At 70.2% G+C, this 57,671-nt stretch carries 49 protein-coding genes and 1 pseudogene (2 of these 50 cut by a window edge); 26 read left to right on the top strand and 24 right to left on the bottom strand.

What is annotated here, in order from left to right; genetic code table 11:
- The 4 genes from araB to ND450_RS03555 all read right to left on the bottom strand — a co-directional run.
- Positions 1-428, bottom strand: partial view of a ribulokinase gene (araB, locus tag ND450_RS03570; protein WP_253327851.1) — the beginning only. It extends 1,246 nt beyond the left edge of the window; 428 of the gene's 1,674 nt are visible here — the first part of the coding sequence; its start codon is at positions 426-428; the stop codon falls past the left edge of the window.
- A 422-nt stretch (positions 429-850) separates the two neighbouring features.
- Positions 851-1,837: a LacI family DNA-binding transcriptional regulator gene (locus tag ND450_RS03565; RefSeq protein WP_371927750.1), complete on the bottom strand. Its 987-nt coding sequence runs from the start codon at positions 1,835-1,837 to the stop codon at positions 851-853.
- A gap of 108 nt (positions 1,838-1,945) precedes the next feature.
- Entirely contained in the window at positions 1,946-3,376 is a 1,431-nt protein-coding gene (locus ND450_RS03560) for a family 43 glycosylhydrolase (RefSeq protein ID WP_253324716.1), read from the bottom strand.
- Positions 3,373-5,841: an alpha-L-arabinofuranosidase C-terminal domain-containing protein gene (locus ND450_RS03555; protein WP_253324715.1), complete on the bottom strand. Its 2,469-nt coding sequence runs from the start codon at positions 5,839-5,841 to the stop codon at positions 3,373-3,375. Before ND450_RS03555 ends, ND450_RS03560 begins: the two co-directional genes overlap by 4 nt.
- Before the next feature lie 164 nt (positions 5,842-6,005).
- Between ND450_RS03555 and ND450_RS03550 the strand changes: the two genes are divergently transcribed.
- The 8 genes and pseudogenes from ND450_RS03550 to ND450_RS03515 all read left to right on the top strand — a co-directional run bounded on the left by ND450_RS03550 (position 6,006) and on the right by ND450_RS03515 (position 12,384).
- Positions 6,006-6,974, top strand: coding sequence for an ABC transporter substrate-binding protein (locus ND450_RS03550; protein WP_089920119.1), 969 nt, complete (start codon positions 6,006-6,008; stop codon positions 6,972-6,974).
- 142 nt (positions 6,975-7,116) lie between these two features.
- A complete protein-coding gene (locus ND450_RS03545) occupies positions 7,117-8,661 on the top strand; it encodes a sugar ABC transporter ATP-binding protein (RefSeq protein WP_253324714.1) in 1,545 nt (514 codons plus the stop codon).
- The gene (locus ND450_RS03540) at positions 8,658-9,641 is read left to right on the top strand and encodes an ABC transporter permease (protein ID WP_089920117.1); all 984 of its coding nucleotides are present in this window, start codon (positions 8,658-8,660) and stop codon (positions 9,639-9,641) included. Before ND450_RS03545 ends, ND450_RS03540 begins: the two co-directional genes overlap by 4 nt.
- Positions 9,638-10,600: a galactofuranose ABC transporter, permease protein YjfF gene (gene yjfF, locus ND450_RS03535; RefSeq protein WP_253324713.1), complete on the top strand. Its 963-nt coding sequence runs from the start codon at positions 9,638-9,640 to the stop codon at positions 10,598-10,600. The genes ND450_RS03540 and yjfF overlap by 4 nt, the downstream gene beginning before the upstream one ends.
- A gap of 90 nt (positions 10,601-10,690) precedes the next feature.
- Entirely contained in the window at positions 10,691-11,116 is a 426-nt protein-coding gene (locus tag ND450_RS03530; protein ID WP_253324712.1) for a nitroreductase family deazaflavin-dependent oxidoreductase, read from the top strand.
- 82 nt (positions 11,117-11,198) lie between these two features.
- Positions 11,199-11,328: pseudogene (locus ND450_RS03525) on the top strand (proline dehydrogenase); the annotation flags it as partial.
- Positions 11,329-11,530: 202 nt separating this feature from the next.
- Positions 11,531-11,902: a hypothetical protein gene (locus tag ND450_RS03520; RefSeq protein WP_089920111.1), complete on the top strand. Its 372-nt coding sequence runs from the start codon at positions 11,531-11,533 to the stop codon at positions 11,900-11,902.
- 5 nt (positions 11,903-11,907) lie between these two features.
- The gene (locus ND450_RS03515; protein ID WP_253324711.1) at positions 11,908-12,384 is read left to right on the top strand and encodes a roadblock/LC7 domain-containing protein; all 477 of its coding nucleotides are present in this window, start codon (positions 11,908-11,910) and stop codon (positions 12,382-12,384) included.
- On the opposite strand, the gene ND450_RS03510 is transcribed toward ND450_RS03515, so the two are convergent.
- From ND450_RS03510 to ND450_RS03490, 5 genes are all read right to left on the bottom strand, one after another.
- Entirely contained in the window at positions 12,350-13,924 is a 1,575-nt protein-coding gene (locus tag ND450_RS03510; protein ID WP_253324710.1) for a glycoside hydrolase family 43 protein, read from the bottom strand. The two genes, ND450_RS03515 and ND450_RS03510, sit on opposite strands and share 35 nt — an antisense overlap.
- 110 nt (positions 13,925-14,034) lie before the next feature.
- A complete protein-coding gene (locus ND450_RS03505; protein WP_253324709.1) occupies positions 14,035-15,048 on the bottom strand; it encodes an endo-1,4-beta-xylanase in 1,014 nt (337 codons plus the stop codon).
- Between the two features lie 2 nt (positions 15,049-15,050).
- Positions 15,051-15,869: a carbohydrate ABC transporter permease gene (locus ND450_RS03500; RefSeq protein ID WP_253324708.1), complete on the bottom strand. Its 819-nt coding sequence runs from the start codon at positions 15,867-15,869 to the stop codon at positions 15,051-15,053.
- Position 15,870: 1 nt separating this feature from the next.
- Positions 15,871-16,845, bottom strand: coding sequence for a carbohydrate ABC transporter permease (locus tag ND450_RS03495; protein WP_089920102.1), 975 nt, complete (start codon positions 16,843-16,845; stop codon positions 15,871-15,873).
- Entirely contained in the window at positions 16,845-18,122 is a 1,278-nt protein-coding gene (locus ND450_RS03490; protein WP_089920101.1) for an extracellular solute-binding protein, read from the bottom strand. Before ND450_RS03490 ends, ND450_RS03495 begins: the two co-directional genes overlap by 1 nt.
- A gap of 122 nt (positions 18,123-18,244) precedes the next feature.
- Here ND450_RS03490 and ND450_RS03485 point away from each other — a divergent pair, with 122 nt between their 5' ends.
- The 3 genes from ND450_RS03485 to ND450_RS03475 all read left to right on the top strand — a co-directional run bounded on the left by ND450_RS03485 (position 18,245) and on the right by ND450_RS03475 (position 22,633).
- Entirely contained in the window at positions 18,245-19,258 is a 1,014-nt protein-coding gene (locus tag ND450_RS03485; protein ID WP_089920099.1) for a LacI family DNA-binding transcriptional regulator, read from the top strand.
- Between the two features lie 10 nt (positions 19,259-19,268).
- On the top strand, positions 19,269-21,569 hold the full coding sequence (locus ND450_RS03480; RefSeq protein ID WP_253324707.1) for a glycoside hydrolase family 3 N-terminal domain-containing protein: 2,301 nt from the start codon (positions 19,269-19,271) through the stop codon (positions 21,567-21,569).
- A gap of 65 nt (positions 21,570-21,634) precedes the next feature.
- Positions 21,635-22,633 (top strand): TerC/Alx family metal homeostasis membrane protein, encoded by a 999-nt coding sequence (locus ND450_RS03475; protein ID WP_253324706.1) that lies wholly within the window; start codon positions 21,635-21,637, stop codon positions 22,631-22,633.
- Here ND450_RS03475 and ND450_RS03470 read toward each other — a convergent pair whose 3' ends face one another.
- Both ND450_RS03470 and ND450_RS03465 read right to left on the bottom strand, forming a co-directional pair.
- Complete coding sequence (locus ND450_RS03470) at positions 22,634-23,812, bottom strand: serine/threonine-protein kinase (protein WP_253324705.1); 1,179 nt, start codon at positions 23,810-23,812, stop codon at positions 22,634-22,636.
- 97 nt (positions 23,813-23,909) lie between these two features.
- On the bottom strand, positions 23,910-24,920 hold the full coding sequence (locus ND450_RS03465; protein WP_253324704.1) for a LacI family DNA-binding transcriptional regulator: 1,011 nt from the start codon (positions 24,918-24,920) through the stop codon (positions 23,910-23,912).
- A 125-nt stretch (positions 24,921-25,045) separates the two neighbouring features.
- Between ND450_RS03465 and ND450_RS03460 the strand changes: the two genes are divergently transcribed.
- The 9 genes from ND450_RS03460 to ND450_RS03420 are packed head-to-tail and all read left to right on the top strand — an operon-like array spanning position 25,046 to position 34,633.
- A complete protein-coding gene (locus tag ND450_RS03460; RefSeq protein ID WP_253324703.1) occupies positions 25,046-26,548 on the top strand; it encodes a sugar ABC transporter ATP-binding protein in 1,503 nt (500 codons plus the stop codon).
- Positions 26,545-26,769 (top strand): hypothetical protein, encoded by a 225-nt coding sequence (locus tag ND450_RS03455; RefSeq protein WP_253324702.1) that lies wholly within the window; start codon positions 26,545-26,547, stop codon positions 26,767-26,769. The genes ND450_RS03460 and ND450_RS03455 overlap by 4 nt, the downstream gene beginning before the upstream one ends.
- On the top strand, positions 26,766-27,809 hold the full coding sequence (locus ND450_RS03450; protein ID WP_253324701.1) for an ABC transporter permease: 1,044 nt from the start codon (positions 26,766-26,768) through the stop codon (positions 27,807-27,809). Before ND450_RS03455 ends, ND450_RS03450 begins: the two co-directional genes overlap by 4 nt.
- Positions 27,802-28,761, top strand: coding sequence for an ABC transporter permease (locus ND450_RS03445; protein ID WP_253324700.1), 960 nt, complete (start codon positions 27,802-27,804; stop codon positions 28,759-28,761). The genes ND450_RS03450 and ND450_RS03445 overlap by 8 nt, the downstream gene beginning before the upstream one ends.
- A complete protein-coding gene (gene rhaS, locus ND450_RS03440; RefSeq protein ID WP_253324699.1) occupies positions 28,758-29,822 on the top strand; it encodes a rhamnose ABC transporter substrate-binding protein in 1,065 nt (354 codons plus the stop codon). The genes ND450_RS03445 and rhaS overlap by 4 nt, the downstream gene beginning before the upstream one ends.
- A 1-nt stretch (position 29,823) precedes the next feature.
- A complete protein-coding gene (locus tag ND450_RS03435) occupies positions 29,824-30,135 on the top strand; it encodes an L-rhamnose mutarotase (RefSeq protein ID WP_089920082.1) in 312 nt (103 codons plus the stop codon).
- Between the two features lie 15 nt (positions 30,136-30,150).
- Entirely contained in the window at positions 30,151-31,305 is a 1,155-nt protein-coding gene (gene rhaI / locus ND450_RS03430) for an L-rhamnose isomerase (protein ID WP_253324698.1), read from the top strand.
- Positions 31,305-33,329 carry a bifunctional aldolase/short-chain dehydrogenase gene (locus ND450_RS03425; RefSeq protein ID WP_253324697.1) on the top strand — a complete coding sequence of 675 codons (2,025 nt, stop codon included), beginning with the start codon at positions 31,305-31,307 and terminating at the stop codon, positions 33,327-33,329. The genes rhaI and ND450_RS03425 overlap by 1 nt, the downstream gene beginning before the upstream one ends.
- A complete protein-coding gene (locus ND450_RS03420; RefSeq protein WP_253324696.1) occupies positions 33,326-34,633 on the top strand; it encodes a rhamnulokinase family protein in 1,308 nt (435 codons plus the stop codon). Before ND450_RS03425 ends, ND450_RS03420 begins: the two co-directional genes overlap by 4 nt.
- Here ND450_RS03420 and ND450_RS03415 read toward each other — a convergent pair.
- Both ND450_RS03415 and ND450_RS03410 read right to left on the bottom strand, forming a co-directional pair.
- On the bottom strand, positions 34,618-35,499 hold the full coding sequence (locus ND450_RS03415; RefSeq protein WP_253324695.1) for a CPBP family intramembrane glutamic endopeptidase: 882 nt from the start codon (positions 35,497-35,499) through the stop codon (positions 34,618-34,620). The two genes, ND450_RS03420 and ND450_RS03415, sit on opposite strands and share 16 nt — an antisense overlap.
- A gap of 111 nt (positions 35,500-35,610) precedes the next feature.
- Positions 35,611-36,138, bottom strand: coding sequence for a helix-turn-helix domain-containing protein (locus ND450_RS03410; RefSeq protein WP_253324694.1), 528 nt, complete (start codon positions 36,136-36,138; stop codon positions 35,611-35,613).
- 59 nt (positions 36,139-36,197) lie between these two features.
- Here ND450_RS03410 and ND450_RS03405 point away from each other — a divergent pair, with 59 nt between their 5' ends.
- Entirely contained in the window at positions 36,198-37,121 is a 924-nt protein-coding gene (locus ND450_RS03405; RefSeq protein WP_253324693.1) for a S9 family peptidase, read from the top strand.
- Here ND450_RS03405 and ND450_RS03400 read toward each other — a convergent pair.
- On the bottom strand, positions 37,075-40,074 hold the full coding sequence (locus ND450_RS03400) for a family 78 glycoside hydrolase catalytic domain (RefSeq protein WP_253324692.1): 3,000 nt from the start codon (positions 40,072-40,074) through the stop codon (positions 37,075-37,077). The two genes, ND450_RS03405 and ND450_RS03400, sit on opposite strands and share 47 nt — an antisense overlap.
- Positions 40,075-40,314: 240 nt before the next feature.
- Positions 40,315-42,570, bottom strand: a complete 2,256-nt coding sequence (locus tag ND450_RS03395) for a cellulase family glycosylhydrolase (protein ID WP_253324691.1) — start codon at positions 42,568-42,570, stop codon at positions 40,315-40,317.
- A 274-nt stretch (positions 42,571-42,844) separates the two neighbouring features.
- On the opposite strand from ND450_RS03395, the gene ND450_RS03390 reads away from it, so the two are divergent.
- Positions 42,845-43,225, top strand: coding sequence for a hypothetical protein (locus ND450_RS03390; protein WP_253324690.1), 381 nt, complete (start codon positions 42,845-42,847; stop codon positions 43,223-43,225).
- A 248-nt stretch (positions 43,226-43,473) separates the two neighbouring features.
- On the top strand, positions 43,474-44,439 hold the full coding sequence (locus tag ND450_RS03385; protein WP_253324689.1) for an acetylxylan esterase: 966 nt from the start codon (positions 43,474-43,476) through the stop codon (positions 44,437-44,439).
- Here ND450_RS03385 and ND450_RS03380 read toward each other — a convergent pair.
- From ND450_RS03380 to ND450_RS03340, 9 genes are all read right to left on the bottom strand, one after another.
- Positions 44,436-46,214 carry a rhamnogalacturonan lyase gene (locus ND450_RS03380; protein WP_253324688.1) on the bottom strand — a complete coding sequence of 593 codons (1,779 nt, stop codon included), beginning with the start codon at positions 46,212-46,214 and terminating at the stop codon, positions 44,436-44,438. The two genes, ND450_RS03385 and ND450_RS03380, sit on opposite strands and share 4 nt — an antisense overlap.
- A 65-nt stretch (positions 46,215-46,279) precedes the next feature.
- On the bottom strand, positions 46,280-46,945 hold the full coding sequence (locus tag ND450_RS03375) for a cupin domain-containing protein (RefSeq protein WP_371927637.1): 666 nt from the start codon (positions 46,943-46,945) through the stop codon (positions 46,280-46,282).
- Positions 46,939-47,814, bottom strand: coding sequence for a PmoA family protein (locus tag ND450_RS03370; protein WP_253324687.1), 876 nt, complete (start codon positions 47,812-47,814; stop codon positions 46,939-46,941). The genes ND450_RS03375 and ND450_RS03370 overlap by 7 nt, the downstream gene beginning before the upstream one ends.
- Positions 47,796-48,878, bottom strand: coding sequence for a Gfo/Idh/MocA family protein (locus ND450_RS03365; protein ID WP_253324686.1), 1,083 nt, complete (start codon positions 48,876-48,878; stop codon positions 47,796-47,798). Before ND450_RS03365 ends, ND450_RS03370 begins: the two co-directional genes overlap by 19 nt.
- Positions 48,875-50,182 carry an ABC transporter substrate-binding protein gene (locus tag ND450_RS03360; RefSeq protein ID WP_253324685.1) on the bottom strand — a complete coding sequence of 436 codons (1,308 nt, stop codon included), beginning with the start codon at positions 50,180-50,182 and terminating at the stop codon, positions 48,875-48,877. The genes ND450_RS03365 and ND450_RS03360 overlap by 4 nt, the downstream gene beginning before the upstream one ends.
- Positions 50,183-50,197: 15 nt before the next feature.
- Positions 50,198-51,031 (bottom strand): carbohydrate ABC transporter permease, encoded by an 834-nt coding sequence (locus tag ND450_RS03355; protein ID WP_253324684.1) that lies wholly within the window; start codon positions 51,029-51,031, stop codon positions 50,198-50,200.
- Positions 51,021-51,944, bottom strand: a complete 924-nt coding sequence (locus ND450_RS03350; protein WP_253324683.1) for a carbohydrate ABC transporter permease — start codon at positions 51,942-51,944, stop codon at positions 51,021-51,023. Before ND450_RS03350 ends, ND450_RS03355 begins: the two co-directional genes overlap by 11 nt.
- Before the next feature lie 411 nt (positions 51,945-52,355).
- Complete coding sequence (locus tag ND450_RS03345) at positions 52,356-52,805, bottom strand: hypothetical protein (protein ID WP_089920052.1); 450 nt, start codon at positions 52,803-52,805, stop codon at positions 52,356-52,358.
- Positions 52,806-52,865: 60 nt separating this feature from the next.
- Entirely contained in the window at positions 52,866-54,092 is a 1,227-nt protein-coding gene (locus ND450_RS03340; protein ID WP_253324682.1) for an ROK family protein, read from the bottom strand.
- A gap of 136 nt (positions 54,093-54,228) precedes the next feature.
- Between ND450_RS03340 and ND450_RS03335 the strand changes: the two genes are divergently transcribed.
- The 3 genes in view from ND450_RS03335 to ND450_RS03325 are tightly spaced (at most 2 nt apart) and all read left to right on the top strand, a layout consistent with a single transcriptional unit that may run on beyond the window.
- Complete coding sequence (locus tag ND450_RS03335; RefSeq protein WP_253324681.1) at positions 54,229-55,893, top strand: ABC transporter substrate-binding protein; 1,665 nt, start codon at positions 54,229-54,231, stop codon at positions 55,891-55,893.
- A 2-nt stretch (positions 55,894-55,895) separates the two neighbouring features.
- A complete protein-coding gene (locus tag ND450_RS03330; protein ID WP_089920045.1) occupies positions 55,896-56,894 on the top strand; it encodes an ABC transporter permease in 999 nt (332 codons plus the stop codon).
- Positions 56,891-57,671 carry the 5' portion of a dipeptide/oligopeptide/nickel ABC transporter permease/ATP-binding protein gene (locus ND450_RS03325; RefSeq protein WP_253324680.1) on the top strand. The gene runs 890 nt beyond the window's last position, so 781 of the gene's 1,671 nt are visible here — the first part of the coding sequence; it begins with the start codon at positions 56,891-56,893; its stop codon lies beyond the right edge, outside the window. The genes ND450_RS03330 and ND450_RS03325 overlap by 4 nt, the downstream gene beginning before the upstream one ends.

The raw sequence follows: 57,671 nt of genomic DNA, 5'->3' as shown, positions 1-57,671 counted from the left end.
AGCTCGTTGATGCGATCGGCCTGCGGCTGCGCGGCGTGGTGGCGCCAGAGCTTCACGTACGCGTGCGGATCACCCACGAACTCCTCGAGTTCGCACAACGGCGTGCCGTCCGCGGTCGTCGGCACCATCGTGCAGGCCGTGAAGTCCGTCCCGATGCCGACGACCTGCTCCGCGGAGATCCCGGCCGCCTCGACGGCCTGCGGGACGGCGGTGCGCAGGACGTCGACGTAGTCGGAAGGGACCTGCAACGCCCACTCCGGCGGCAACGGCCGGCCGGTCGAGGGCAGCACCTGGTCCACCACACCGTGGCGGTAGTCGTGCACGGCGGTGCCCAGCTCCGCGCCGTCGCGGACCCGCACGACCACGGCGCGGCCCGACAACGTGCCGAAGTCGACACCCACCACGCACGCGTCGCGGTCGATCGTCATGTCAGTCACGACCTGAGTGTTATCGCTAACAATCGACGAGTCAAGACGTGCCGGGGACATCGTGATTTCCCTGGAGGGGAAAGGATTGTGGCGGGAGGTGAGCGCTCGACAACCGAGGCCGCGCGTGGCGGGGCGCGGGTGGGCGCGGGGAGGACCTGGCGCGACCGCGGGCGGAAGCCGGACGCGGGCCGTGGGCGAGGTGGCAGCCCGGGAAGGCGATGGACGCGGTGCAGCAGCGCGAGGCGAGGCGCGCCCAGGGAGGCAGCGGGTCCGGAGCACCGGACGTCGAGGCGCGGGCGGGGCACCGGCCGGGCAGGCCGTGGAGGCACGCGGGCAGGCCTGGTTCCCACAGGCCAGACCGGACTCCCGCGAACCTGCCTACCAGCGCTGCCCGCCCCACCGCCTCGCCCCACCTGCACCCGCTAGCGAGGCGGCGGGCCCACGCTCTCCCGCTTGACCAGCGACGGCGCCACCGTCCGGCGCGGACGGGTGGTCTCGCCGTCGCTGATCTGCTCCAGCAGCAACCCCAGCGTCTCGTGAGCCACCGCGGCGAAGTCGGGCCGCACGGTGGTGAGCGGCGGGATGAAGTACGCGGCCTCGGAGACGTCGTCGAAGCCCACCACGCTCACGTCGTGCGGGACCCGCTTGCCCCGCTCGCTCATGGCCCGCAGCACGCCGAGGGCGAGGTGGTCGTTCGAGCAGAAGACGGCGGTGACCTCGGGCATCCGCGCGAGCATCTGGCCCGCCCGGTAGCCGGAGGCGGCGCTCCAGTCCGCCGCCATCACCGGCGGGACCTCGGCACCGGCCGCTTCGAGGGCCGAGCGCCAGCCCTCGACCCGGCCCGCCGCGTCGAACCAGTCCGCGGGCCCGGAGACGTGCCAGACCGTGTCGTGGCCCGCGTCGAGCAGGTGCTTCGTCGCGTCGAACGCGCCCACCGCCTGGTCCACCGTGACCAGCGGGGTCGGGCGGTCGGGGTCGCCGTCCACCGTGACCAGGGGGACGCCCGCCGGGACGTCGGCCAGGGCGTCCGCCGCCGAGGAGGTCGGGGCGATCACCACGATGCCGGCGACCCGCTGGTCGCGGTGGCGTTCCACGGCGGCGGCGATCGAGTCGCGGTCGAGGACCTTGACCCTGCCCACGCTGACGGCGAAGCCGGCCCCTCCTGCCGCCTCCTCGAAGGCGGACAGGAGTGAAGCCGGGCCGTAGAGCGTCGAGTTCTGCGCCACCACGCCGATGAGCTGGGTCTTTCCCGTGACGAGGGCTCGGGCCGCGCGGTTGGGGCGGTAGTCGAGTTCCTTGATGGCCGCCTGCACGCGCAGCCTCGTCTGCTCGCGGACGTTCGGGTGGTTGTTGAGCACGCGCGAGACCGTCTGGTGCGACACCCCGGCGAGTCGTGCGACATCGGTCATCGCGGGTTCACGCGAGGTCTTCTCCACTAGCGGTCTCCGATCCTTGATCTGCGCCGACGATGTTAGCGATAACACCTGGTCGGCTTCGATGCAGTGCTCATTGTCCACTCATTCCAGGCGGAACGTGGCACGTCGGCGCGCGTCGCGGTCGCCGCCTGGTCTGGACAACACGATCCGCCCGTTGTCGTGAGCGAGATACGTGTCCGCGCCCATCCGCAGGGAGACCGCGCTCGAGTCCGCGAGTCCCGGTACGCGGACGAAGCTCGCGGCCCGGCCGTAGGCGTCGGTGTCCTCGAACGGGTCGATGCGGAGCACATCTCCCCGCACGTACCGGTCCGGGAAGTTCACCGACTGCACCGCGACCGTGCCGGCGCCCAGGAATCCCGGTACGAACCGGAACTGGGTGTCGCCGAGCTCGCGCACGTTGCCGTCGGCCCGCAGCGCGTACTCGTAGTGCCGCACCACCAGCGACGGCGCGTCCAGGGGCGACAGCCGCACGATCGGGCCGCCCCGTCCCACCGGCACCCCGAAGGACGGCGTGCCGTCCGCGTTCCAGTGCACCTTCTGCACGCGGGTGTGCCGGTTCGGGTCGAACAGCGGATCACCGGTGATGTCCCGGTAGTCGCGGGCGTGGTAGACGAGCACGTCCGTGGAACCCACCGCGGTGAACGAGTTGTGCCCCGGCCCGTACTGCGAGGTCGCCACGTTCGTCGTGAACACCGGGTTGGGCGACTTCGTCCACGACCGCGCGTCGAGCAGGTTCGCGTTCTCGTCGGCGGTCAGCATGCCCATGCAGTACCGGGCGTCGGTCGCGCTCGCCGAGTACGTCACGAACACCCGGCCGTTGCGGATCAGCACCGCCGGCCCCTCGTTCACCTTGAAGCCCTGCACCTCCCACGACAGCGTGGGCGTCGCGATGCGCACCGGGGTGGTCTTCAACGCCAGCGGTGAAGCCATTTCCGCGATGTAGAGGTTCGAGTTCGTGGCGATGCCGGGTTCGCTCTGCGCCCACAGGAAGTAGCGCTTGCCGCGGTGCGCGAACGTGGTCGCGTCGAGCGTGAAGGTGTCCCACGCCGTGACCATCTGCCCGCGCAGCACCCACCCGCTCTCGCGCGGGTCGGCGTTCGAGGACTCCAGCACGTAGGTGCGGATGCGAAACGGTTCGTCCTTGTCCCCCGCGGCGAAGTACACGTACCACTTGCCGTCGATGCGGTGCAGTTCCGGCGCCCAGATGTAGCCGCCCATCACGCCCGACGACGGCCGCCGCCAGATGGTGCGCTCACGAGCGGAGGACAGACCGTCCAACGTGGACGCACCGCGGATGACGACGCGGTCGTACTCCGGCACCGACCCGGTCAGGTAGTACATGCCGTCCACCGGCGGCGTGACGAACGGGTCGGCGCGTTGTTCGACGAGCGGGTTGCGCGTGGGCAGGTCCGAGGCCGGTTCCGCGGCGAGGGCGGCGGGCGCGGCGGACGTGAGCGCACCGGTCGCGGCCAGGAGGCCGCCGGTGGCCAGCAGGGATCGTCGGTTGATCACGAGCGGCTCCTGATCCGGAAGAACGTGACGGAGTTCGGCGGGAACGTGTGCGTGAAGCTGCTCGCCACCCGCGCCTGGTCGAGGCGGGGGCGGATCGGCTGGGTGAACTCGGTGTTGACGTCGTCGGGACGGCCCTGCAGCACGGTCACGCGTGCCGTCGGGGCGACCGGGACGCCGAGGTCGATGCGCGTGCGGGCGGCGTTGTCCTGGGCGTTGACCACCTTGACGATCAGCTCGCCGGTGGCGACGTCGCGGGTGACGACCTGCCGGAACGGCTCGGCGAGCTCGTCGTCGGTGAACTCGCCCCACTTCTGGCCGTCGAGGAACAGCGCGACGTGCCGCCCTCGCACCTCGACGCGCACGTCGTACTCGCGTCCCGTCTCGATGCGGGTGCCGTTGGAGATCAGCGTGCTCTTGCCGCCGCCGACGGCCTTCTCCACGGCGGACTGGGTGTTGTTCCAGCCGCCGAGGTTCCACCAGTAGTAGTTGCCGGTGTCCTGCACGCCGAACGCGACGAGGAAGCCTTCCCGCCCGGCCTGCTTCACCGCCTTGACGTTCAGCGTGTAGTCGCGCCAGGACTTGTCGCCCGCCGTGACGAGCGCGTCCTCCGCCGCCGCGTCGGACTGCACGTAGGCGCCGTTCACGACGTTCCACGCGCCGCGGCCGGACTTCGTCCACTTCGCGTCACCGCCGGAGAAGTCGTCGCTGAACAACGCCTGCCCGGAAGCACTGGTGACGCTCACGTCGTCGTAGGTCGCGGCCGTGGCCCACGTCGACAACCCGATCGCGCCGGTGATCGGCGCCTGCGTCGAGGGCGTGGCGGACGCGGTGCTCGGCACCACGTGGTCGCCCACGTTGGTCATGAAGAGCTTCTGGACCTCGTAGCTGGCCGAACCCCACGACGCGTGGTTGTTGAACCAGATCATGTCCGGACGCCACTGGACGTAGTCCTCGTTGGCCAGCAACGGCGCGTAGGAGGCGAGCTTCACGACGTCGGCGTTGCGCTCGAGCCCCGTCATGAACGCCGCTTCGCTCAGCGCGTTGTGGAACTTGTTGTCCTGCGAGGCGTATTCGCCGAGGAACACCTTGGGACCGTTGCGGTCGTAGGAGTCGTAGCGGTTGTTGTTCTCCAGGAACCAGCTCGGGCTGTTGTAGTAGTGCTCGTCGATCATCTTCACGCCGGCCTGCCTGTTCAGCTGCCACAGGCGGTCGAACGTGCCGCCGGTGTCGTCGGGGCCGGAGTTGCTGACGACGGTGATGTCCGGGTACTTGGCGTTGATGGCGTCGCGGAACCGCACGAAGCGCGCCATGAACTCGTCCGGCAGGTTCTCCTCGTTGCCGACGGCCAGGTGCGTGAGCCCGAACGGCTGGGGGTGCCCCATCTCGGCGCGCTTGCGGCCCCACACCGAGTCGGCCGGGCCGTTCGCGTACTCGATCAGGTCGAGCGTGTCCTGGACGTGCCGCGCCAGCAACGCGGGGTCGTCGGTCGCGCGGTTCTGGCCGCAGCCGGTGACCAGCGCGGGCACGACGGGCAGCGGCATGGCGCCGATGTCCTCGGAGAACTGGAAGTACTCGTGGTAGCCGAGTCCGTAGGACTGGTTGTAGCCCCAGAAGTTCCAGTTGGTGGCGCGCTGCTCGACCGGGCCGATGGTGTCCTTCCACTGGTACGACCGGCGCCGCTCGAAGTTCGGCGCGTCGTAGCCGTAGTGGCTGCCGGTGTTGACCAGGCAGCCGCCCGGGAACCGGACGAAGCCGGGCTTCAGCGCGGCGATCTTCTCGGCGAGGTCGCGCCGCAGGCCGTGGCCCTTGAAGGTGTCCTGCGGCATCAGCGAGACCATGTCGAGCCGCAGGGTCCCGGTGCCGGTGCCGGTCACGAGGAGCCTGCCCGTGGTGGAGGTCTTCCTCGCCCGGACCGTTCCGCTGTACCGGGTCCAGCCGTCGCCGCGGACCTGCACGTTCACCGGGTCGCCCAGGGCGTTCCCGGCGGGGTCGGTGATCGCGGCGGTCAGCTGTGCCTGCTGGTCGGCGCGGGCCCAGACGGAGAAGTCGTAGCGCTGACCCTCCCGCACGGCGATCCCGCTGTTGTAGCCGGAGTTGATCACGCCGGCGGGCAGGCCGAGCTTCAGGTAACGCCGGTTGCGCTCGTTCAGGCGTCCGGCGTCGTCGGCGACGTCCACGGTGCCGCTGTGCGGCGCCCAGGACGTCAGGCCGTGGTAGCCCGCGTTGTCCGCGGGGTCGTACTCGAACGACCGGTTCTGCACGAGCTCCGCGTACAGACCGCCGTCGGCGGCGCGGTTGATGTCCTCGAAGAAGACGCCGTACATCGAGTCGTCGATCGACGCGCCCTTCTTCGTGGCGTCGATCTTGATCGTGTAGTCGGTTTCGGCGGCCGCCCCGAACCCGGGGACGGCGACCAGCAGGGATGCCGCGAGTGCGGCGCTCAACAGGACGTGCTTGCGGGACACGAAGTTCCCTCCCAAGCTCGGAAGTGAGCGTTAACATAGGGCTGCGTGCTTGTTACAAGCAAGGTCTTGACGCGGCAGTTGTGAGCGTTCACTCTTGTGCACCTGACAGCTGGAGGACAGGCGGTCAGGCTCCGCGACACCGTCGTCACCCCGGAGGAATCCCAGTGCTGAAGAAGATCACGACAGTTGCCGGCGTGGTCCTGCTGAGCGCGCTCACCGCGTGCGGCTCGGGAGGCGGTGGAGGCACCGCCTCGTCCGGCAGCGGCACCATCACCATGGGCTTCGCGCAGGTCGGCGCCGAAAGCGGCTGGCGCACCGCCAACACCAAGTCGATCCAGGACGAGGCCAAGGCCGCCGGGATCGAGCTCAAGTTCTCCGACGCGCAGCAGAAGCAGGAGAACCAGATCAAGGCGATCCGCTCCTACATCCAGCAGAAGGTGTCGGTGATCGCGTTCAGCCCCGTCGTCGAGACGGGCTGGGACACGGTTCTGCTGGAGGCCAAGCGCGCCAACATCCCGGTGATCCTCACCGACCGTTCCATCGACTCCGACGACACGTCGCTCTACAAGACGTTCCTCGGCTCCGACTTCGTCGAGGAGGGCCGCCGGGCGGGCGACTGGCTGGTGGCGAACGCCTCCGGCCCGACGAACGTGGTGGAACTGCAGGGAACCACCGGCGCGGCGCCCGCGATCGACCGCAAGAAGGGCTTCGAGGAGAAGATCGCGTCGAAGCCCGACATCAAGGTCGTCGCCTCGCAGACCGGTGACTTCACCCGCTCCGGCGGCAAGCAGGTCATGGAGGCGTTCCTCAAGTCCCAGCCGAAGATCGACGTGGTGTACGCGCACAACGACGACATGGGCCTGGGCGCGATCGAGGCGATCAAGGCGGCGGGCAAGGTGCCCGGCAAGGACATCAAGATCATCACCGTGGACGCGGTGAAGGACGGCATGCAGGCGCTGGCGAACGGCGAGATCAACTTCATCGTCGAGTGCAACCCGTTGCTGGGCAAGCAGTTGATGGAGCTGGCGAAGAAGGTCGTGGCCGGCGAGGAGGTGCCCAACCGCGTCGTGACCGAGGAGGGCACGTTCACGCAGGAGCAGGCGAAGGCCGCGCTCCCCCAGCGCCAGTACTGAGTCGGTGGTCGTGCCGGTGGCGCAGAAGCCTCCACCGGCACGTCCCGGCACCGAGGCAAGATCCCCCGAGCACCGCGGGGCCCGTCGTGGACGCGCATCCCGATGACGGGCCCCGCGGCCCCAACGACGAAGGCCAGTGCCCATGACCCCGCCGTTGAACGAACCACCACCACCGGTCGTCGAGATGCGGGGCATCAGCCTCGCGTTCCCCGGCGTGAAAGCGTTGCAGGACGTCGACTTCCGGCTGTTCCCCGGCGAGGTGCACGCCCTCATGGGCGAGAACGGCGCCGGCAAGTCCACCCTGATCAAGACCCTGACCGGCGTGCACCGGCCCGACGGCGGACAGGTCGTGCTCGGTGGTGACGAGGTGGCGTTCTCCTCCCCCGGCGAGGCCCAGCACGCCGGGATCAGCACGGTGTACCAGGAGGTCAACCTCTGCGCGAACCTCACGGTCGCGGAGAACATCCTGCTGGGGCGCGAACCACGAAGGTTCGGCGGCATCGACTTCCCGGCGATGCGCAAGCGCGCCGGGGAGGTGCTCGCGCGCATCGGGGTGCACATCGACCCCGGGTCGAGCCTCGGTGAACACCCGATCGCCGTGCAGCAACTCGTCGCCATCGCCCGCGCGATCGCCGTAGACTGCCGCGTCCTCGTGCTCGACGAGCCGACGTCCAGCCTGGACGCGGGCGAGGTCGCCGAGCTGTTCCGGATCATGCGCGTGCTGCGGGACGAGGGCGTGGCGATCCTGTTCGTGTCGCACTTCCTCGACCAGGTCTACGAGATCTCCGACCGGATGACGGTGCTGCGCAACGGTTCCCTCGTCGGTGAGCACCTCACCGCGGACGTGGACCGGCGCACGCTCATCGCGCAGATGATCGGCCGCGACCTCGGCGCGCTGGAGGCCATCGAGGACGCCACGGAGAAGCGCCACCCCGACGGACCGGTGCTGCTGCACGCGTCGGAGCTCGGCAGGCGCGGCGCCATCGACCCGTTCGACCTGGAGATCCGCGCGGGCGAGGTCGTCGGCCTCGCCGGCCTGCTCGGCTCCGGCCGCACCGAGCTCGCCCGGCTGCTCTTCGGCGCCGACCGCGCGGACTCCGGCAGGCTGCTCGTGGACGGCAAGCCCCTGCGGTTGCGCGGGCCCCGGTCCGCGATCGCGGCGGGCATCGCGTTCAGCTCCGAGGACCGCAAGGGCGAGGGCCTCGTCGCGGACCTCTCGATCCGCGACAACCTCGTGCTCGCGATGCAGGCCGCACGCGGCTGGACGCGCCCGCTGCCGCGCAGGACCAAGGACCAGCTGGTCGAGAAGTACCTGAAGGCGCTCGACATCCGGCCCGCCAACCCGGACGCGCTGGTGCGCACCCTGTCCGGCGGCAACCAGCAGAAGGTGCTCCTGGCGCGCTGGCTCGTCACCGAGCCGCGGCTGCTGATCCTCGACGAACCGACGCGCGGCATCGACATCGGCGCCAAGGCCCAGATCCAGCAACTCGTCACGACCCTGGCCGCGGAGGGCACCGCGGTCCTGTTCATCTCCGCGGAACTGGAGGAGGTCGTGCGCATCTCCGACCGCATCGTCGTGCTGCGCGACCGGCGCAAGATCGCCGAGCTGGACGGCTCGGTGACCGGCGTCGACGAGGTCGTGGAACTCATCGCGGGCGGGGCCGCGCCGGAGAAGGTGGTGTCGTGAAGAACCGGTTGCTGTGGCCGTTGCTCGCACTGGCCGCTCTACTGCTGCTCAACCTGATCGTGACGCCCTCCTTCTTCTCGTTGCGCATGCAGGACGGCGCCCTCTACGGCGGCCTCGTCGACGTGCTGAAGAACGGCGCCCCGACGTTGCTGATCGCGCTCGGCATGACGCTGGTGATCGCCACCCGCGGCATCGACCTCTCGGTCGGCGCGGTGGCGGCGATCGCGGGCGCGGTGACGTGTGTCCACATCGGAACGTCGGGCAGCGCCGGCACCGCGATCGCCGGAATGGCGATCGCCCTGGTGCTGTGCGCGGTGCTGGGACTCTGGAACGGGTTCCTCGTGGCGGGGCTCGGCATCCAGCCGATCATCGCCACCCTGGTGCTGATGACCGCGGGCCGCGGTGTCGCGATGCTCGTGACCGAGGGCCAGATCGTCACGGTCAACAACACCGCGTACAAGCAGGTCGGCGCCGGGTTCCTGGTGTTGCCGATCTCGATCCTGATCAGCCTGCTCGTGCTCGGGTTGGTGGCGTTCGTGACCAGGAAGACCGCGCTGGGCATGCTGATCGAGGCCGTCGGGGTGAACCCCGAGGCCTCCCGCCTGGCCGGTGTGCGGTCGAGGACGATCATCTGGACCGTCTACGTGTTCGCCGCCGTGTGCGCGGGCATCGCCGGCCTGATGATCAGCTCGAACGTCAGCGCGGCCGACGCCAACAACGCCGGTCTGTGGATCGAGATGGACGCGATCCTCGCCGTCGTCATCGGCGGCACCTCGCTCGCCGGCGGGCGGTACTCGCTGACCGGCACCCTGCTCGGCGCGCTGATCATCCAGACCCTCACCACCACCGTCTACACGATCGGCGTCGCCCCCGAGGTGACGCTGGTGTTCAAAGCGGTCGTCGTGATCGCCGTGTGCCTGGTCCAGGCACCGAAGGCCCGTGCCGCGCTGAGCTTCCGGAAGGTGGCGGTCCCGTCATGACCACTCTCGCCCCGCGCGTGCCGTCGCGCTTCCTGCCGGTGCTCGCGACCGTCGCGCTGTTCGTCCTCGCGTTCGGCGTCGGCTCGGCGCGCTACGACGGGTTCGCGTCCGGCCAGGTGATCGCGAACCTGTTCATCGACAACGCCTTCCTGATCGTCCTCGCCGCGGGCATGACGTTCGTGATCCTCAGCGGCGGCATCGACCTGTCCGTGGGCTCGGTCGTCGCACTGTCCACCATGGTCACGGCCTCGGGCCTGCAGGCGGGCTGGCCGGTACCGCTGGTGGTCCTCGCCGTGCTGCTGATCGGGTCGACGCTCGGCCTGCTGATGGGGCTCGTGATCCACAAGTTCGACATCCAGCCGTTCATCGTCACGCTCGCCGGCATGTTCCTCGCCCGCGGCCTGTGCTTCGTCATCAGCGTGGAGTCGGTGTCCATCAAGGACAGGACGTTCCGCGACGTCGCCACCGCCGCGATCGAACTGCCGGGCGGCGTCACGATCACCTACAACGTCGTGATCGCACTGCTCGTCGTCGCCGCCGCGATGTACGTGCTGCACCGCACCCGCTTCGGCCGCACGGTGTACGCGGTGGGCGGCAGCGAGTCGTCCGCGCTGCTGATGGGCCTGCCGACCACCCGCGTGAAGGTCGGCGTGTACGTCATCAGCGGCCTCTGCTCGTCGCTGGCCGGGCTGCTGTTCAGCCTCTACATGCTCTCCGGCTACGGCCTGCACGCCGTGGGCATGGAGCTCGACGCCATCGCGGCCGTGGTGATCGGCGGGACGCTGCTGGCGGGCGGGGTCGGGTACGTGCTCGGCGGGTTGGCCGGGGTGCTGGTCCTCGGCACGATCCAGACGCTGATCTCGTTCCAGGGCACGCTCAGCTCGTGGTGGACGAAGATCGTGATCGGCGTCCTGCTGCTGGTGTTCATCGCCGTGCAGAGGACCATGGTCCGGCGGTGAGCATCACCCGCTCAGGTGAAGAACCCGCAGGTCGGGGGACTCCGGCCCGCGCGGAGGAATGCGGCGGGGCCCGGATGCGTTGATCGTCTCATGGCAGACGTGGAACTCAGCCCGACCGAGTGGGTCCAGAACCAGACCAAGACCATCCTGGAGACCGGGACGACCGAGGGCATCAAGGTCGCGGGCAGGCCGATCGTGCTCCTGACCGTCCGGGGTGCGAAGAGCGGCAAGCTGCGCTACACCCCGGTCATGCGCGTGGAGCACGAGGGCAGCTATGCGGTCGTGGCGTCCAAGGGCGGTGCCCCCGAGCACCCCACCTGGTACCACAACATCAAGGCGTACCCGGAGATCTCGCTGCAGGACGGCACCGCGAAGGGTGAGTACACCGCGCGCGAGGTCGACGGCGACGAGCGGGCGCGGTGGTGGGAGCGGGCCGTCGCGGCCTTCCCGAACTACGCCGAGTACCAGGAGAAGACGGACCGGCTGATCCCGCTGTTCGTGCTCGACCCGAAGTAACCCGGACACCGCCCGGCGAGGGCGCATTCCTGCTCCGCCCCCACGTCCCGTCGCACGGAACGTGGGGGCGGAGTCGTGTCCGCCGGGCACGACCGTGACGCTCGACATGGACGACCACACCACCACGGACCCCCACGCTGGGCATCCTGCGGGAGCCGCGGGTGGACTTCCCGTCGGCCGGCGCGGTGCCGCAGGCCTACCTCCGCCGGTCCTATGTAGAGATTGTGAGCAGTGCGCACATTCGGTCCTAAACAGACACTTACGCGTGCACGTTGCTCCGAACGGGCCTGTCATTCGCCCCCGCGTCGCGACGTAGGGTGACGTGATCACGCGGTCTGCCAGCGGATTTCGGTCGAGACTCGGGGAAGTCGTCACCGCGTGTGAACTGGCGCGCACGAGGAGACGAATACCGGAATGAACATCGAAACGGCGCTCAAAGAAGCCATGAACATCACCGGCGCGCTCGGTGTGGCGCTCGTGGACTACGACAGCGGCATGTCGCTCGGGTCCATCGGTGGCGGCGACTGGCTGAACCTCGAGGTGGCCGCGGCCGGCAACACCGAGGTCGTGCGGTCCAAGCAGCGGGTGATCTCGGCTCTCGGGCTGAACGACGAGATCGAGGACATCCTGATCACCCTGCACCGCCAGTACCACCTGATCCGCCTGTTGTCGCAGGGCAAGCGGGGTGACTCGCTGTTCCTCTACCTCGTGCTCGACCGCGAACGCGCCAACCTCGCGCTCGCCAGGCACAGCCTGAAGGCCATCGAAGCCGACCTGACGGTCTGACCGCGATGTCCACCCAGGCAGCGCAGAACTCCGGCGCGCTGCCCCTGCGCAGGCGCGGATCGACGACGCCGGTGGCCGCACCGGCGATGGCGCGACAGGCAGCGGGCACCAACGCCAGGAAGATGACCGAGGCACTGCAGGAGATCCACGACAGCATCGACACCATTTCGATCAACGGTGTGCTGATCGCGACGCGGGACGGCCTGGTGCTGTGCGGCGTCACGCGGGACATCGAGGACGACGGCGTCGCGGCCATGGCCGCGGCCTCCGCCGGTCTCGCGAGCCAGTTCACCTCGCAGGCCCGGATCGGCCTCCCGAAGGCGGTGTTCTTCGAGGGCGACTCCGGTCAGGTGGGCGTGTTCGGCGTCGACGAGGACACGCTCATGGTGGTGCTCGGCAAGCGGGACACCACCATGGGCATGTTCAACGTCGTGGCCAAACAGGCGCTCACCCTGCTGCAGAACGTTCTCGCGAGGGACTGAGCCCTCGGTAGGTGAAGCTGCCGAAGTCGGCCCACGACCCGCTCGGCGCACCGGAGCTCGTCGCCAGCAGTCCGATGTGCACGCCGGTGAACCCGCCTGCCGCCTGCGTGCTCAGCACCCGTCCGTCGAACGGCTCGCCCAGCGGCCGCCACTCGCCACCGCCCGAGGCGACCAGTGCCCGGTAGTCCTGGCCGGTCGCCTCGAAGCACAGGCGCACGGCACCGTCGGGCACCGTGGTCCGCGCCAGCGGGGTGTCCTGCCCGCCGGCGCGGACCACGAGGGTGACCTCGCGGTGGCTGCCGAGAAGCAGCCGCACGTGGTGCTCGTCGTTCTGCAGCAACACCATTCCCGCGGTCTCCCCCGGCCGGGCCGGGTCGAACTCGAGCACGCAGGACGCGTGGAAGTCCTGGTGCTGCTGGCGCCGCACGACGAGGCTCGGCGTGGCCAGGTCCGTCACCGACTCCGGGCGCACCCGCAGCCGCAGGTGTCCCGGCCGGTCCGCGAGCGACCAGAACACCTCGTCCGGCGTGCGCAGGAACATCCACGAGGGGTCGAGGACCGGCCCGTCGAAGTCGTCGGTCTCCGGCACCTCCGGCCACGGGTGCGCGGGCAGCGCCGGAACGTCGTACCGCGTCTCCACCCTGCCCGTACCGGGGCTGAACACCGGACCGCCCGCCTCCCAGGACACCGGCACGAGGAACGTCTCGCGCCCGAGGTTGTAGTTGTAACCGCCGTAGGGCCGCGTCGCGAGCAACACCGCGAACCACTGGCCGTGCTGCGTGAGCACCAGGTCCGCGTGGCCGGCGGCGGCGATCGGGTGGTCACGACCGAGGTGGCGGTGGGTCAGCACGGGGTTCAGCGGCGAACCGCGGTACGGGCCGGTGACCTCGTCCGCCGTCGCCACGACCACCGAGTGCTCGAAGTCCGTGCCGCCCTCCGCGCAGAGCAGCACGTACTTCCCTCCCACCTCGTACAGGTGCGGCGCCTCCAGCCAGACGGAGTCCCGCAACGCGCCTGTCCACAGCACGTGCTCGTCCCCGATCAGCTCCCTGTGCACGGGGTCGAACTCGCGCAGCCACACCTCGGTCTGACCGGGCCCGCCACCGGGCACCTCGCGGGTGCCCGTCCACCACGCGCGGCCGTCGTCGCCGAAGAAAAGCGACGGGTCGAACCCGTCCGCCTCGGGCAGCCACTGCGGCTCCGACCACTCACCGGCCGGATCCGTGGCCGTCACGACGAAGTTGCCGCTCTTGGTGGTGCCGTCGACCAGCGTGCACACCACGTAGAACACGCCGTCGTGGTACCGGATCGTCGGGGCGTACAGGCCACCGGACGCCCGCACCCCCTGCAGCGGCAGCTGGGACGGGCGGTCCAGCACGTGCCCGAGCAGCCGCCAGTGCACCAGGTCCCGGCTGTGGTAGATCGGCAGGCCGGGGAAGTACTCGAACGTCGACGTGACCAGGTAGTAGTCCGATCCCGCCCGGCACACCGACGGATCCGGGTGCGAGCCGGGGAGGATCGGGTTCTCGAACTGTGCCAAGTGGACACTCCCCCGTTAGGGCGTGCAGCGAAGTCCGGAGGTGGTTCCCGGTGGCGCGGCCGGAACAGACCGCACCACCGGGGTGCTACGAGTGCCGCGCCGAGGCACGGCTACCGCGGCCGTGGCCCGTGGTGGTTGAGCCGGGCGTAGGCGGGCTTCGGCACCAGGTTCTCGTCGAACAGGCAGGCGGCGCCCTCGCCGGGGAACACGTCCGGCACCCACGAGTGCCGGTCCGTGAAGCCCCACGTGGTGAACTCGACGCACCGCTTCACCGCGTGGCAGGCGTCCCAGACCTGCCCGAAGTAGTCCGCCTGCGCGGCGAGCTTCTCGGGCGTGACGGGCAACGGGATCCGCACGTCCGCCTCGGTGATCGCGACGTCCAGGCCGAGCGCGGCGAACCGCGCGATGTTCTCCTTCATGCCGGCCGGGAACCCGTACATGAGCGAGAGGTGCGCCTGGATGCCGACGCCGTGGATGGGCACGCCCTGCCGCTTCAGCGAACGCACCAGCTCGTACGTCGCGTCGCTCTTCGGGTTGAGGCCCTCGATGTTGTAGTCGTTGATGTAGAGCTTGGCCCTCGGGTCGGCCTGGTGCGCCCAGCGCAGCGCGTCGGCGATGTAGCCGTCCCCGAGCTTCTCCTGGAACACCGTCGGCCGGCGCGTGCCGTCCTCGTTGAACGCCTCGTTGACGACGTCCCACGCCCGGATCTTGCCGCGGTACCGGCCGGCCTCGGTCTTCACGTGGTCGCGAACGACCTGGCGCAGCTCCGTCGCCTCCAGACCGCCCACCCAGTCGGGCAACTGGCTGTGCCACACCAGTGTGTGGCCGCGCACGGACTTGCCGGTCTTCTTCGCGTACGCCACGATCGCGTCCGCACCGGACCAGTCGTACTGGCCGCGCACCGCCTCGACGGTGCCCCACTTCATCTCGTTCTCCGGTGTGACGCTGTCGAACTCCCGCGTCAGCACCGCTTTGTAGTCCGCCTCGGCCTCGAGGTGCTGGACGGCCACCGCACTGCCCACGTACCTCTTCGTGACGCCCTGCAACGGTCCCCCGGCCGAGGCGGGCGCGGCCTGCACCGCCACCGCCAGCACGGCGAGGCCAACTGCCAGTCGGATTCGCACGGTCATCCCTTCACAGAGCCGGTCAGGCCGCCCACCATCCGGCGTTCGGCGAGCACGAAGAACGTGAGCGCGGGGATCATGGACAACGCGGTGAAGGCGAGCACCTTCGCGGTGTCCTGGGTGTGCTCGGACTGGAACATCGCCACGCCGAGCGGGAGGGTGAAGTTGGTGGAGTCGTTGAACACCAGCAGCGGCAACAGGAAGAAGTTCCAGCTGGTGACGAACGCGAGCACCGACACCGTGATGAGCGCCGGCCGCGACAGCGGCAGCAGGATCCGCCAGAAGAAGCCGAGCTTGGCCGCGCCGTCGAGCAGTGCGGCGTCCTCGAGCTCACCGGGGATCGCGTGCATGAACGGCCGCAGGATCACGATCGTCACCGGCAGCGAGAACGCCGCCTCCGGGATCGCGACGCCGAGCGGGTTCTCCAGCATCCCGAGCTGGCGCAGCCACAGGTACAGCGGGAGCGCCGCGACGCCCAGCGGGAACAGCAGGCCGAGCGTGAACAGGGTGTAGAGCCCTTCCCTGCCCCGGAACGCGTAGCGGGACAACGCGAACGCCGCCATCGAGCCGAGCCCGACCGCCAGCGTCGTGGCGATCACCGCGATCAGCGCGCTGTTGCCGAGCAGCCGCCAGAACTGCGGCGAGGTGGCGACCTCGACGTAGTTGTCGAACACGAACGGCCCCGGCAGCCCCGCTGGTGACGAGTTGATCTGCGCCGTGGTGCGGAAACCGCCCAGCACGACGAACAGCAGGGGGACCACCGTCACGCCGATGACGGCGATCGCCGCCAGGTAACCGGTGATGTTGTTGCGGCGTACCACCTCAGCGCACCCCCGACGTCACAGCGCCCTCGGTGTCCCTGCGCAGGGCGAACCGCTGGTAGAACAACGCGAACACGAAGCAGATGATGAACAGGATCACCGCGACCGCGCTGCCGAAGCCGAACTCGTAGCGCTTGAAGCCGTGGTCGGTGAGGTAGACCGCCATGGTCGTCGACGCGTTGGCGGGACCGCCGAGCGTCATGATCCAGACGAGGTCGAACAGCTGCAGCGACCCGATCACCGAGAGGAAGATCCACACGCGGATCGTCGGTCCCAGCAACGGGAGCACGACGTGCCGGGTGGTCTGCCAGGGACTCGCGCCGTCGAGGGCCGCGGCCTCCCGCAGCTCGGCCGGCACCCCCTGCAACCCCGCCAGCAGCAGGATCACGCCGAACCCGATGTACTTCCAGGTGATCACGAGGAACAACGTGTAGAGCACCATCGACTGGTCGGCGAGCCACAGCTGCACGAGCCCGCCGAGTCCCACCGCGCGCAGGACCTCGTCGACGAACCCACCGGGCTGCAGCATGAGCAGCCAGATCACGGCCGTCACGGCCTCGGACAGCACGTACGGCGCGAACACGACCATCCGCAGGAACGTCCGGCCGCGCAGCTTGCGGTTGAGCAGCATGGCCAGGCCGATGCTGAGCGGCAGCTGCACGACGATCGACAGCACCGCGATGATCATGTTGTGCCCGACGGCGCTCTGGAAGACGTCACCGGACAGGGCGTCGACGTAGTTGTCGAGGCCCACGAAGTCGGTCAGAGGGCCGAAGCCGCTCCACGAGTAGAGGCTGTAGTACGCGGCGACCCCGATCGGGATCATGACGAATCCGACGAACAGCACCAGTGCCGGGGCCAGCAGCAACGCGAGCTCGAGGCGGGTGCGGAGTCGGGACCGCCGCCGGGTGCCCCCGGCCGCTGGCGCGTGCGGCACGGGGGCGGTCGGCGGCCGCGTGGTGATCGCGGCACTCATCATTTGTTCCCGGCAGCTGCTTCACTCACCGATTTCACGATGGTGTCGGGTCCGCCCTGACCCGCGAAGAAGTTCGCGATGGTGTCGTTGAGGGCCTGACCGACCTTGGTCGGGAACGCGGTGTCGAAGTAGAACTGCACGTGCGACGCCTTGGACATGGCCGCGGCGATCACCTTGTGCGGCTCGCTCTTCAGCGCGGCCACCCCGGCAGGGGTCACCGGCAGACCGGAGTTGGTCTCGGCGAGGATCTTCTGCACGTCGTCACCGACGAGGTGCCCGAGGAACTCCGCGCACGCCTTGGCGGCACGCGTGGTGCAGGAGAACCCGTCACCGCCACCGAGCATCACGGTCGGATCGCCCTGCCCGCCCGGCACGCTCGGGAACGGGAACCAGCCGATCTTCGAGGCGAGTTCCTTGTCCTCGGTGAGCGCCTGCATCACGTCGGGCTGCCAGTCGCCCTGCAGCTCCATGGCCGCCTTGCCGTTGGCGACCAGGCCCGCCGAGCTGCCCGCCCCCTGCTGAGCGGGCGTCCCGACGAACCCGTCCTGGAACGGTTTCGTGTCCAGGAAGCTCTTGAGGTTCTCGCCGGCCTTGGTGAAGCAGGGGTCGGCCAGTTCGGTCTTCTCGACCGCCTTCTTCAGCGTGTCGACCGAGCACTGGCGCACCGCGAAATAGGCCCAGTAGAACGCGTCGGGCCAGCGGTCCTTGCCGCCCAGCGCGATCGGCACGATCCCCGCGGTCTTCAGCTTCGCGACGGCGGCGTTCAACTCGTCCACAGTGGTCGGTGTCGAGGTGATTCCCGCGTTGGCGAAGACGTCCTTGCGGTACCAGAACCCGACCGCGTGCATCAGGTACGGCGCGCCGTACTGCTTGCCGCCGACCTTCCAGCCGTCGGCGTTCTTGGCCAGCGGCCCGATCCAGCCGGACGAGGCCTCGGTGATGTCGGCGAGCTTGCCGGACTTCAGCTGGTCGGCGAGCGCTCCGCCGCCCCACTGCTGGAAGAGGTCCGGAGGGGTGTTGCCCTGCAGAGCGAGGGGCACCTTGGTCTGGAACTGCTCGTTCTGGATCGGTTCGATCGTGAACGAGGTGTTCGGGTGGGTCTTGTGGAAGTCGTCGGCGATCTGCTGCCACTTCGACTTCATCGGTTCGGTGGTCCTGTTGTGCCACCACGTGAGCGTCACGGGGCCTTCAGTGGAGGCATCACCGCCACCACCACCGCACCCGGCCAGCACGAACGCCGCGGCGGCGAAGAGGGCAAGGGGCTTTCTGGAACGCATCGGGGGTCCACTCCTGACGACGTCGGCCGGTTGGACTGCGTGTGTTGGGGCCAGAGACTGCCGCGAGAACCCGTGTCGTGTCAATCGTTGTCGATAACGTTTTACACGGCTAGCCTGACCCGGTGCCCCCACGCTCCCGCGTCACGATCAAGGACGTCGCCGCTCAGGCCGGCGTCTCGGTCGCCACCGTCTCCAAGGTCCTGAACAACCGCTACGGCGTCTCCGCTGACACGTTCGCGCGGGTCACCGCCGTGATCAAGGACCTGGGGTACGAGGCGAGCCTCGTCGCGCAGAGCCTGCGCAACCACCGGACGAACGTCATCGGCATCCTCGTCGCCGACATCGAGCCCTTCAGCACCGAACTGCTCAAGGGCGCGGCGGACGCCATCCGCGGCACCGGCTTCGAACTCGTCGTCTACTCGGCGGGCGGCCGAACAGGTGACCCCCACGGCTGGGAGCAGCGGTACCTGACGCGGCTGAGCGGCACCCTCGTCGACGGAGCAGTGCTGGTCACGCCCGCCGTCGACCTCGAAGGCATCCCCGGCACGCCTGTGGTCGCGGTCGACCCGCACACCGGCCGCGCGGCGCTGCCCACGGTCGACTCCGACAACCTGCACGGCGGGCGACTCGCGACCGAGCACCTGCTGGAACTCGGTCACCGCAGGATCGCGATGCTGACCGGCCGCGCGGACCTGAAGTCCGCGCAGCAGCGCGAGACCGGCTACCGCGGAGCGCTCGCCAGCGCGGGGGTGCCGGTCGACGAGTCGCTGGTCCGCAGGGGCGACTACGACGCCGAGGTGGCCGCCGCGTCCGCTCGTGAGCTGCTGAGCGGGCCCGACCGGCCGACCGCGATCTTCGCCGCCAACGACACCACCGCGATCGCCGCCATCGAGGCGGCGCTCGAACTCGGCCTGCGCGTGCCGGAGGACGTCTCGGTGGTCGGCTTCGACAACATCCCCGAGTCCGCGCTGTGCACACCGCCGCTCACGACGGTGGAGCAGCCGATCCGCGAGATGGGCCACCGCGCCCTCGAACTGCTGGTGCGGCTCATCAACGGCGACGAGCCCGCCGACACCCACATCACCCTGGGCACCGACCTGGTCGTCCGGCGGTCGACACGTCCCCTGACACCCTGAGGTTGTTCCTGTGACGACAGAAGCCACCACGCCGGACGAGGTCTGGCGCAATCCGCACGCCCCCGTGGCCGACCGAGTGCGCGACCTGGTCGCGCGCATGACGCCGCAGGAGAAGGTCGCGCAGCTGCAGGGCGTCTGGGTCGGCATCGACGCCGTCGGCGAGATGGCCCCGCACCAGCACGAGTTCGCCGTGGCACCGCAGGACTTCGACGAGCTGACCAAGCACGGCATCGGCCAGCTCACCCGCGTGTTCGGCACCCGGCCGATCGCGCCCGAGGTCGGCGCGCACACGCTCGCCCGCACCCAGCGGCAGATCATCGAGGCGAGCCGCTTCGGGATTCCCGCGGTGGCGCACGAGGAGTGTCTGACCGGGCTCGCCGCGTGGCAGGCGACCGTGTACCCGTCACCGCTGTGCTGGGGCGCGAGCTTCGAGCCGGACCTGGTGCGGCGCATGGCCTCCAAGTTCGGCGACTCGATGCGCCGCCTCGGCATCCACCAGGGTCTCGCGCCCGTCCTCGACGTCACGCGCGACCTGCGGTGGGGCCGGGTCGAGGAGACCATCGGCGAGGACCCGCACCTGGTCGGCCTCATCGGGTCCGCCTACGTCGAAGGCCTCGAGCTGGCCGGGATCGTGGCCACGCTCAAGCACTTCGCGGGCTACTCGGCCTCGCGCGCCGGGCGCAACCACGCCCCTGTCTCGATCGGCCCGCGCGAGTTCGCCGACGTGGTCCTGCCGCCGTTCGAGATGGCGCTGAAGGCGGGCGCCAGGTCGGTCATGAACTCCTACGCCGACAACGACGGCGTGCCCGCCGCCGCGGACGCGACGCTCCTCACCGACCGGTTGCGCGACGAGTACGGCTTCACCGGGACGTTGGTGTCCGACTACTTCTCCGTGGCGTTCCTGCACAAGCTGCACGGGGTCGCCGCCGGGCGCGAGGACGCGGCCGCGCTGGCGTTGACGGCCGGCATCGACGTCGAACTGCCCACTGTGGACTGCTTCGGCGAGCCGCTGCTCGAAGGCCTGTACTCCCAGAGCGTGGACGTCGAGCTCGTCGACAGGGCGTTGACGCGCGTGCTGACGCAGAAGGTCGAGCTGGGCCTGCTGGACCCGGACTACTCCCCCGCGCCCGCCGCGGACCTCGACCTGGACGACGAGGAGTCGCGTGCGCTCGCCCGCGAGGTGGCCGAGCGTTCGATCGTGTTGCTGCAGAACGACGGCGTGCTCCCGTTGGCGGGCAAGCGACTGGCCGTCGTGGGTCCGCGCGCCGACGAGCCCGGCGCGATGATGGGCTGCTACTCGTTCCCGCTGCACGTCGGCGTGCACCACCCGGACGTGGAGATCGGCGTCGACGTCACCACCGTGGTGGAGGCGTTGCGCCAGGACCACGACGTGGTGTTCGCACGCGGCTGTCCCGTGCTCGGCGGGACGGACGACGAGATCGCCGAGGCCGTCGAGGCGGCCCGGCAGGCGGACGTCTGCGTGGTCGTGCTCGGTGACCAGGCGGGACTGTTCGGCAACGGCACGTCCGGCGAGGGCTGCGACGCCGCGGACCTGAAGCTGCCCGGCCGCCAGGAGGAACTGCTGGAGGCGGTGCTCGGCACCGGCATGCCGGTCGTGCTCGTGCTGCTCTCGGGCCGGCCCTACGACCTGTCCCGGCAGGTCGACCGGCTGGCCGCCGTCGTGTGCGGCTTCTACCCCGGTCAGGAGGGCGGACCGGCGCTCGCGGGTGTCCTCGGTGGACGCGTCAACCCGTCCGGCAGGCTCCCGGTGAGCTTCCCGGGCGCCGGTTCCAGCCAGCCCTCGACCTACCTGAGCGCGCAGCTCGGCAGGCGCACCGAGGTCAGCAACGTGGACCCGACGCCGCTGTTCCCGTTCGGGCACGGCCTTTCCTACGCACCGGCCTCGTGGGTCACCGCGGGCTGCGAGGAACGCGAGTGGCCGACCGACGGCTTCTGCAAGGTGCACGTGGTCGTGCGCAACGACACGGACGTCCCGACCAGCGAGGTCGTCCAGATCTACCTGCACGACCCGGTCGCCGAGGTCGCGCGGCCCGTGCGGCAGCTGGTCGGCGCGGCGAAGGTGGACCTCGCGCCCGGCGAGACCCGCACCGTCACCGCCCGGCTGCACGCGGACCTGACCTCCTACACCGGCCGCGCGGGCCACCGCCAGGTCGATCCCGGCGACGTCGAGCTGCACGTCGGCACGTCCAGCGCGAACATCCACTCCGCGGTGAAGCTGACGATGACCGGCCAGACCCGGCGCGTCGGGTTCGACCGGGTGACGACACCGGAGTTCACGACGAGTCCCTGACGGCGCTCCGGCCGTCCGCCCGGTAACGTCCCCTGCGGACGGACCGGGCGGCCGGAGGGGTTGCGGTGCTGGAGATCAGCGGACTGACGTGGGCGACGACGATCGGCGTGATCGTCCTGCTGCTGGCGGTCGACCTGGTTCTGGCGGCGTGGAGACCACACCGGATCGGCTTCCGCGAGGCCACCCTGTGGTCGGTGTTCTACATCCTCGTCGCGATCGCCTTCGGCGTGTGGTTCGCCAGCGCGCACGGCGGCGGTTTCGGCGCGGAGTACTTCGCCGGCTACATCGTCGAGAAGAGCCTCTCGGTCGACAACCTGTTCGTCTTCGTGATCATCATGACGACGTTCCTGGTGCCCGAGGAGCACCAGCACAAGGTGCTGACGTTCGGCATCGTGCTGGCCCTGATCATGCGCGGCATCTTCATCGCCGTGGGCGCGACGCTGCTGTCGTTGTTCTCCTTCATGTTCCTGCTGTTCGGCCTTCTCCTGATCTTCACCGCCGTGCAGCTCTTCCGGCACCGCGACGAGGACCCCGACGTCGAGAACAACGTCGTGGTGAAGACCGCGCGCAAGCTCATCCCCGTCACGGACGACTACGTCGGCGGCAAGATCTTCACGCGCGTCGACGGCAAGCGGCTCGCCACGCCCCTGTTCATCGTGCTGGTCGCGATCGGCGGCGTCGACCTGCTGTTCGCGCTCGACTCGATCCCCGCGGTGTTCGGCGTGACCGAGGAGCCCTACATCGTCTTCACCGCCAACGCGTTCGCGCTGCTCGGCCTGCGGGCGTTGTTCTTCCTCGTCAAGGGTCTGCTCGACCGGCTGGTCTACCTCTCGGCCGGTCTCGCGATCATCCTCGCGTTCATCGGCGTGAAGCTGATCCTGCACTGGGCGCACGTGGACATCTCGGAGAGCGTGCCCGAGGTGCCGACCCCGCTCAGCCTGGGCGTGATCATCGCGATCCTGGTGGTCGTCACGGTCGCGAGTCTCGTCAAGACGCGCAACGACCCCGCAGCCAAGGCGCACCCCGGTTCCCTGCGCGGCAGCCACCGCGACAGGGACGAGTGATCAGCCCTTGCCCTTGTTCTCGCCCTTGCCGGGCTTGTCCTTGCCCGGTCCCGGCTTGTCCTGTTCCGCGGCGGGGCCTGCTGCCTTGCCCTTGTCCCGCGGTTCGGCCCTGCGGTTGTCGACGGCCTGCACGGCGGGCGGTGCGTCGGCCGGGGGCAGCGGCTGCACCGCGACGGGCGTCGGCGCGAAGCCGGCCGTCTGCTCCGGGGTCTGGACCTGAGTCCGGGTCGAGGCGGGAGCAGTCGTCGCCGGCTGGTCGGCACCGGTCGCCGTGACGCTGTTCCACGCGCTGATCCCCGTGCCGATGGCCGAGATCAGCACCACGGCGGACGCGGCCGCGAGCAGTCCGCGGGAGCGCGGCTTCGGCACGACGACGGTGGGGGTGTCCGCGGACGGGGTGCGCAGGGCTTCGGCGCACTCGTGGGCGGACGGGCGGCGGGCCGCGCTCAGGGAGGTCATCCTGGACAGCAGTCGCACGAGGTCGAACGGCAGTTCGTCCGGGATCGCCGGCGGCCGGTGCAGGCGAGCGACCGCGGACTCGACCTCGGCACCCTGGTACTCGCGCTGCCCGGTGAGGCATTCCAGCAGGACGAGCCCGAGCGCGTAGACGTCGACCGCCGACGTGAGGTCCTCGCCCCGCACCTGCTCCGGCGCGAGGTAGGCGGCCGTGCCGACCACCTGGCCGGTCCTGGTCAGACCCGCCTCGTCCGCGGAGCGCACCAGGCCGAAGTCGGCGAGACGCGGCAGGCCGTCGTCGTCGAAGAGGATGTTGGACGGCTTGACGTCGCGGTGGATGAAACCGCGGGAGTGGACGTGAGCCAGCGCGTCCGCGAGGGCCGCCCCCACCCGTCGCACCTCCTCGACGGACATGGGCCCCTTCGCGATGCGATCGCGCAGGGTCTTGCCCTCGATGAGCTCCAGGACCAGGTACGGCGTCTCGCCGGACGGGTCGGCGTCGTAGACCTTGACCAGGCCCGGATGCGACAGCCCGGCCAGCGCGCAGATCTCCTTGTCGATGCGGCGCGCGTCCGAGAGGTCGTCACCCGGCTGGAACAGCTTGATCGCGACGTCCCGGGCCAGCAGGACGTCCCTGGCCCGGCGCACCTCCGCGACGCCACCGGTGCCGAGCACCTCACCCAACCTGTACCGGTCGGCGAGGAGAACTGTGTCCGACGGCATGAGCAAGGCCTTTCCGTTCGGGCTCGGGACCACCTCTGGGTGCCCACCCGACGGGTGATCCAACCGTGCGGCTTCCTCCGCTTCGAACGGCCGCCGATCAGCGTCTCCTGATCGCGGTGGAGGCCCGGACCACCAGCTCAGGCTGGAACTTCACGTGCCGGTGCTCGTGGTCGGGCTCGTTCTCCGCGAGCAGCAGCTGGGCGGCGGTGCGGCCGAGCTGTTCGCGCGGCTGGCGCACCGACGTCAGCGGCACGGCGGCGGCCGCGGCGAAGTCGATGTCGTCGTAGCCCACGACGGCGAGGTCGTCCGGCACGCGCAGGCCCTGCTGCGTCATCGACTGGAGCAGGCCGAGTGCGACCAGGTCGTTGCCGCAGAACGCCGCGGTGGGCCGGCGGGACGCGGGCAGGCCGACGAGCCTCTCCCCCGCGCCCCGGCCCTCCGAGACCTGCAGGCTCCTCGTCTCGAGGAACGCCAGGGCGTCGTCCGGCAGACCGGCGTTGCGCAGGGCCCGCAGCGCGCCCTCGCGGCGGTCGCGCACCTGCTGGATGGACAGCGGGCCGCCGACCATCGCGATGCGGGTGTGGCCGTTCTCGATCAGGTGTGTCACCGCGAGCTCGCCGCCGAGCACGTCGTCCACGGCGACCGAGCACCGCGTGCCGTCCGTCGCCTCGCGGTCGACCAGCACGATCGGCGTGCCGCGTTCGGCGAGCTGTGCGCTCTCCGTGTCGACCGGGGTGATCAGGATGCCCTCGACGCGTTGCTCGTGCAGCAGCTCCAGGTACTCGCGTTCGCGGCCGCCGTCGGAGGCGCTGTTGCAGAGGAATAGGGCGAGGCCCGCCTCCCGCGCCGCGTCCTCGACACCGCGGGCCACGTCGGTGAAGAACGGGTTCGCCGCGTCGAGCACGACGTAGGCGAGCACCCTGCTGCGGCCCGCGCGCAGCTGGCGCGCGGACTCGTTGCGCACGAAGCCCAGTTGCTCGATCGCGGCCAGCACCCGTTGCCTGGTCGCCGGGGCGACGACGTCCGGCCGGTTCAGCACGTTCGAGACGGTCGCGTTGGACACGCCGGCGTGTTGCGCGACGTCGCGGATGCCCACTGACGGCTTCACCGGCGGCTCCTTTGTTGAAACGTGACAACGAATCGTACCCCGCAACCCTTGACATGGTGATGTAGCGCACTCAGAGTGCTCGTAACTCAGGTGTTAAAACGTTTCAACATCGAGGAGACACGGACGTGGACCGACCTCCCGTGGTGGCACTGGAGCAGGTGAGCAAGTCCTTCGGCGCCGTCCGCGCGTTGTCCGGGGTGTCGCTGGAACTGCTGCCCGGCGAGGCCCACGCGCTGCTCGGGGAGAACGGCGCCGGCAAGTCGACACTGATCAAGACCCTCGCGGGCGTCCACCGCCCCGACGCGGGCGCGGTGCTGGTCGGCGGCGAGCAGCGGCGGTTCTCCGGCCCGGCCGACGCCCTGGCCGCGGGCATCGCGATCATCTACCAGGAGCCGACGCTGTTCGGCGATCTGTCGGTGGCCGAGAACGTGTTCATGGGCCGCCAGCCGCTCGGGTTCGGCCGCCGCATCGACGTGGCCGCCCTGCACGCGCGGACCTCGGAGCTGTTCTCCCGCCTGGGGGTCCGCCTCGACCCGGCCCGCCCGGCGCGTGGACTGTCCATTGCGGACCAGCAGCTGGTGGAGATCGCCAAGGCGCTGTCGTTCGACGCCCGCGTGATCGTCATGGACGAACCGACCGCCGCCCTGTCGGCCCACGAGGTGCAGCGACTTTTCGGTGTGGTGCGGGCGTTGCGGGCGCAGGACGCGGCCGTGCTGTTCGTCTCGCACCGGTTGAACGAGGTCTTCGAGCTGTGCCAGCGCGCCACGGTGCTGCGCGACGGCGAGTTCGTGTGGTCCGGCGGGCTGGAGCCGGAGACGCCGGACTCGTTGGTGCGCCGGATGGTCGGACGCGAGCTCTCGCAGCTCTTCCCCAAGGAGGACGTCGAGCCGGGCGAGGTGAAGCTGGCGGTGCGGCGGCTCACCCGCGAGGGCGTGTTCACCGACGTGTCGTTCGACGTCCGCGCGGGCGAGATCGTCGCCCTGTCAGGACTTGTCGGAGCCGGACGCAGCGAGGTCGCGCGCGCCGTCTTCGGCATCGACCGCCCGGACGGCGGTTCCGTGCACGTGGGCAGCCGCAAGCTCAAGTACGGCTCCCCCACCGCCGCGATGGCCGCCGGCATCGGGTTCGTGCCGGAGGACCGCCGCCAGCAGGGGCTCGTGATGGACGCGTCCATCGAACGCAACACCGCGCTCGCCTCGCTGGGCAGGCTGTCGACGTTCGGGTTGCTGCGGCGCCGTTCCGAGCGCGCCCTGGCGCAGGACTGGGCGGTGAAGCTCCGGCTGAAGTTCGCCCGGCTGGGCGACCCCGTCGGCGTGTTGTCCGGCGGCAACCAGCAGAAGGTCGTGCTGGCGAAGTGGCTGGCGCGCGGGCCGTCCGTGCTCATCGTCGACGAGCCCACCCGCGGCATCGACGTCGGGACCAAGGCCGAGGTGCACCGGCTGCTGTCGGAACTGGCCGGGCAGGGCGTGGCGGTGTTGATGATCTCGTCGGAGCTGCCGGAGGTGCTGGGCATGGCCGACCGGGTGCTGGTGATGCACGAAGGGCGGCTGGTGGAGGAGTTCTCGCGGGCCGAGGCGACGGAGGAACGGGTGGCGCTGGCGGCCGCGGGTCAGGTGGGGGCGGAGTGACGGCGCAGGAAGGCGTGGCAGGGCGCGTGGTCGCCGCCCGGACGGCGGTGGGTTGGACGGCAGCGACGAGCCGGAAGACCGTCGCGAACCCAGCCCCGGCGGCGGGCCGGAAGGCCGTCGAGCGCCGCGCCCCGGCAGTGGGCCGGCAGGCCGTCGTGAGCCGAACCCCGGCGGCAGGCCGCAAGGCCGTCGGGCACCGAGCCCTGGCGGTGGCCCCGTGACCGCTCAACTCACCCCCGCCGTCGCACCCTCGCGCCGCACCGCGGCCCGACGCCTCTCCACCCGGGTCGGCCGCGTCCGCGAACTAGGCATCGTCGTGGCCCTCGCGCTCGTCGTCATCCCCACGGCGATCGTCAACCCGCGCTTCATCCAGCCGCAGAGCCTGCGCGACCTCCTCCTCAACGCCTCGATCGTCGCCCTGCTCGCGGTGGGCCAGACCCTCGTCGTCATCACCCGCAACGTCGACCTGTCCGTGGGCTCGGTGCTCGGCCTGTCCGCGTTCCTCACCGCCCAGCACTTCGCCGACCACCCCGGCACCCCGCTGTTGCCGGGCATCGGGTTCGGCGTCGCGGTAGGCCTGGCGTGCGGACTGCTCAACGGCCTTCTGGTGGCGCTGGGCAACGTCCCCAGCCTCGTGGTCACGCTCGGCACGCTCTACGTGTTCCGCGGCGTCGACTTCGCGCTCGCGCAAGGCAAGCAGGTCAACGCGGCGAACCTCCCGGACGCGCTGCTGAACCTCGGCAGCGCCCGAGTCGCGGGCATCCCGGTGCTCGTGCTGGTCACCCTCGTGGTCATCGTGGTGGCGGCCGTCTACCTGCGCTCCTACCGGTCCGGCCGCGAGCTGTACGCGATCGGCTCGAACCCGGAGGCCGCGACCCTCGCGGGCATCCCGGTCGCGAAGCGGACGCTCACCACGTTCGTCCTCTCCGGACTCGTCGCGGGCCTCGCCGGTGCGCTGTGGGTGGCCCGGTACGGCACGGTCGACGCGGCGGCGGGCACGGGGCTCGAACTCCAGGTCGTCGCGGCGGTCGTGGTCGGCGGTGTCGCGATCTTCGGCGGGTCGGGCACGGTCACCGGGGCCGCGCTCGGCGCACTCCTGCTCGGCACGATCACGAGCTGCCTGTTGGTGCTGCAGATCCCCGCGTTCTGGCAGCAGGCGATCTCGGGCGCGTTGCTGCTCAGCGCGATCACCGTCGACCGGCTCCTCGCACTGCGGCTGGCGAAGGCACTGCGCACCTCGGAAGGGACCAGCCATGCGTAACCTCCTGCGGTGGGAGACCGCGCTGGTGTTCCTGCTGATCGTCGTCGCGCTGACCGGTCAGGCCGGCACGGACGGCTCGTTCCTGTCCGGCGGCAACCTCTTCTACCTCGGCCTCGACATCGGCGAGATCGCGCTGATCGCGCTGCCGCTGACGCTGGTGGTCGTGGCGGGCGAGATCGACCTGTCCGTCGCGTCGGTGCTCGGCCTGTCGAGCGCGATGATCGGCTGGCTGTGGAACGCGGGCTGGTCGCTCGAGACGATCCTGCCGACCGTGATCGTGGTCGGGGCGGTGTGCGGTGCGGTCAACGGACTGCTGGTCACCCGGCTCGGACTGCCGTCGCTGGCCGTCACGATCGGCACACTCGCCCTGTACCGAGGCCTCGCGCTGGTCGTCCTGGGCGACACCGCGGTCGCCGACTTCCCGGCGAGCTACACGTCGTTCGGCACGACCCCGGTGCCCGGCACGGACATCCCGTACCCGATCGTGCTGGCCGCGGTGCTCGCCGTCCTGTTCGGAGTCGCGCTGCACGCCAGTTCGTTCGGCCGGTCCGTCTACGCGATCGGCGCCAACGAGGAGGGTGCGCGGTTCTCCGGCATCCGGGTCAAGCGGATCAAGCTGTCCCTGTTCGTGCTCGCCGGGGCGGTGGCCGCGATCGCGGGCATCGTCTACACGTTCCGCTTCTCCAGCGCCCGTGCGGACAACGGGCTCGGGCTCGAACTGGCCGTCGTCGCCGCCGTGCTGCTCGGGGGCGTGTCCATCTTCGGCGGCAAGGGCACGTTGTTCGGCGTGCTCGCGGGCGTGCTGCTGCTCGGCGGCCTGCGCAACCTCCTGATCCTGCAGGACACCTCCACGGAGGTCCTCACCATCGTCACCGGCCTCCTGCTGCTGGTGAGCGTTCTCGCCCCGTCCGTCACCCGTCGCGTCGCAAGTCTGAGGAAGGCCGCGCCATGAACACACGTTTAGTGCTTGCCCTGGTGGTGTCCGGGGCCGTCGCGCTCACCGCCTGCGGCGGTGGCACCACCAAGGACAGCGCCGGTGACCAGACCGGCGGCGCCACCAACGCCGCGAAGGGTGATCCGAACGCCGCCATCAAGGAGGGGCTGAAGATCACGTTCCTGCCCAAGCAGGTCAACAACCCGTACTTCACCGTGGCGCAGAAGGGCGCCGAACAGGCGGGCACCGCGATCAAGGCCGAGGTGAAGCCGACCGGGCCGTCCGACGCGGCCGCGTCCTCGCAGGTCACCTACATCAACACCGCCGCGCAGCAGAAGCAGGACGCGCTAGTGATCTCGGCGAACGACGCCAACGCCGTCGCGCCCGCCCTGAAGAGCGCGCGCCAGCAGGGCCTGAAGGTCGTCACGTTCGACTCCGACGCCGCGCCGGACGCGCGGGACGTGTTCATCAACCAGGCCACGTCGAACGAGATCGCGGCCGGTCAGGTGAAGCTGATCAGCGAGGCGGTCGGCGGGTCCGGTGAGATCGCGATCCTGTCCGCGACCCCCAACGCCACCAACCAGAACGCGTGGATCGAGGTCATGAAGACCGAGCTCGCGAAGCCCGAGTACTCGGGTCTCGAGCTCGTCGAGACCGCGTACGGCAACGACGACGACCAGACGTCGTTCCAGAAGACCCAGGGCCTGCTGCAGGCGCACCCGAACCTCAAGGGCATCATCTCGCCGACCACCGTCGGTGTCGCGGCGGCCGCCCGGTACCTCAGCTCGTCGGAGTACAAGGGCAAGGTCCAGCTGACCGGTCTCGGCACGCCGAACCAGATGCGCAAGTTCGTGCAGGACGGCACGGTCAAGTCGTTCGCGCTCTGGGACCCGAGCAAGCTCGGCTACCTCGCGACCTGCACCGCCGCCGCGCTCGCGTCCGGGCAGATCACCGGCGCGGAGGGCGAGAAGTACAAGGCAGGCGACCTGGGTGACTACACGATCGGCGCCAAGGGCGAGGTCGTGCTCGGCCCGCCGACGGTGTTCACCAAGGACAACATCGACCAGTTCGACTTCTGACATGCGCGTCTGCTTCACCTTGCGGGTCCGCGCCGACCGGCTCGAGGAGTACCGGGCGCGGCACCGCGAGGTGTGGCCGGAGATGCGGGCCGCCCTCAGCGACGCGGGATGGCGCAACTACAGCCTCTTCCTCGCCGGGGACGGCCTGCTCGTCGGTTACCTGGAGTGCGACGACTTCGACGCGGCTCTCGCGGAAATGGCGCGCACCGAGGTGAACGCGCGCTGGCAGACCGAGATGGCGGAGTTCTTCGTCGGCGACGGAAACGCCGACGAACGGATGACGCCGCTCGACGAGGTCTTCCACCTCGACTGAGTTTTGGGGAGAACGATGAGTGTGAAAGACGCGTTGCGCGACCAGCGGATCGAGACCCCCTCGTGGGCGTACGGGAACTCCGGCACGCGGTTCAAGGTCTTCGCGCAGCAAGGGGTTCCGCGCACGCCGTACGAGAAGATCGACGACGCCGCGGTCGTGCACCGGCTGACCGGGGTCGCGCCGACCGTCGCGTTGCACATCCCGTGGGACAGGGTCGACGACTACGGCAAGCTCGCCTCCTACGCCCGTGATCGCGGCGTGGCGTTGGGGGCCATCAACTCCAACGTGTTCCAGGACGACGACTACAAGCTCGGCAGCGTCTGCCACCCGGACGCCTCGGTGCGGCGCAAGGCTCTCGGCCACCTCCTCGAGTGCGTCGACATCATGGACGCCACGGGGTCGCGTGATCTCAAGCTGTGGTTCGCGGACGGGCTGAACTACCCCGGCCAGGACAACATCCGCGCCCGCCAGGACCGGCTCGCCGAGGCGTTGCGGGAGACGTACGCACGGTTGGGTCCGGATCAGCGGATGCTGTTGGAGTACAAGCTCTTCGAGCCCGCCTTCTACGTCACGGACGTGCCCGACTGGGGCACGGCGTTCGCGCACTGCCAGCAGCTGGGCGACCAGGCGCAGGTCGTGATCGACACCGGCCACCACGCGCCCGGCACGAACATCGAGTTCATCGTGTCGTTCCTGCTGCGGGCGGGCAAGCTCGGCGCGTTCGACTTCAACTCGCGCTTCTACGCCGACGACGACCTGATGGTCGGGGCGGCCGACCCGTTCCAGCTGTTCCGGATCATGCACGAGATCGTGCTGGCGGACGCGTTGAAGCCCGCGGCCGGCATCGCGTTCATGCTCGACCAGTGCCACAACCTGGAGCCGAAGATCCCGGCGATCATCCGGTCGGTGCTGAACGTCCAGGAGGCCACGGCGAAGGCGCTCCTGGTCGACCACGCCGAACTGGCCGCGGCACAGCAGGCCGGGGACGTGCTCGGCGCGAACGCCGCGTTGATGGACGCCTACAACACCGACGTGCGGCCACTTTTGCGCGAACTGCGCGAAGAGATGGGCCTGGACCCGGATCCGATGGCCGCCTACCGGCGGTCCGGGTACGCCGAGCGGATCGTCGCGGAACGAGTCGGTGGCGAGGCCGCCGGGTGGGGTGCGTGATGGAGCAGGTGCGAGCACTGCTGGGCAGGAGCAACCGGCTCGGCGCCGATCCGCGCAACACGAACTACGCGGGCGGCAACACCTCCGCCAAGGGGCCGCAGGTCGACCCGGTGACCGGACGACCCGTGGACCTCATGTGGGTCAAGGGATCCGGTGGTGACCTGGGCACGCTGGAGGACTCCGGGCTCGCCGTGCTGCGGCTCGACCGGCTGCGCGCGCTGACCGAGGTCTACCCCGGGGTGGAGCGCGAGGACGAGATGGTCGCCGCGTTCGACTTCTGCCTGCACGGCAAGGGAGGCGCGGCACCGTCGATCGACACGGCCATGCACGGGCTGGTGGACGCGGCGCACGTCGACCACCTGCACCCGGACGCCGGCATCGCGTTCGCGACGGCCGCGGACGGTGAGGCGCTGGTCAAGGCGTGCTTCGGCGACCGCGTGGCGTGGGTGCCGTGGCGGCGGCCGGGTTTCCAGCTGGGGCTGGACATCGCGGCGATCAGGCGCGACCACCCGCAGGCGATCGGGGTCGTCCTCGGCGGGCACGGCATCACGGCGTGGGGTGCGACGAGCGAGGAGTGCGAGGCGCACTCGCTGGAGATCATCGCCGGTGCCCAGCGCTACCTGGACGAGCACGGCCGCGCGGAGCCGTTCGGCCCGGTGGTGCACGAGCCGCTGGGTGTGGAGGAACGGCATCTCCGTGCCGCGGAACTGGCGCCCGTGATCCGCGGCCTGGCCTCCACCGACAGCCCGCAGGTCGGCCACTTCACCGACTCCGAGGTGGTGCTGGACTTCCTGTCGCGGCAACGGCATCCGGAGCTCGCCGCGCTCGGCACGTCGTGCCCGGACCACTTCCTGCGCACCAAGGTCCGGCCGCTCGTGGTCGACCTGCCGCCGACCGCACCGCTCGCGGACGTCGTGGAACGCCTGGGGCAGTTGCACTCCGCCTACCGCGACGACTACCGGTCCTACTACGAGCGACACGCCGAGCCGGACAGCCCGCCGATGCGCGGTGCCGACCCGGCCGTCGTGCTCGTGCCGGGCGTCGGCATGTTCAGCTTCGGCCGCGACAAGCAGACCGCGCGCGTGGCGGGCGAGTTCTACGTGAACGCCATCAACGTGATGCGCGGCGCCGAGTCGGTCTCGCGGTACGCGCCGATCGAGGAGCGCGAGAAGTTCCGCATCGAGTACTGGGCGCTCGAGGAGGCGAAGCTGCGGCGGATGCCGAAGCCCAAGCCGCTCGCCACCCGCGTCGCGCTCGTCACCGGTGGCGGTTCGGGCATCGGCAGGGCGGTCGCCGTGCGGCTGGCGGCCGAGGGCGCGTGCGTCGTGGTCGCCGACCGGGACGGTGACGCGGCACGCGAGGTCGCTGCCGGGATCGGTACTTCGGACGTGGCCGTGCCGGTGACGGTCGACGTCACCGACGCGTCCGGCATCGCCGAGGCGTTCCGCGCGGCGTCGCTGGCGTTCGGCGGCGTGGACCTGGTGGTGAACAACGCGGGCCTGTCGATCTCCAAACCCCTCGCCGAGACCACCGAGGCCGACTGGGACCTCCAGCACGACGTGATGGCCAAGGGCTCGTTCCTGGTGTCGCAGCAGGCGGCCGGTGTCATGCGCGCACAGGGCATGGGCGGCGACATCGTCTACATCTCCAGCAAGAACGCGGTGTTCGCCGGCCCGAACAACGTCGCCTACGGCGCGGCCAAGGCCGACCAGGCCCACCAGGTGCGCCTGCTCGCGGCCGAACTGGGCGCCGACGGCATCCGCGTCAACGGCATCAACCCCGACGGCGTGGTCCGCGGCTCCGGCATCTTCGCCGGCGGCTGGGGCGCCCAGCGGGCCGCGGTCTACGGCGTGCCGGAGGAGGAACTCGGCGAGTTCTACGCCCAGCGCACCCTGCTCAAGCGCGAGGTGCTGCCCGAGCACGTGGCGGCGGCGGTGTTCGCGCTGACAGCGGGTGACCTGTCCCTCACGACCGGCCTGCACGTGCCGGTCGACGCCGGCGTGGCAGCGGCGTTCCTGCGATGACGGCCAGATCGACCGCGGTCGCGGCGGTCGACCTCGGTGCGTCCAGCGGCCGGGTGGTCCGCGGGGTCGTCACCGGCGGCGCCGTGCACGTCGAGGAGGTGCACCGGTTCGCGAACGGGCCGGTGCACCAGGGCGGTTCCCTGCGCTGGGACGTGCGCGGCCTGCACCGCGAGGTCCTCGAAGGCTTGCGGCTCGCCGGTGAGGTCTCCAGCATCGGCATCGACAGCTGGGCCGTCGACTACGGCCTGCTCGACGCGTCCGGCGAGTTGCTGGCCGACCCGTTCTGCTACCGCGACTCCCGCACCGAGGGTGTGACACCGGCCGAGGGTCTGTACGAGGTCAACGGCCTGCAGTTCCAGCCGTTCAACACGATGTTCCAGCTCAGGGCCGAGTCCCTGCTCCCCCAGGCGTCCCAGTTCCTGCTGATCCCGGACCTGATCTCGTACTGGCTCACCGGGGAGCGCGGCGCCGAGTACACCAACGCCACCACGACGGGCCTGATCGACGTCCGAACAGGACAGTGGTCACCCGAGCTGACCCGTGGGCTGACCGCTCTTCTACCCCCGCTGCACCACCCCGGCGATCCGGCGGGTACCTGGAACGGCGTCCCGGTGACGGCGGTCGGGTCGCACGACACCGCGTCCGCCGTCGTCGCCGTCCCGGCTTCTCATGACCGGTTCGCGTACATCTCCTGCGGCACCTGGTCGTTGGTGGGGGTCGAGCTGCCCTCCCCGGTTCTCACCGAGGAGAGCAGGGCGGCGAACTTCACCAACGAGGGCGGCGTGGACGGCACGATCCGCTACCTCCGCAACGTGATGGGCCTGTGGCTGCTCCAGGAGTGCCTGCGGACCTGGAACGCCCGGCTGGAGCCCCTGCTGCGGGAGGCCGCGACGGCGTCCGGGGCGGTGTTCGACCCCAACGACCCGGTGTTCCTGCCGCCTGGTGACATGCCGGCACGGATCGAGCGGTGGTGCGGGAAGAGCATGTCTCAACCCGAGGTCGTGCGGTCCATCCTGGACAGTCTGGCGCTGGCCCACCGTGACGCCGTCGAGGACGCACAGCGGTTGTCCGGCAAGGAGGTCGAGGTCGTGCACGTCGTCGGTGGTGGCTCGCAGAACGAGCTGCTGTGCCAGCTCACCGCCGACGCGTGCGGCCTGCCCGTGGTCGCGGGGCCCGCCGAGGCGACGGCGCTGGGCAACGTGCTGGTGCAGGCGCGTGCCGTGGGCGCGGCCCACGGCACCCTCACCGACCTCCGCGCGCTGGTGCGGCGATCGCAGCCGTTGCGGCGCTACGAACCCCGCTGAACCCGTGCCCGGATCCGGCCGGCCCGCGCCGCCCGGCGCAGCAGCACGACGGTGGCCGCCCCGCAGACCAGCAGCGCGAACAGGCTGGCCTCCGGGCCGAACACGCCACCGGTGACCACGGACGGACCGGACAGGGTGGTCCGCAGCAGTCCGTCCGGCACGTCGTCCGACCCGGACACCGCGATGCCGAAGAGGCCGGCGTGGGTGAAGTTCCAGGCGAAGTGCAGGCCGATCGGGAACCACAGCGAGCGCGTCAGGACGTAGGCGGAGGCGAGCATCGCGCCGCCGGTCAGGCCGATCGCCAGCGCTCCCCACAGCGTGGCGTTGACGTTGACCAGGTGCGTCGCGCCGAACAGCAACGAGGACACGACCAGCGAGATCACCGTGCCGGCCCGTTCCTCCAGGATGCGGAAGAGCACGCCGCGGAACAGCACTTCCTCCATGGTCGCGACGCTGAACATCATCCCCGCGAGGCCCAACGCCCCGAAGAACGAGCCCCACGACAGCCCGTCCAGGCCGCCGAACACCACGATCAGCAGCATCAGGGCGCAGAACAACGCGAACCCGAGCAGCGTGCCGCGCAGCAGTCCGGACCACCGGTCCCGTACCGCCAGTTCGGGCAGGTCCTCCCGCTGTTCGACCTTGCGGTAAAGCCAGCGGTAGCAGGCGATTCCGACGACGCCGAGCCCGAGCCCCACCGGGAGCGCGAGCAGCGGGAGCGGGGCGACGAGGGTGTCGATCCCGACGACCGCCAGCATCACGGCGAACAGCGGGATGAACAGCACCGGGAACCTGAACCTGCGCAACCGGTTCGCTGAGCGCTCGGCGGTGGAACGGCCGTCCTCGGGGAAAGCACTGGGTTCCATGGCTCCGTCTTCCTGAGTGGTCTGCGGGACAACGCAAACGCTAGGGATCGGAGCCGTTCCGGGAATCCCACCGGAGAGGACAGCCGGGAGTAGCTCCCACGGGGGACAGAGTCACTCCTCGGCGGGCATCGCCACCAGGCTCACCATCCGGCGGGTGCGACCTTCGCCCGGCGATCGGCCGGTGCGCGCCGTGACGGCGGCCCGCAGCTCGGCCAGCAGTTCCGCGTGCTCCTCGTCGGTCAGCCAGACCGCGGCCTGCTGGTAGGTCACACCGTCCGCCACCGGGTCGGCCGGGTCGCGGGCCAGGTACTGGCCGAACTCCGCGAGCAGGCTGCCGGTGAACGCGGTGAACGCGCGGCGGTGGTCGTCGGGGGTCATGGCGGCGCGGCCGGACTCGTCGAGCTGCGCGCGGTCCCAGCGCAGCCGGTAGGTGCGCTCCATGATGCCCCGCACCCGCTTCTCCTGCAGCACCTCGAGCACGCCCGCGTCGGCGAGGACGGCGACGTGCCGGTACATCGTCGCCGGCGCGATCTCCGGCAGGCGTTCGCGCAGCTGCGTGGTGGTGCTGGGGTGCCCGTCGAGCAGCGCCTGCACGATGCGCAGCCGGACCGGGTGCAACAGGAGGTCCAAGTCGGCCATGGCCACCACGATCTCACCGGTGATACTGTTCTCAAAACTGAGAACAGTGAGGAGTGGCCATGATCGACCACCACACCCGTGTCGACACCACCGAGATCTCGCTCAACGCCGACGGTCACACCCTGCTCGGCACGCTCACCCTCCCTCCGGGACCGGGTCCGCACCCCGCGGTGCTGTGCTTACCCGGCTCGGGGCGCGTCGACCGCGACTCCAACGCCGGACGCGTGCGCATGGACCTGGGCGGTCCGCTCGCGCACTCCCTCGCGGCAGCGGGGATCGCGTCCCTGCGCTACGACCGGCGCGGGGTGGGCGCCTCTCCCGGCGACTGGCGGCAGGCGGGCTTCCTCGACAACCGCGCGGACGCCGCAGCCGCCCTCACCGCGCTGCGGCAGCGGCCCGAGATCAGGTCCGAGGCCGTCGGCGTGGTCGGGCACAGCGAGGGCGCCGTCCACGCCCTGTGGCTCGGTGCTCACGAACGGCCCGCGGCCGTCGTCCTGCTCGCCGGCTACGCCCGTTCCGGCAAGGAGGCGCTGCTCTGGCAGGCCTCGCGCGTGGCGGGCACGCTCCCCCGTTTCGTGCGGCCGCTGACGCCGTTGCTGGGCCGCATCGGTTCCCGGCAGCTGGCCGCGCTGGAGGCGACCACCACGGACGTCGCCCGCGTCGGCGGTATGAAGGTCAACGCCCGCTGGTGGCGCGAGCAACTCGCCTACGACCCCCGCGCCGACCTGCCCGGCATCACCGCGCCGGTCCTCGCGATCACCGGCGACAAGGACCTCCAGGTCGACCCGGACGACCTCGACGTGATCGCGTCCCTCGTGCCCGGCGCCGACGTCCGCCGGGTGCCCGGCCTGACGCACCTGCTGCGGCGCGACTCCCGGGCCCCGGCACTGACGTCCTACCGCCGCCTGCTGCGCGAGCCGGTGGACCCCGGACTGCTCACCGAGGTGGCGTCGTGGCTGGCACGGCCACTGTCGACCCGTTGAACGTCCAGCGCCCGTGCGGCACCTTCACCACGCCGGAGCCGGGAACGTGCACCTCGGCGGTCGATCCCACCGGCACCTCGACGGTCAGCCTCACCACGCCGTCGACCTTCGTCCACGCCACGCTGATCCGTCCGCGCACGCTCTCGAACTCGAAGCTCGCCCACGACACCGAGCTCACCGGCTTGACCGTGAACGTCCGGTAGCCCGCGTCCCCCGGCCGCAGTCCGGCGACGTGCTCGTACAGCCACTGCACCAGCGTGCCCTTGAAGTAGTGGTTGCGGGATCGGGTGCCGGTGTCCCACATCTCCCACATGGTCTCGGCGCCGTTGGCGAACCAGTGGCCCCAGCTCGGGTACGACCTCTCGGTGGCCATGGCGTGCGCGACGTCGGCGTGTCCGTTGTCGCTCAACGCCTGCAGCAGGACGCTCGCGCCGAGGCAGCCGACGTTGACGTGGTTGCCGTTGGCGCGCACCTCGGCGGCCAGCCGGTCGGCGACGGCCTGGATCGAGCCCGCGGGCACCATGCCGAACGCCAGCGGCACGGCGTTGGACGTCTGCCGGTAGTCCGGATCGCGCGAGGTGCGGTAGTAGCCGTTGAGGAACGTCTCGTTGAACCTGGTCAGCAACCCGGCGGCGACCTCGCGGTAGCGCGGAACGGGTGTGCCGGTCACGTCACCGAGCTCGGCGGTGTGGATCAACGCGCGGTACAGGTACGCGGTCGCGGTGAGGCGGGTGTCCTCGGGCGGGATGCCGCCCGAGTCCGGCGGCAGGAAGTCGCCGAGCGCGGTGATCGCGAGGCCGTCGCGCAGCCTGCCGATCTCCCAGTCCAGGTAGCGGGTGAGCACGGGCCAGTGCTGCGCGGGCAGCCGGTCGTCGCCGTAGGTCCGGTACATCTCCCTCAGCACGAACGGGTACACGGTCGTCCACTCGGGAGCGGGCGCCAGTTCGCGGTAGCCCCAGCCGCCGCTCGGCACGATCACCGGGAGCTGGCCCGCGGTGTCCTGGCTGTCCGCGAGGTCGCCGAGCCACTTGGTGAAGAACTTCGCCATGCCGAACTCGGCCAGCATCGAGGGTGCGCCGACCTGGGCGTCGCCCGTCCAGCCGTTCTTCTCGTAGGTCGGGGTGTCCGTGGGGATGCCGTGCAGGTTGTTGGCGACGGTGCGGCGCATCGCGGCGTCGTACTGCTCGAACAGCGGCTCGGAGCAGCGGAACGTGCTCACCCGCGGTACGTCCGAGTGCACCAGTCGGCCGACCAGCTTCGGAGCGGCGGTCAGGCCGGTGACCTCGACGTACCGGAAGCCCTTGTACGAGAACTTCGGTTCCCACGTCTCCGCGCCGCCGGCGCAGACGTACTCGTCGAGCTGGATGCGGCCGCCGCTGACGTGGCCGTTCTCCATGTGCACACTGCCGTCGGAGTTCAGCGTCTCGCCGTGCTTGAGCCGCACCACCGTGCCCGCCGGGGCGGTGACCGTGAGCTGCGTCCAACCCGACATCGTGCGGCCCATGTCGGCGACGAACACCCCTGGCCTGAGCACGCTCACAGTCGGCGTGACGGACTCGATCACGCGGATCGGTTCGTGTTCCTGGGCTTTCGGCGTGCCCTTGGGGGCGGGCCTCACGATCGTGGGCTGCCACTTGCCGTCGTCGAAGCCCGGCTTGGTCCAGTCGCGCGGGGCGAGGCGGGCGTCGAAGGTCTCGCCGGTGTACTGCGAGTTCGAGATCGTGGGGCCGTCGGTGAGGCGCCACTGGTCATCGGACGTGATGGTCGTGCGCGTGCCGTCAGGGTGGTCGATCTCCAGTTGTGCCAGCAGTTTCGGCTCGTCGTGCCACGGCGGGCGCTCCCACCGCCACACGTTCGGCGTCTTCATGCCGTAGAAGCCGCGGCCGAGCGTCACGCCGATCGCGTTGCGGCCGCTGCGAAGCAGGCTCGTGACGTCGTGCGTCGCGTACAGGACGGTGTTGTCGTAGTCGGTGAAGCCGGGGTCGAGCACCCGGTCGCCGACGCGGCGGCCGTTGATCTCGGTCTCGTGGTAGGCGAGGCCGCTGACGTACAGACGGGCGCGCCTCACCGGTTTGGTGAGCGTGAACTCCCTGCGCAGCAACGGCGCGGGCTGCTCCTTCACCGTGACGTTCGCACCCCACGGACCCTGGCCGTACGGGTCGAGCACGGTCGCCGGAGTCCACGCCGAGTCGTCGAAGTCCGGTGTCCGCCAGCCGGTCTGCTCGGTGTCCGCGACCTTCCAGCCCGCACCGGTGACGAGCTCGCGCTGTCCGTCGGGCAGGTCCACGAGCAGGCGCAGCAGGAGTCCGGCCGGGCCCGCCGACCTGTTGGTGGCGCGGACGGCCAGCACGACCCGCCTGCCCGCCGGCCGGGTCACGTCCGCCCGCTGGCCGACCTTCCAGATGTCGACCTGTTCCGGGACGTGCAGGACTTCGGAACCGTTGACGTACAACGTGAAGTCGTCGTCCGCGGTCGCGACGAGCCGGGCGCGCACGGCGTCCGCGGGCAGGTCGAGCGAGGCGCGGAACCACCGGCTCCCCACCGGTGTCGTCGCCGACCAGATCCACCGCGCGCCGGTGAAGTCGATCGCCGTGTCCGCGGCACCGATCCAGCGCGCCTGCCACGGCGTGCCGAGCAACGCCGTCTCCCACCAGCGCGTCTCGCTCCACGCGGACGGCCGCCCGGCACCGTCCCACACCCGGACGCGCCAGTGGTAGCGCGTGCGGGGCTGCAACCGCTTGCCGGCGAAGGCGATCCCGGTCGTGCGGTCCGAGCCGACCCTGCCGGACTGCCACACGTCCGCGCGACCAGGTGCCGTGCCGACCTCCACCTGGTAGGCGGTCTGCCGCGCCCCCGTGCCGCCCGCCTCCAGCACCCAGCCGAGCCGTGGTGCCGTGACGTCCGTGCCCAGCAGGGTTTCCGCGTACTCGACGGTCGTGCGGACGACGCGCATGCCCGCATGCCTTCTCCCGCGGTTCCGCGTGCGCCACCCCGACCGGGAGCGCCGTCGCGGACAGCCCGACTGCCGATGTCCTGAGGAACTCGCGTCTGCGCACGTCGTCTCCACCTTCGTCGCTGGATGAAACGTTTCAATCGCGGCGGCGAGGCCCAGGGTGTGGGGTCTGACGAAGTGTGTCAAGGCAGACGACAACAGGCTGTCCGCAATCGGACAGCCTGTTGAATCGTTCAAAAATCAACCGGTGGTGCAGGTGCTCCCGTTGAGGGTGAACGCGGTCGGTGCCGGGTTGGAGCCGCTGTACGTGCCGTTGAACCCGATGTTCGTCGACGCGTTCGGGGCGAGGCCGCCGTTCCAGCTCAGGTTGGTCGCGGTGACGGCCGCCCCGGACTGGGCGAACGTCGCTCCCCACCCCGGCGGGGTCACGCGCTGGCCGTTCGCGTAGCTGAAGGCCAGCGTCCAGCCGTTCAGCGCGCTGGTGCCCGTGTTGGTGATGGTGACGCTGGCCGTGAAACCGTTGCCACCGCCCCAGTTCTGCGCGGAGTAGCCGACCTTGCAGGCACCGGTGCCACCCCCCGTGCCGGTCGTGGCCGACACGATCCCGGAGGTCGCCGACACGTTGCCGGCGGCGTCCTTCGCACGTACCTGGTACCGGTAGGTCGTGGACGGCGTCAGGCCGCTGTCGGCGAACGAGTTCGTCGCCGCCGAGCCGACCTGCGCGAAGGACCCGCTGCCCACGGCGCGCAGCACGTCGTATCCCGTCACGCCGACGTTGTCGGTCGAGGCCGCCCAGGTGAGGGTGAGACCGCTCGCCGTGACGCCCGAGGTCGTCGGTGTGCCCGGCGTGGAGGGCGCCTCGGTGTCGGCCGGGCCGCCACCGCCGTAGATGGTGGCCTCCTTCGAGGTCTGCCGGACACCGTTGGCGCCGTTGAGGAACCGCTCGCCCCAGGACGTCAGACTCGCCGGGTCGAACGAGTTGACCATGTCGAGGTAGCCGACGTCGCTGCTGTTGCCGCTCCACGACCAGCCCAGGTACCCGAGGCCGCGGGCCTGCGCCTGGGCCATGATCGTGGCCTCGTCGGGGTCGCCGTCGCTGTGGTTGTGCCCGAACTCGCCCACGACGAGCGGCAGTCCGGCGGTGCGGAAGGCGTCGAAGTACGCGTTGACCTTGTCCGCCGTGTTGTAGACGCCGTACATGTGGATGGAGAACACGGTGTTGCGCTGCGGGTCGGCGTTGAGCACCGACGCCGCGTTGTCGCGCATGATGTTGCCCCAGTCCTGGCCCCACATCGGCGCGTCGGCCATCAGCAGGTGCTGGAGGCCGGCACCGCGCAGGCGGCTGATCGCACTGCTCGTGGCGCTCGCCCACGTGGCGCTCACCTGGGCGTTGTTGCCGAACGGCTCGTTGCCGAGGTTGATGACGACGTAGTTCTCCTGGCCCTTCAGCGCGTTCGCCACGCTGATCCAGTACGTCGCCGCCTGGTCCAGGCTCGCGGCGCCGCTCTGCTCGCCGTAGCCGGTGGTGTCGTGGGCCTCCAGCACGCAGATCAGCTTGGACTGCTTGCACAGCGTGATGACGCTCGACACCTCGGACGCCGGCGTCGGCCCCCAGCGCTGACCGCTGCCGAGCACGACCCGGACGGTGTTGGCGCCGAAGGACTTGATGTCCGCGAACGCCCTGGTCCGCGACTGGTACCAGACGTGCGCGTGGTTCACGCCGCGCATCACGAACGGGGTGCCGTTGGCCTCGACGACCCTGGTGCCGTCGACCCGCAGGCCCACCGCCGCCGGTTGCGATCCCAGTGCCGCGACCACGGCCGGGTACCAGCGGCTCTCGATCTTCTGGATGCCCGTGGAGCTGTTGGGGTGCACTCCGTCGGTCGTGTCGGCCGCGGTGTCGAACCCGGTCCACTGGTCGACCACGGTGATCGGTGACGCCGTGGTGCTGTTCGCCCGCGCCCAGCCGGGAATCGCGGCGTTCAGGTCGACGACCCGTTGCGCGCACGCCGAGCAGTTGGCGGGGGTCATCGGGATGATCTGGGCGACGACCAGCTTGATCGCCGGGTTGCTCGCCCGCATCTGGCCGAGCATCGTGGTGTAGGCGCCGAGGATCGTGCTCGCCGGGATGTTGTTCCAGACGTCGTTCGTGCCGAGGTGCATCAGGACGACGTCCGGCCGCGCCGACGACAGCCAGCCCGGCAACTGGTTGTCCCGCGCGATGTTCGTGGCGAGGATCCCGCCGTGGCCCTCGTTCTCGCCCTCGTAGGCGAACCCGCAGCCGGGCGCGGAAAGGGAGCCGACGAAGTCGGCGGTGTGCCCGGTGTCCTGCAGGTGCTTCGCGAGCAGCGCCCGCCAGCACCCCGGTGACCCGGTGATGGAGTCACCGAGCGCCATTATGCGCGTCGTGGCCGCGCCGGCCGTGGTGGGAGCGATCACGACGCAGGCCGCCAGAAGCAGTCCGGTCACCACCGCTCGGAGCATTCGCAAGGTCACGACGACCTCCAGGGAAAGGTTCGGCTGATGTTCTGGGAGCGCTCCCAGAACCGGACCTTAACCAGCCGATCACCCGACGGCACCGCCGAGTGGACCACCGCTGTCCTCTGTCCGGTGCGGACAACCGGCTGACGTCGGGATGTCCTGCGGGACAGGCCTTGTTCGCGTTCGACCCGTTCGACGCCTACTTGTCGAACGTTCGAAGGGAAAACGCTTTCCGCATTGTGCGGCACGGTCTTGCGCGACACGGGGACGACGGTTCATCGTAGCCCCCGTGGATCTGCGACGAAGCGTTCTGGTCCCGTTGGTGGTCACCGCACTCCTCGCCGGGCAGCCGGTCGCGCTCGCGCGGCCCCACGGCGAACGGCTCGACCGCGGGCCCGTCGCGTTCACCACGCCCGACGGTGCCTACCTGAGCTGGCGGTTGCTCGGCCACGAGGCCACCGGCGCGACCCGGACCGGGTTGCGGCGGCCCGGCTTCGCGGTCTACCGCGACGGCAGGCGCATCGCGACCGTCACCGGCAGCACGACCTACGTCGATCCGGGGGCGGCTCCCGGCGCGCGGTACCAGGTGGCTCCCGTCGTGCGCGGTGTGCCGCTGGGGCGCAGCAGGGCGGTGACGGCGTGGTCGACGGCGACGGCCGGTCCGCGCTGATGACGAAGACCGCGCCGGGCACGAGGGACGGACGCAGCCGGTCCGTGACGATGCCGCACGGGAACGTCCGCGCCGGCTACGCGCACACCGACGACCACCGGCGGCCCGCCGGCAGACCACCTGCGACCAGCCGTCGTACCCGGGCTTCTACCTGGCCTCGGACACCGACTGGTCGCGTGTGCCCCTGCCGTCGCGCCGCTGAGCCGTGTGAAGATCACAGGGACCCGTTGCTCGGTTGAGGAGGCCGCGTGCCCGTCGTCGACATGCCCGAGGAAGACCTGCTCCTGCACCGCGTCACCACCCCGGAGCCGGACGACCTCGACTCGTGGTGGGCGGCCAGGCTGGCCGAGACCTCGGCCGCCGCGGCCGCACCGGTGCTGACCCCGCACGAGCCGGACCTCTACCGGCCGCTGGAGGTCTTCGACGTGGAGTTCTCCGGCGCCCACGGCCACCGCGTCCGCGGCTGGTACCTGCGTCCACCGGGCGACGGACCGCTGCCCGTGGTGGTGACGTACATCGGCTACGGCGGCGGCCGGGGCGTGCCGGCCCAGCACACGCTGCTGCCGAGCCTGGGTTTCGCGAACTTCGTGATGGACAGCCGGGCCCAGGGCGGCCGCTGGTCCGTCGGTGCCACGGCCGACGCGGGCGCGGGCACGGGCCCGGAGCACCCCGGTGTGATGACTCGGGGCATCTCCTCGCCGGAGGGCTACTACTACACGCGGCTGTTCCTGGACGCCGCGCGAGCCGTGGACGTCGCCGCCGAACTGCCCGGAGCCGACCCGGACCGCATCGCCGTCACCGGGGGCAGCCAGGGTGGGGCGCTGGCACTGGCCGCCGCGGCGTTGAGGCCGTCGCAGGTGCGCGTCTGCCACTCCGACGTGCCGTTCCTGTGCGACCTGCACCGCGCGATCCGCATCGGGGGCACGCCGCCGTACACCGAGATCAGCGACTTCCTGGCCCAGCACGACGCGCTCGTGCCGACCGCGCTGAACACGTTGCGGTACGTCGACTGCGCGCTGCTCGCACGGCGGATCACCGCGCCGACGCTGTTCAGCGTGGGGCTGATGGACGAGACGTGCCCGCCGTCCACCGTGTACGCGGCGTACCACGAGGTGCGTGCGCCCAAGGAGATCACGGTGTCGCGGTTCGGCAAGCACACCACGCCCACCAGCCACCTGGAGACGCAGCTCCGGCACTTCCGCCGGCACCTCTAGGGAGTCGCGAAGCTCGGGTGCGGCGGCTGGTTGTACGCCGTGTTCTGGAACGCCACCGCCACCCGGTACTGCCGGTCCTGCAACAGCGACACCCGCCGGATCTCCGTCGGCTCCGTGGTCGAGTAGATCCGCAGAGCCCGGTTGTCCGACGTCCGCCAGACCACCTCCTCGCGCCAGTCGCCGTAGATGTCCGCGGACAACGCGGGCGTCGACTTGGTGCCGTTGTTCGAGGCCACTCCCGAGCCGGTGAGCAGGCGGGTGTCGCCGTTGGGGCCGTACTTGTCGATGGTGGTGCCGTTGAGCAGCTCGCGCTGCGCGTCGCCGTCCCACCAGATCACGAAGTTCGTGGATCCCGGCTTGCGCGCGGACACCTGGGCTCCCGTGGTGGCGCTGCGCAGACCGCCGACCGAGGACGACCACGCCTCGGCGCCGGGGTTGCCCGCCCAGATGTCGGCGGCCACTCCCCTGCCGTTGTCGCAGCCGCAGGACGGCGCGCTCCAGATGATCTGGCCGGTGCGGGCGTCGCCCATCCAGTGGGTCACGTCGGTGGTGGACTCGGACGGCTTGAAGACCTCCAGGCCGGGCCTGGACGGGATGAAGTCGCCCACGTGCAGGGCGTCGCCGTGGCGGGTGCCGTTCTGCCACAGGCCGCTGCCGTTGTCGTCGATCGCCATGGAGCCGTAGACGATCTCGTCGCGGCCGTCACCGTCCACGTCGGCCACCGACAGCTGGTGGTTGCCCTTGCCCTCCCAGGCCGCGCGGTTCGTCTGGGTGGCCGAGTCGAACGTCCAGCGCCGGGTGAGCTGGCCGCCGCGGAAGTCCCACGCCGAGATCACGCTGCGGGTGTAGTAGCCGCGCGCCATGACGATGCTCGGTCGCGCGCCGTCCACATAGGCCGTTCCGGCGAGGAACCTGTCGACGCGGTTGCCGTAGCTGTCGCCCCAGGACGACACGGTTCCGCGCGGGGGCACGTAGTTCTCCGTGTCGAGCACGGCGCCGTCCGTGCCGCGGAACACCGACAGGTACTCGGGGCCGGCCAGGACGTAACCGCTGCTGTTGCGGTGGTCGGCGCTCGCGTTGCCGATCACCTGGCCGGTGCCCGAGCGCGTGCCGTCGGCGGTCTTCACGGCGAGCTCGGCGCGGCCGTCGCCGTCGTAGTCGAACACCTGGAACTGCGTGTAGTGCGCGCCCGCCCGGATGTTGCGGCCGAGGTCGATCCGCCACAACCTGGTGCCGTTCAGCTTGTACGCGTCCAGGTAGACGTTGCCGGTGTAGCCGGACTGCGAGTTGTCCTTGGCGTTGGTGGGATCCCACTTCAGCACCAGGTCCTGCTCGCCGTCGCCGTCGAGGTCGCCGACCGACACGTCGTTCGCCACGTAGGTGTACGCCTCGCCGGACGGGGTCGTGCCGCCGGCGGGAATCTGCAGGGGGACGTCCCTGCTCGTCGCGAGTGTGCCGACGGACCGCGTGGCCGCCGCCGGTTCCACGCCTCCGAGCAGCGGTCGCACCGAGTAGGTCGCGGTGGCTGGAGCGCCCTCGTCGAGATAGCTCGTGGCCGTGGTCAGCGGGGCGCGGTTGACCCGCACACCGTCGCGGTAGACGTCGAACGCCACGTTCGCCGCGTCAGAGCCCAGCAGTTGCCACGAGACGAAGTTGCCGCGCTCCGACCGGATGCTGACGAGTCCGCGTGCCGGCGCCTCGTCCGCGAGAGCCGGAACACCGCTCGCGGTCAAGGCGACCGCGAGCAACGCAGAGAGAGAATTGAAACGTTTCATACGAGAAACGCTAGCGTCGAACGGGTCGAACAACGCCCCGGTGAATTTCTTCGACTCGAATTCGATCAGTACACGTCGAGCCGGCCGCACATGCCGAACCGCTGCGGCCCTTCGTTCTGTGTCACGTGGACGTCCGCGTCGGCGAGGTGCGCGATGTCGCCGTCCCGCAACCGGTCCAGGTGCTCGCCGGTGCGTTCCGCCGACGCCAGCGCGCCGCTGCGCCAGCGCTTGTCCCAGGCGTCCAGGGAATTCCGCTTCAGCCCCGCCGCGGCGCGGTAGAACGCCTGCAGATCACCGGAACGCCGCAACTCGAGAAAGCCTTCGAACGCCAGATCTCTGCGCTTGCGCGCCGATTCCTCGTCCGCGGCCTGTGCGCAGGACAGGTACCTCTCCTCGTCGGCCAGCACCTCGGGCGGAAACGTGAACACCGCGTCGCCCGCCTCGGGCAGGCCGCTGTTCTGCATGATCACGATGATCCGCAGGTCGCCGTCGTTGACCAGGCGGTGGACCGTGCCCGGGGTGAACCAGGCGACGGTGCCCTCGCGCAGCGGCGTCTCGGCGAACCCGCGCGGCGTCAGGGTCTGGACGCTGCCCTGCCCGCCGATCACGTAGTAGCACTCCGAACAGGCGAGGTGGACGTGCGGCGAGCCACCGCACACCCCGTCCACCGACGGCCAGTCGTACACACGCAGGCCGGAAATGCCCACCCCACCGGGGAACGGCGTCACCACGGATGCTCCTCCACATAGGATTCCAGTCGGTCGCGCGACCATTCGCCGTTGCCGACGACGAGCCGGTAGCGCAGGCTCAAGTCCGCCCCCGCGGGCAGTTCCACCGTCTCGTGGAAGGCGAACGAGGGGTTGACCGCCGCGAACGGCGTGCTGCGCACGAACCAGTGCGTGCCCTTGTTGTCCGGGTGGTCCACGAACAGCAGCGTCGACGAACGGTCCACCTCGTCGTGGTGCCCGATGAACGCCAGCCACCGCGCGGCCTCGCCCATCATCTCCTGCCCGGCGCCACCGTCGGCGGCGAGCACCACGCCGTCGGTGAACGACCGCGGTCCGCGCCAGAAGAACCCGGTGTAACCCGCGAGCTCGCGCCCGTTCGTCGTCGGACTGCCGAACACCAACGGCTCCGCACGCAGGTTCGTCAGGGTCGTCGCGAACTCCAGCGTCCACGACTCGTCCTCGACGTCCACGGTGAACGACCGCGTCTCCCCGACCCAGCGCTGTCCCGCCTCGGTGAACCACGACAGCCGCTCGCCGATCCGCGGCCCCTCGACCTCGAACTCCTCGTGCCGCATGGTGCCGACGTTCGGCAGCACCACGTAGCCCCGGTCGCGCACGTACGTGACGCCACCCCAGAAGTTCTCGCCGGACACGTCGGTCGCGGTCATCTGCACGCCCTTGTGCCAGCGGTGGTCGTGCGGGCGGAACGCCGTCACCACGTCCCCGGCGAGCGACCGCACCGGGTGCAGGTACGGCTTCGGGCCCTCGAACGCGGGGGTGGAAGGCCGGTGGACGTACCGGAAGAGCTCGACGTCACCGGCCGACACGACGAGCGCCGAGTCCCGCCGCGTGATCACCGGGTGTTCGCCCACGGGGCACCGATCCCTTCCATGGAGGCGTAAAAAGGGCTGTCCGGGCCGATCTGACCCGCTTTGACGACGGTTCCGGTGAACGCGGAGGCGTAGAGCGCGGCGACGAACTCCATCGTGGTCCGGGTGTCCGCGAGGGAGACAGGTGGTGCCGAGCCCTCGTCCAGCGCGTCCAGGAAGGCCGCCACCTGGCACCGGTGGCCACTCACGATCCCGGATTGCTCCTCCCGCCACCGCAGCACGACGTCCTCGTGACCGGGCGCGGGCGTGACCGTCCAATGCGCGTCCGTGTAGCCGTAGAGGTGTTCGACCTCGACCGTCGCGCGCTCGAAGTCGAACCGCAGTTCCGAGGTCTCCCTCGGTGACAGCAGGGAGTTCACGACCGACGCGACCGTGCCATCGGCGAACGTCACGAGCGCCATCGAGACGTCCTCGGTCTGCACGGCCCGCGCCTGCCGGACGGCGACGGCCCGGATCTCCTGCCACGGCCCGAGAACCGACAGCAGCAGGTCGAACTGGTGGATGCCGTGGCCCATGGTCGGGCCACCGCCCTCGCTCTCCCACGTCCCGCGCCACGGCACGTCGAAGTAGGCGTCGCCGCGATACCAGAGCGTGTCGCACTTCGCGACGAACGACCGGCCGAGCACGCCCTCGGCGGCCAGGCGCCGCAACCGGATCGCGGCGGGTCCGAAGCGGTGCTGGAACACGGTCGCGACCCGCCCGTCCGACGCGCGCTCGGCCGCGATCAGGGCGTCGACCTCGCTCAACGACAACGCCGGCGGCTTCTCCACCAGCACGTGGACGTTCGCCGCCAGGCATTCGAGGGCGATCGGCACGTGGTGGCGCGGCGGTGTGCACACGTGCACGAAATCCAGTTCCTCCGCCGCCAGAAGGGCGGTGGAGGTGGGATGCGTGCGCGGGACACCCCACTCCTTCGCGAACGCCGAGGCGCGATCGGCGTCCACGTCCACCACCGCGACCAGCTCGACACGATCCCCCGCCGCCCGCAATGCCTCGGCGTGGGCCGCCGCGATGGCGCCGGTGCCGACGACGGCCGCGCGCCTCACCTGGCCGCGTCCACTTCGGACTGGACTTCCTTGATGAAGGACGCCGCCGCCGCGTCGGGTGTCGTCCGGCCGAACAGCACGTCTTCTGTGTGCCGCTTGAGGATCGTGTCGAGCGTGCTGGCGCCGTTCGGGGTGATCCTGGGCGGGTCGCTGACCGGGACGGTGTCGAGGTACTCCTTGGCGGCCTTGTCGGTGTCCTTCAACTGGCCCGCGATCGCCTCGCGGATCTTCTGGTTGGCCGGCACGCCGCGTTCGGTGAGCAGGACCTTCGCCGCCTCTTCGTCGTTCGCGAGGAAGCTGACGAAGGCCGCCGCCTCGGCCGGGTGCTTCGAGCGCGCCGAGACCGACCAGAACATCGACGGCTTGTAGTAGGCACCGGGTGCCGAGCCCTGCGTCTCACCGGGCAGTCGCAACAGCTTCAGCTTCTGGCCGCTCGCCGCGGTCAACGCCGTCAGCTGCGTGTTCCACCAGAGGCCGAACGCGGCGGTGTTGGTCGCCGTGGCCGACTGGTTCAGGCCGGCGGAGGCCTTCTCGATCGTCACCGACGGCGCCGCGGCCGCACCGGACTTCGAGAGGTCCAGGATGTACTGCCAGTAGTCGCGCGCGATCTCCCGGGGCAGCACGACCTTGGCGTCGGCGTCGAACATCGCCTTGCCCTGCTGCCGCGCCCGGATGCTCAGCCCGGCCGCGTCGTTGATGCCCGGCGACTGCACGCCGAACACCTGACCACCACCGGCCTTCGACACCTGGTCGCCGATGGACTTCAGGTCGTCCCACGACCACTTGGTGTCGTCGGGCACCGGGATGTCGTACTTCGCGAGCAGGTCGAGGTTCGCCATGATCGAGTACATGCCGAGGCCGACCGGCAGCCCGTACTGCTTGCCGCCGATCGCACCGGTGGCGAGCGCCTTCTGGTCGAAGTTCGCGGTGTCGAGGTGCTTCTTGGCCTCGTTCAGGTCGAGCAACGCGCCGCGCTCGGCGTAGGAGGCGATGTAGAGCTCGTCCATCTGCATGACGTCCGGAGCGTCGTTGGCCGCCATCGTGGTGGCGAGGCTGTCCCAGTAGCCGTTCCACTCCTTGAACTCGCCCTTGACGGTGATGTTGGGGTGCTTGCGCTGGAACATCTCGATGACCTGCTGGGTGCGCTTGTGCCGGTCGTCGGCGCCCCACCAGGTGAAGCGCAGCGTGACCTTCTCCGACGTCAGGTCGCCCCCCGCGTCGGACCCGGACCCGCACGCCGCCAGGGACGCGGTCAGCGACAGCAGCACCGCCCACACGGCGCCGCGGCGAACACCTCTGCTCATGAGCTGTCCTTTCGGCTACTTGCCCCCGGTCGTCGCGATCCCCTTGACGAGGTACCGCTGGCCGATCAGGAAGGCGAGGAAGATCGGGACGAGCGACACCACGCTCATCGCGAACTGCGAGCCCCACGACGTGGCGACGGTCGAGTCGACGAACGAGCGCAGGGCGACGGGGACCGTGTACATGTCCGGGTCCGTCAGGTAGATCAGCTGGCTGAAGAAGTCGTTCCAGGTCCAGATGAACGTGAAGATCGTCGTGGTGGCGAGAGCAGGCGTCATCAGCGGCAGGACGATCTGGAGGAAGATGCGCGGGTGCCCGCACCCGTCGATGCGCGCCGCCTCGTCCAGCTCTCGCGGCAGCCCGCGGATGAACTGCACCATCAGGAACACGAAGAACGCGTCGGTGGCGAGGATCTTCGGCACGATCAGCGGCAGGAACGTGTTGACCCAGCCGATGTTCGAGAACAGCACGTACTGCGGCACGATGATCACGTGGATCGGCAGCATGATCGTGCCGAGCATGATCCCGAACCACCAGCGCTTGCCGCGGAACTGCAACCGCGCGAACGCGTAGGCCGCCATCGAGCACGACACGAGGTTGCCGACGATGCAGCCCAGCACCAGCACCGCCGAGTTCAGCAGGTACGTGCCGAACGACGGCGTCAGCGCGTTCCAGCCCTCGGAGTAGTTCTCGGTGCGCAGCCCGTCGAGGATCAGTCCGGGGCTGCGGAAGATCTCGTCGCCGGGCCGCAGCGAGCTCACGACCATCCACAGCACCGGGTAGAGCATCACGAACCCGATGAGGACCAGGCCGAGGTGCTTGAGCGGAGCGGACACCCTTCTAGTCGTCATAGAACACCCAGAACCTGGCCGCCCAGAAGTTGACCGCGGTGAACGCCGCGATGATCAGCAGCAGGAACCACGCCAGCGCCGACGCGTAACCCATGTCGAACCGGCTGAAACCCTGCTGGTACAGGTAGAGCGTGTAGAACATGGTCGAGTCGGACGGCCCACCCGTGCCGCCCGACACCACGAACGCCTGCGTGAACGACTGGAACGCGTGGATGATCTGCAGCACCAGGTTGAAGAACAGGATCGGCGACAGCAGCGGCATCGTGATCGACCGGAACCGCGCCCACCGGCTCGCCCCGTCGATCGCGGCGGCCTCGTAGTAGACCTCCGGGATCTGCCGCAGCCCGGCCAGGAAGATGATCATCGGCGAGCCGAACGTCCACACGTTCAGCACGATCAGCGTCGACAACGCCGTGTCCGGGTCGGAGATCCACCCCCGGCCCTCGACGCCGAAGAAGCCCAGGACCCGGTTCACCAGCCCGTCGGTGCCGAAGACCTGCGTCCACAGCACCGCGATCGCCACGCTCGACCCGAGCAGCGACGGCAGGTAGAACGCCGAGCGGTAGAAGGCGAGCCCGCGCAGCCCTTTGTTCAGCAGCAGAGCCACTCCCAGCGCGCACGCCAGTTGGAGTGGGACGGACACCAGCACATAGGTGAACGTGACCCGCAGCGCGTTGTGCAGTCGCTCGTCGCTCAGCACGCGGGCGAAGTTGTCGAGGCCGATGAACCGCGGCGGCTGGATCAGGTTGTACTTCGTGAAGCCCAGCGCGAAGGACGCGAGGACCGGGCCGACCGTGATGAGGAGCAGTCCGGCGAACCAGGGCGCCAGGAACCAGAACGCGGCCCGGTTGTCGCCTTTGCGCACCTGAGCGCCGTCTTTGCGCAGCCGGCGCAGTTCGTCTAGAGCGCTCATCGACCCCCGGCCTCATCGCTGGAAAACGCTTTCCGGAGTTTGCATCGGCGCATGACGAGCGTCAAGGAGGGGGTCGAACCGGTGTCGAATATCGTCGAACGGAGGTGTCGAACGTGCGGGCGGTGTTCGACTGGGGTCCTTTGTGGAGGGCGGGTGGGAGGGAGCGGCGGCGTGATCGGCGGCCCTCTCGAGGCCGCAACCAGCGGCCCGCCACACGTGCCGCCTCGGACGGCCTCGCCCACCCGCCGTCCGTGCCCGTGCCCGCAGGCTGCGCCACGACGCCTCCCCCACCCCGGCCCCGCCACACCTGCTGCCCGCACCGGCCACCCGCACCAGCCTCCACCCCCGCCAAGCCAGAAGGGCGGCAGCCCCGGGCAGGGGGCCACCGCCCTTCCGTCGTGCGACGAACCCCTACGCGTAGGGGTTGCGTCCGGACAGCCCGCCCACCTTGCACGGGCCGTCCGCCGCGTCACGGCAGACGACGACGCCCATGTAGGTGATCGAGTCGCCGCTGATCGACCACGTCAGGTCGTTGTAGGCGGTGTGGTCCTCCTTGTCGCAGCCCGAGTAGTCGTAGCGGCGCGTCGGCGTGGTGTCGGGGTGCAGCGAGCCGTTGTAGAACAGGAAGTACGCGTACACCGGCTTGGCGTCGCAGCCCCAGTCGGACACGAGCAGGTCGATGTTGCGCACCGAGCTGCGGCCGGCCCAGTCGAACGTCGCGCCGGCGTAGCCGTAGCTCTGGCCCGAGTAGATGAACTCCTGCGCGGCGGCGTTCGCGGCCGGTGCGTGGGCGACGACGGCCGAGAGCGCTACCACGGCGGCGGCCGAGACCCGGCCGGCGATCTTGGTGAACGAAACCATGGCGGCAGTTAACAACGCTCGCGCGCACGCCCAGTAGCTATTGCGCGAGAGCGCAATGCCTCAGCGGGCGAGGAAGACCGGAGGTTCCTCGGCCGCCAGGTCGTCGGGCAGGCGCAGGCCCTGGCGGCGCGGCACCAGTTCCGACTGCAGCACGATGGCGGCCGCGCCGATCGCCGGGGCCGAGGCGGCCGACGGGGACAGGCGCACGGAGATCGGGTGGGCGTCGCGGGCGATGAACGCGCTGTCGAGTTCGACGCGCAGGACGGGCAGGTAGACGGAGCCCGCGATCGCGAAGCTCGGGCCGGTGAGGACCAGGACCTCCAGGTCCAGCACGTTCGCGAGGCCCCTGGCCGCCGCGGCGATGTAGCGGGCGGAGCGTTCGAGCAGCGCCACCGCGCGGGTGTTGCCCTGGCGGGCGGCCCTGCTGATCGCCGCGAAGTCCGCCGCCACCGGGGTGGCCGCGCGGGTCCTGCCGCCGACCAGGCCGGCCGCGCGGCTCAGAGCACGGTCGGCGCGAGCCTGCTCGACTACTGCGGCCGGGCCGGCGAGCACCTCCAGGCAGCCCCGCGCGCCGCACCAGCACCGCGGGCCGTCGAGGTCGAGGCAGGTGTGGCCGATCTCGCCGGTGTGGCCGCTCGGGCCGCGGTAGGTGGTGCCGCCGAGCACGATGCCCGCGCCTATGCCGGTGCCCATGAACAGCGCGGCGAACGTCGAGGTCGCGCCGACGCCGCCGGACCAGTGCTCGCCGATCGCCGCCGCCGTCGCGTCGTGGTCCAGGACCACGGGCAGTGCCGTGGCCCGCTCGAGTGCGCGGCCGAACTCCTGGTGCTCCGCCGGGCGGGCCGCCACGAGGCCCAGACCGAGGATTCGACCGCGTTCGACACCGACGCTGTCGATCAGGGCGTCGACCTCGCGGGCCACCCTCGCGACCACGGCCGCGGGCTCGTCGGCGGCGGCGCCCGCGCGGGAGATCCGGGCGACGACCGCGCCGCCGAGGTTCGTCAGCACGTAGGTGATCCGCGCGTCGTCGAGGTGCACGCCGACGGCGTAACGCGCGAAGTGGTTGAGCTGGAGCATCACCCGGCGCTTGCCGCCGGTCGACTCGGCGTGCCCGGTCTCGGCGACGAGGCCCTCGTCGATCAGGCCGCGCACGACCGTGGAGATCGTCCCGCCGGTCAGCCCGGTGGCGTTGACCAGGCCGACCCGGCTGATCATGCCGGCCGCCCTGACCAGGTCCAGCACGGCCGCCCTGGTGCTGGCGTGGGTCACCCGCGCCGGTCCGCTCACTGCACTCCTCCGTCGAACGGCGAACCTGCCCGTCGACAGGTTCGGGATCAGTAAAGCATCCTCAGGCGTTGACTTTCTTTGTTTAGTAACTGAAGAATCCTCGCCGCGCACCACCCAGCCTCGGGGAGGATCAACGATGTTCCTGCACAAGCGGCTCAGCGCTCTCGGTCTCGCGGTGGTCGTCGCGGCCACGGCCGCCTGCTCCGGCTCCGGCGGAGCGGGCAGGGCACGCGACACGCTCGTCGTCTACACCGGGCAGGCCGGCGACTACCAGCTGAACTTCAACCCCTACGCCCCCACCCAGATCGAGGGGCCGGGCACGATATACGAACCGCTGTTCTTCTTCAACATCGCGAAGGACGGCCCACCGAAGCCCATGCTCGGCACCGAGTTCGGCTGGAACGCGGACGGCACGGAGCTCTCGATCACGCTCAGAGACGGTGTGACCTGGTCCGACGGCGAGAAGTTCACCGCGGAGGACGTCAAGTTCACGCTCGACATGGTCGCCAAGACACCCGCCGTCAACAGGACGGGATTCAAGGGCACGACCACCGCCGTCGACGACACGCACGTGGTGGTCAAGTTCCCCGAACCGTCCTACATGGACGGACCGCAGGTGCTCGGTCAGCTGTGGATCGTGCCCGAGCACGTCTGGAAGGGCTACGCCACACCCGCGACCGAGGTGAACCCGAACCCCGTCGGCACGGGCCCGTTCCAGCTCGGCGAGTTCAAGGCCCAGTCGTTCACCCTGAAGTCGAACCCGAAGTACTGGGGCGGTGAGCCCGCGCTCAAGCAGGTCAGGTACCTGTCGCTGTCCGGCAACCAGGCCGGTGTCGACGCGCTGAAGGCCGGCTCCATCGACTGGCAGACCGGCCCGGTCCCGGACATCAAGGACGTCGAGAAGAACTACCCCGGCTACAGGGTGATCACGCTGCCGCTCAACCAGGTCGCGCTGTTCACCTGCTCCAACGCACAACTCGGCTGCCAGGGCGCCCAGACCGACCCGGCCGTGCGCCAGGCGATCTACCACGGCATGAACCGCACGCAGATCAACTCGCTGGCGTTCCAGAACACCGCGAGCGCGATGTCCCCCGGTTACACCCTCCAGCCGCGGGACGAGTCGCTGATCAGCGCGAAGCTCACCGACCGCATGGCGCCGATGGAGGCCGACACGGCCGAGTCCGACAAGATCCTCACCGCCGCCGGCTACGCGAAGGGTCCCGACGGCATCTACGCCAAGGACGGCAAGCCGCTCGCGCTGACCGTCAAGGTGGTCGCCGGCTGGACCGACTACATCACCACGCTCGAGACGCTGGCCCAGCAGCTGCTGAAGATCGGCATCAAGATCACCCCGCAGCAGCTGTCGTGGAACGAGTGGGCGGACGCGCGCGGCCGCGGCCAGTTCGAGCTGCTGATCGACTCGGTCGAGCAGGGCCCGGCGCCCGACCCGTACTACACCTACAGCTACTTCTTCTCGACCGCGACGACCGCGCCCGTCGGGCAGGCCGCGAACCCGAACTTCTCCCGGTTCAGCAACGCCACCGTGGACGCCGCGCTGGCCGAGCTCAAGAAGACCGACCGCGGCGACGCCTCGCGCCAGCAGCACTACGACGCCATCCAGGTCGAGCTCGAGAAGTCCATGCCGTACATCCCCGTGCTGACCGGCGGTGTGCCGACCGAGTACAACGACAAGGCCTTCACGGGCTGGCCGACGAAGGACGACCTCTACGCGTTCCCCGCCGTGTGGAAGCGGCCGGACGCCTCGCAGGTGTACGCGAAGCTCAAGCCGGCCGGGTCCTGAGCATGGGCTACCACCTGCGCAAGATCGCCTTCTACCTGGCGGCCCTGTGGGCGGCGGTGACGCTGAACTTCGTCATCCCCCGCCTGCTACCGGGCAACCCGGTGGACATCCTGATGGCCAAGCTCCAGCAGCGCGGCGGGTCCGTGGACCCGGCCGCGCGCCAGGCCTACGAGACGTTGCTCGGCACGGGCGGGCGCGAGTCGTTCGTGCGGGAGTACTTCGCGTACCTGGGCAACCTGGCGCGCGGCGACCTCGGGGTGTCGGTCAGCGCGTTCCCGGCGAAGGTCTCGGACGTGATCGGCGACTCGCTGCCGTGGACGGTCGTGCTGGTCGGGCTCGCCACGCTGATCTCGTTCGTGCTCGGCGTCGGGCTCGGTGCCCTGGTCGGCTGGAAGCGCGGCACGTGGCTCGACTCGCTGGTGCCCGCGACCACCATGCTGTCGGCGGTGCCGTACTTCTGGCTGGCGCTGATCCTCGTCGCGCTGCTCTCGTCGGGCCTCGGCTGGTTCCCGCTGAACGGCGGCTACGACGTGGTCCTGGACCCCGGCTGGAGTCCGGAGTTCCTCGGCTCGGCGCTGTACCACGGCACGCTGCCCGCGCTGACGATCGTCCTGTCGTCGGTGGGCGGCTGGCTGCTCGGGATGCGCAACATGATGGTCTCGGCCATGTCCGAGGACTACGTGCTGACCGCGCGGGCCAAGGGCCTCACCGGCAGCCGGGTCATGGTCCGGTACGCGGCGCGCAACGCCGTGCTGCCGTCGGTCGCCGGGTTCGCGATCTCGCTCGGGTTCGTGGTGTCCGGGTCGATCGTCACCGAGCAGGTGTTCTCCTACCCCGGCATCGGCTCGAAGCTGCTGCAGGCCGTGCAGAACAACGACTACGCGCTCATGCAGGGGATCTTCCTGGTGATCACGATCGCGGTGCTCGGCGCGAACCTGCTGGTCGACCTGCTCTACGGGTTGATCGACGCCCGCACGAGGGATCGGAGCACGGTGTCATGACCAGGTCCGCGAAGCTCACCACCGGCCTGGTCCTGGCAGGTTTGATCGTCCTCTTCGGACTCGTCGGCCCGTTGCTGACCGGCGATCCCGCCACGATCAGGGACGTCGGGCTCGTCCCGCCCGGCGGCGACCACCTGCTGGGCACCACGATCACCGGCCAGGACGTGCTCGCCCAGCTCACCCACGCCACCCGCGGCTCGTTGTGGATCGGCCTGCTGGTCGGTGTCATGGCGACGGTGCTGTCCGGGGTCTTCGGCATCGTCGGCGCGTACGCGGGCGGGGTCGTCGACGAGGTGTTCTCGTTGTTCTCCAACGTGATGCTGGTGATCCCCGGCCTGCCGCTGGTGATCGTGGTGGCCGGGTTCGTGCCGGCCGACCAGCGCGGCACGTGGACGATCTCGCTGGTGCTGGCGATCACCGGCTGGGCCGCGGCGGCCCGCGTCCTGCGCGCGCAAACGCTGTCGTTGCGCACCAGGGACTACGTGGCCGCGGCGCGGGTGTCCGGCGAGAAGACCTGGCGGGTGATCTGCGTGGAGATCCTGCCGAACCTGCTGCCGATCCTCGCGTCCCAGTTCGTCTTCGCGGTCGTGCTGGCGATCCTGAGCGAGGCGGGGCTGTCGTTCCTCGGGCTGGGCGCGGCCGACTCCTCGACGCTCGGCACGATGCTCTACTACGCCCAGAACGGGTTCGCGCTGCAGCGGGAGGCGTGGTGGTGGTTCGTCCCTCCGGGGTTGATCATCGCGTTGTTCGGCGGTGCGCTGGCGCTCGTCAACTTCA

The organism is Lentzea sp. HUAS12, assembly GCF_024125735.1.
GTDB classification, from domain to species: Bacteria; Actinomycetota; Actinomycetes; order Mycobacteriales; family Pseudonocardiaceae; genus Lentzea; species Lentzea albida.
Note: the sequence above shows the minus strand (reverse complement) of the source record. Positions and strands in the feature narration are given on the sequence as shown.

Bases quoted from the DNA above. Each gene is read 5' to 3' on its own strand.
- ND450_RS03565 (WP_371927750.1), bottom strand. From the start codon at position 1,837: ATGACCGATGTCGCACGACTCGCCGGGGTGTCGCACCAGACGGTCTCG.
- ND450_RS03545 (WP_253324714.1), top strand. From the start codon at position 7,117: ATGACCCCGCCGTTGAACGAACCACCACCACCGGTCGTCGAGATGCGG.
- yjfF (WP_253324713.1), top strand. From the start codon at position 9,638: ATGACCACTCTCGCCCCGCGCGTGCCGTCGCGCTTCCTGCCGGTGCTC.
- ND450_RS03530 (WP_253324712.1), top strand. From the start codon at position 10,691: ATGGCAGACGTGGAACTCAGCCCGACCGAGTGGGTCCAGAACCAGACC.
- ND450_RS03520 (WP_089920111.1), top strand. From the start codon at position 11,531: ATGAACATCGAAACGGCGCTCAAAGAAGCCATGAACATCACCGGCGCG.
- ND450_RS03515 (WP_253324711.1), top strand. From the start codon at position 11,908: ATGTCCACCCAGGCAGCGCAGAACTCCGGCGCGCTGCCCCTGCGCAGG.
- ND450_RS03495 (WP_089920102.1), bottom strand. From the start codon at position 16,845: ATGAGTGCCGCGATCACCACGCGGCCGCCGACCGCCCCCGTGCCGCAC.
- ND450_RS03490 (WP_089920101.1), bottom strand. From the start codon at position 18,122: ATGCGTTCCAGAAAGCCCCTTGCCCTCTTCGCCGCCGCGGCGTTCGTG.
- ND450_RS03470 (WP_253324705.1), bottom strand. From the start codon at position 23,812: ATGCCGTCGGACACAGTTCTCCTCGCCGACCGGTACAGGTTGGGTGAG.
- ND450_RS03445 (WP_253324700.1), top strand. From the start codon at position 27,802: ATGCGTAACCTCCTGCGGTGGGAGACCGCGCTGGTGTTCCTGCTGATC.
- rhaS (WP_253324699.1), top strand. From the start codon at position 28,758: ATGAACACACGTTTAGTGCTTGCCCTGGTGGTGTCCGGGGCCGTCGCG.
- ND450_RS03435 (WP_089920082.1), top strand. From the start codon at position 29,824: ATGCGCGTCTGCTTCACCTTGCGGGTCCGCGCCGACCGGCTCGAGGAG.
- rhaI (WP_253324698.1), top strand. From the start codon at position 30,151: ATGAGTGTGAAAGACGCGTTGCGCGACCAGCGGATCGAGACCCCCTCG.
- ND450_RS03425 (WP_253324697.1), top strand. From the start codon at position 31,305: ATGGAGCAGGTGCGAGCACTGCTGGGCAGGAGCAACCGGCTCGGCGCC.
- ND450_RS03420 (WP_253324696.1), top strand. From the start codon at position 33,326: ATGACGGCCAGATCGACCGCGGTCGCGGCGGTCGACCTCGGTGCGTCC.
- ND450_RS03415 (WP_253324695.1), bottom strand. From the start codon at position 35,499: ATGGAACCCAGTGCTTTCCCCGAGGACGGCCGTTCCACCGCCGAGCGC.
- ND450_RS03410 (WP_253324694.1), bottom strand. From the start codon at position 36,138: ATGGCCGACTTGGACCTCCTGTTGCACCCGGTCCGGCTGCGCATCGTG.
- ND450_RS03405 (WP_253324693.1), top strand. From the start codon at position 36,198: ATGATCGACCACCACACCCGTGTCGACACCACCGAGATCTCGCTCAAC.
- ND450_RS03400 (WP_253324692.1), bottom strand. From the start codon at position 40,074: ATGCGCGTCGTCCGCACGACCGTCGAGTACGCGGAAACCCTGCTGGGC.
- ND450_RS03380 (WP_253324688.1), bottom strand. From the start codon at position 46,214: ATGAAACGTTTCAATTCTCTCTCTGCGTTGCTCGCGGTCGCCTTGACC.
- ND450_RS03360 (WP_253324685.1), bottom strand. From the start codon at position 50,182: ATGAGCAGAGGTGTTCGCCGCGGCGCCGTGTGGGCGGTGCTGCTGTCG.
- ND450_RS03355 (WP_253324684.1), bottom strand. From the start codon at position 51,031: ATGACGACTAGAAGGGTGTCCGCTCCGCTCAAGCACCTCGGCCTGGTC.
- ND450_RS03350 (WP_253324683.1), bottom strand. From the start codon at position 51,944: ATGAGCGCTCTAGACGAACTGCGCCGGCTGCGCAAAGACGGCGCTCAG.
- ND450_RS03345 (WP_089920052.1), bottom strand. From the start codon at position 52,805: ATGGTTTCGTTCACCAAGATCGCCGGCCGGGTCTCGGCCGCCGCCGTG.
- ND450_RS03335 (WP_253324681.1), top strand. From the start codon at position 54,229: ATGTTCCTGCACAAGCGGCTCAGCGCTCTCGGTCTCGCGGTGGTCGTC.
- ND450_RS03330 (WP_089920045.1), top strand. From the start codon at position 55,896: ATGGGCTACCACCTGCGCAAGATCGCCTTCTACCTGGCGGCCCTGTGG.